This is a genomic window from Ruegeria lacuscaerulensis (assembly GCF_013034685.1).
GTDB classification, from domain to species: domain Bacteria; phylum Pseudomonadota; class Alphaproteobacteria; order Rhodobacterales; family Rhodobacteraceae; genus Ruegeria; species Ruegeria lacuscaerulensis_B.
Window position 1 is genome coordinate 390,729 of sequence record NZ_WQGO01000004.1, and the last position, 57,671, is coordinate 448,399.

A 57,671-nucleotide genomic window follows, 5' to 3' on the forward strand; every position below is an offset into this window, starting at 1 on the left:
CAAAGTCGAAAAGCGCGAGGTCCCATCCGGCATCAGGCCCTGCCCCTGCGTTTCACGAATCGCCTGGCACAGATTGGTCTTGGGGTGCAGACAGTATTCGCACTCCCGGCATTCCGGGGTGTAGAGCGGGATCACGTGGTCGCCCGGTTTCAGGCTGGTCACACCGGGGCCGACCTCGACCACGATGCCTGCGCCTTCATGGCCCAGAATCGCGGGGAACAGCCCCTCGGGATCCGCGCCCGACAGGGTGAATTCATCGGTGTGGCAGATGCCGGTGGCCTTGATTTCCACCAGAACCTCACCCGCTTTGGGGCCTTCGAGGTTCACATCCATCACTTCCAAAGGTTTGCCTGCCTGAACGGCGACGGCGGCACGGGTGCGCATATTCGGTGTCTCCCTGTCACTTTTGCCTCGACCCTGCGTCAATTGCCGGGCGTTTTCAACTGCGCTTTGATGCCAGCTTTGCTAAACATCTGATATTGCAGAAACGACATTGCCGGAAAGAGGAACGCCAATGCACCGTTTTATTCCCACGCTGGCCCTGCTGACCGCCTGTGCCCAGCCCCCCGCGCCCGAGGATGCGCCCCTGTCGCCCGAACCCGCCCCGGTCGATCTGGCCTTTTGTCAGGGCGAAGCTGTTGCAGGCTCTGTCGGTCAACCGGTTTCGACCATTCAGGCCCAGTTGCCCGAACGGTCCCGCGTTCTGGGGCCGGGTGATCTGGCCACGCAGGATTACCGCATCGACCGGCTGAATGTTTTTGTAGATGAGACCGGGATCATCCAACGCCTGACCTGCGGGTAAGCGTGGACTCGGCGGGCGATTCTACGATAAGAACAAAATGGGAACATTTTGATGTCTGCCAATGCCAAAACGCCGAATACTCTCGCTCTGGTTTCCCCGTCTGGGGGCTGAACGGCTGATCCGCGCTGCGCGGGGGCTGCAAGATGGGCCTTTGGCTGTGGTGACTGAGCAGTCGAACATGCAGGTGATCACATCCCTGAACGCGGATGCGCAGACCGCTGGTCTGCGCGTGGGCCAACCAGTGCGCGACGCTCATGCCATGTGCGCCAATCTGGTGACACGCCCCCGCAACGCCCCGGCCGAGGCTGCGTTTCTGACCGCCCTGCGCCGGTGGGTGGGCAAATTCAGCCCATGGGTGGCTGAAGAAGCGCCAGACGGATTGATCGTGGACCTGTCAGGCTGCGCGCATCTGTTCGGCGGGGAAGAAGCGTTGTTGAACGTGATCGAAACCGACTGCGCCGATATGGGGCTCAGCGTGCAGATGGGCATCGCCGACACGCTGGGTGCGGCCTGGGCGCTGGCACGCTACGCGGGGCAAGAGGCCACCTCCGACCGCAATGGCGACGCCATCAGCCAAGAGGCCCGCGCCACCCGCGCCCGCGCCACCAAGCGGCGGCACTGGACCAAGGGCGGGGCCGCACCGCAAATGGTGGCTGTGGGCAGTGGCGCGCGGATCACAGCGCCGGGGCAATCCTATGGCGCGCTCAGCTCGCTTCCCATTGCAGCGCTGCGGCTTGAGGATCAGGTGGTCGCACAGCTGAACCGTCTGGGCCTGCGCAGGATCGGCGACCTACTGGGGCAGCCGCGCGCGTCGCTGGCGCGGCGATTTGGGCGGGGACTGGTGCTACGGCTGGATCAGGCGATGGGCAGCGCGCCCGAGCCGGTCTCGCCCGCCCGACCGCCGCATCACTTTGCGGTGCGGATGACCCTGCCCAACCCGATCGGTCTGACCGAAGACGTCATGGCCGCCATCGACCGCGTTCTACCGACGCTCTGCACCAAGCTAGAGGAGAAAGCGCGCGGGGTGCGGACTCTGCGGCTGGAAGCCCATCGCGCCGATCAGGCGGCTGAGATCATCGAGGTCGGGCTGGCCCGTCCAACCTATGATAAACACCGCATTCGCCCTTTGTTAGAGATGAAAATCGACCAAATCGATGCGGGCTATGGCATCGACATGCTACGACTTGAGGCGGTGCAGACGGAACCCATCCACGCCCGCACCATGGCCGGTCATGCCGAGGCGCGCCGCGTCGCCCGCAACCGATTGGACGGTAACACCGCTGTCGAAGACCTGATCGGAAAACTAGGTGCGCGGGTCGGGCTGGAGGCGATCACAAGGCGGCACCCGGCGGCCTCGCATATCCCCGAGAAAACCGCACAGGTGCTGGCTGCTGCGTGGTCCGAACCCGCGCAAGACTGGCCTGCACCACCGCGTCCGCGTCCCTTGCAGATGTGGCAACCCGAGCCAGTAGCCGCTCCAGATACCCCAGACGTGCCAGACACATTTCGCTGGCGCGGGCGAAACTGGCAACTGACACAAGCCACCGGGCCGGAACGGATCGCACCGGAATGGTGGCTGGATGACCCTAACTGGCGCAGCGGCGTGCGCGATTACTGGGTGGTTGTGACCGAACAGGGCGAGCGGCTGTGGCTGTTTTACGGCCACGGCGGCACCATGTCGGCGGGCTGGTTTTGCCATGGTCAGTTTGGATAAACCCCTGATTAGAGTCTACTTACCGCGATACACCAGCCAATCCGGCAGGTAATCAATCAGCCGGATCACCCAGGAAAACGGCGCAGGGAAATCGGTGCGGAACCGGCGACGCGCCATGGCTTTGGCCACGCGATCCGCCGCGTCCTCGGGCGTCATCAGCATGGGCATTTTGAAACTGTTCTTCTCGGTCAGCCGGGTCTTGATGAACCCCGGATTGACGATCCGTACGGTTACACCCGATCCGGCCAAATCATGTCGCATCGTCTCGGCCAGCGACACCAGCGCCGCCTTGCTGGACGCATACCCAATCGCCGCTGGCAGACCGTGATAACCAGCCAAAGACCCGATCAGGGTGATATCCCCGCGCCCTGTCTGGACGAACCCCGGCACGGTTTCCCCCAGCACCCGCATGGCCCCAAGATAGTTCACATCGACCATCCTCAGCGCGCGTTCCGTATTCCAGTCACCACTCCGCATGGGATCATAGGCACCAGCGTTATAGACCAGCCCATCGACTGAGCCGGCCTCGGCCGCTGCCGCACAAACAGACTCTAAATCAGTCACATCCATCGCAATCGCACGGGCGTTGGGCAGGGTATCGCAAATCTCGGCCAGACGCTCTGCGTTGCGGGCCGACAGGATCAGATGCGCGCCCTGGCGGCTGAGGGTCTCGGCCAGAGCCCGCCCCAGCCCTTCACTGGCGCCGATGATCCAATATGTCTTTCCGTCAAAGCTGCTCATTCCGGGACCGTTTCATATGCTTTTCTGTTTTACGACCGCCGAGGGGTGCCGGATCACAGGCGGGACAGATAACGCATCTTGTAACCCGAAGTCACAACCTAGTGCATTTTCGAAATTCTTCTAACCCGATTGATCCACCCAAGCCTATTCTGCGTATCTTATTGTAATACGTTACAGAACGAGGCTTGAATGTTCGACGAAACCCGGAGCGGTCGGAAAAAAATCGCAGTAATAGGCGCAGGCATCTCGGGTCTCTCCGCAGCTTACTACCTGTCAGAAAACAATGACGTAACCGTGTTTGAGGCCGAACCCCGGCTGGGCGGTCACGCGCGCACGGTTATGGCGGGAAAGAACGGCGATCAGCCGGTCGATACGGGTTTCATCGTATTCAACTACGTGACCTATCCTTATCTGACCGCCTTGTTTGATGAACTGAACGTGCCGGTTATCAAGTCGGAAATGAGCTTTGGTGCCACCATCGACAATGGCCGCATCGAATACGGGCTGAACAATCTGCGCACCCTGACCGCGCAGAAACGCAATCTTGCGCGCCCCGCATATTACAAGATGATCGCCGACATTCTGCGGTTCGGCAAAGAGGCCCCAGAGGCCGCACAAGACGACGACACCACGATCGGAGAGCTGGTGGATCAGCTGCGCCTCGGCCATTGGTTCCGCCACAATTACCTGATGCCCATGTGCGGCGCGATCTGGTCGACTCCGGTTGAGTTTGTGGATCAGTTCCCCGCCCGCTCATTGGTGCAGTTCTTCCGAAACCATGCACTGCTGGCCAGCGGACGCGCCAAGCAACATCAGTGGTATACAGTCAATGGCGGTAGTATCGAATATGTGCGTCGCATCGACGCCGCGCTACGCGCACGTGGATGCGACATCCGTCTTGACGCGCCGGTGGATCACGTGAAGCGCGATGATGTTGGCGTCACGGTACACAGCCAAGGGCACGCGGATCAATTTGACGAGATCATCCTGGCCACCCACTCCGATCAATCGCTGGCCATTCTGGGTGACAGCGCGACCCAGGGCGAACGCGCCGCACTTGGTGCAATCCGGTATCAGCCGAACACAGCGATCCTGCATTGCGACGAACGCCAGATGCCCCGCCGGCGTGCCTGCTGGTCCAGTTGGACCTATCGGTCGCAAGCCGGAAATGTTGGCGTAACCTATTGGATGAACCGTCTGCAGAACATTCCCGACAGCGATCCGCTGTTCGTGTCGCTGAACGCTTCATCAGAAATTCCCGCGGATAAAATCTATGATCAGGTGGAATTTGCGCACCCGGTCTTCGACAAAGCGGCCCTGAAGGCACAAGGGCAAATCCGCGCGATGCAGGGACAGAACCGAACCTGGTTTGCCGGCGCCTATAACAGGCACGGCTTTCACGAAGATGGGATTGCCAGCGCGATGCATGTGGTCGAGCGCTTGAATGGCACCCAACACACATTCGGAGCTGACAATGAGACTGATGCACAAAACGCAGCCATCGTGGCCTCGGCAAGCGTCTGACTTCTGTCGGGCGACACTCTTGTCCTTGGCCCTGCTGGTGCCGGGCAGCCTGCAGGCCGCTACCGGACTGAATGATCTAGACGATCCGCAACTGCGCGGCACTGCGACCTATCGCTATCTTGGGCTGCCGCTTTACAACGGACGACTTTTTACGCCGGGCGGCGGGGCGTTCGACTGGAACAAGGACTTCGCGCTGGAACTGCAATACCGCCGTAACGTATCAAAAAAGGTGCTGATCAACTCGACCCTGGACGAAATGGACCGCATCGGGCGCCCCGCCCCTGTGCGTGATCAGCTTGAGGTCTGCTTCAAGGCCGTGAAAAAGGGCGATCGTTATCTGGCAGTTTCGGACGGGCCAAATGAGGTATCCTTCTGGCTGAACGGCGCAAAAACCTGCACCATGCGCCATCCGGGCATCAAGCGCAGTTTCATGTCGGTGTTTCTGGGCGAGAAAAGCCGCTCGGCCGCGTTCACGCAGAAGCTCAAAGGTCAGTAATGTTGTATCCGAGGGTCAGCCTCTATGCGCTGATGCTCGCGGCGGCGGGCATCCCGCTTTACATCCACCTACCGCGCTTTGCTGCCGTCAATCTGGGTATAGGGTTGGGGGTAATCGGGACGGTTCTATTGCTGATCCGCCTGATTGATCTGGTGCAAGATCCGCTGATCGGATGGGCCATCGACCGCTGGCCAGGGGCGCAGCTTGCATACGCCGCTGCCGCCGCGCTTGGATTGGCCATCGGATTTCCCTTGCTGTTCGGCCTGCCCGAAGGGGCAAGTATCCCGAAATTAGTCACTGTTTTAATTCTTCTATTCTCTGCCTACAGCCTAGGCACGATCCTTCTCTATGGGCGCAGCGCTACACTTGCCAAGCGAGCCGACGCCCAGGAACTGATGACCCTGGCTGCGTGGCGCGAGGGCGGGCAGCTGACCGGGGTCATTTTGGCAGCCATCGCCCCGGCTGTGTTCGTAGCGCTTGGCGCCGGGGCGCAAGGCTATCCCGCTTTTGGACTGTTTCTGGGGGTGCTGGCCCTTCTCACCCTTGCGATGACCGTTCCAATCTGGCGGCGCGTGCCGATCACCGGACAAGGGATATCTCTGGCGGGGCTTGGACAGGCTGGTGCGTTGCGCCTTTTGGTTCTGGCGCTGGTGAACAGCCTTCCTGTGGCCATCACCTCGACCCTGTTTCTGTTCTTTGTTGAAGACAAGCTGCAACTGCCGGGCAAAGCGGGCCCACTGCTGATCCTGTTTTTCCTCAGCGCAGGCGTCAGCGTTCCGCTTTGGGCACGGCTGAGCAAGCGAATTGGCCCAAAACAGGCTCTGATTATAGCCATGCCCCTGTCTATCGCGGGCTTTATTGGAGCGGCCATGCTGTCGGCTGGAAACCTAGCTGGCTTCGCCGCGATCTGCATCGCTTCGGGCGCGGCGTTGGGTGCCGATATGGTGGTGCTGCCTGCCATGTTCTCGGTTGTACTGACGCGTGCAGGGCTGAATGCCTCAACCGCCTTTGGCATCTGGTCCTTTGCGGGCAAGCTGGGCCTTGCTCTGGCTGCTTTTTTCACCCTGCCGCTGCTGGAACGCAGCGGGTTCACTCCTGGTCAGGCGAACACGACCGAGGCGCTGAAAACGCTCACCCTCGCCTATGCCGTTCTGCCCTGCATTTTGAAACTCGGCGCATTCGGACTGGTTCTGACGCTGCCTACTGAGGTCTCTGCCAAATGAAACTGCTTGTTGTTCTGCTTTTAGCCGTCTTGGCTCTGTTCGTCGCAAAGGGTCGATTTCTGAGCTTCCGATCGCAATCCTCCGCCGATTACGCTGGAACCGGCCCCGCCTTCAAAATGAAGGAAAACCTGAACGGAGAGATCCTGTCCGAAGGGCTGATCTACGGCCCCAACGGCAAGATGACCAATAGCTTTGTTGCCCGCATGGTCGGTGAATGGGACGGCAACACCGGGACGCTGGCCGAGTACTTTACCTATTCCAACGGCAAACAGATGACCCGTAAATGGTACCTGACACTGGGTACCGGCAACACATTCACGGCCACAGCCGACGATATCGTGGGCGAAGGACAAGGCACGATCTCGGGCGCGACGGTCAAGCTGACCTATCGGATTATCCTGCCCGCGGACTCGGGCGGGCACACACTGGATGTCACCGACTGGATGTATCTGACCGAAAGCGGCGTGATCATGAACCGCTCGGAAATGCGCAAGTTTGGCCTTAAGGTCGCCGAACTCGTCGCCACAATGCGCCCCGCGCCTGAGGTCAAAGCCGCGCATCTGAACGGGGCCAACGGGTATGACTCAGACAGCGAAGCAAGGCCCCTGCAATGACCCTGCGCAGGTTTCTGATCACCTTACTTGCCATCTCTGGCGTCGCTGCGCTGGCGTCATGCTCGGCCAAACCGCGCGTGCCCAAGTCGTTCCTGTCAGACCGACAGTTGAACCTGGAAGAGTTCTTTGAGGGTAAAACCGTCGCCTATGGCCAATTTCAGGATGTTCTGGGCAATGTCCCACGCCGGTTCACGGTGGATATCGACGGAACATGGGACGGCACAACCCTGACTCTGGTCGAAGATTTCGTCTATGATGACGGCGCGACCGAGCAGCGCATCTGGACCCTGACCAAAACCGGCGAGGATACTTGGACGGGCACGGCTCCGGGTGTGCTGGGTACGGCTAGCGGGATTGAACGCGGCGATACGTTCAATTGGAAATACAAGATCGATCTGCCGATCAAGGACGGCACCATGCGGGTGAATTTCGATGACTGGATGTGGTTGATGACCGATGACCGGTTGCTGAACCGCGCCTATGTCTCGCGCTATGGTGTGCGCCTGGGCGAAGTCGTACTGTTCTTCGAAAAGAAATAGAAAAAGGGCAGGCGCAAGGGCCCGCCCCAAAATCAGAATTGCCTAGGTCGACTTAGAAGTTGAAGCGCGCACCAAAATCGGCACGGATAAAGCCATCTTCGTCGCCTTCTTTGATCTCGCCGATACCGCCGCGAAGCGATGCGCCGTTGCCCAGATCGTAGATTGCGCCAACACCGATGTTGCGCTCGTCATCATCCGCGTTGCCGTCACCATAAGCGACCAACAGCGTTGTCGCGGCTCCAACGTTATACGAGGCCGAGAAACCATAGGCGGTGCCATTCTCGGCATCGTCCGCGACGTCATCGTCCGCCAGGAACAAAGTACCGTAGAAGTCACCCAATTCTGCACCAAGTGTCAGAACAGTAAGGCTTTCGTCGTCGCCATTCACCAGATCTTTTTCACCATAGGCGACCGAAGCGGTAAAGGCGTCAAACGAGTATGACGCAAAAATATCCCAGCGGTCGGTGCTTTCATCAGACCCGTTCAGAGCAACAGTTTCCTGATCATATGAACCGCCAAAGCTCAGGTCGCCAAGCTGGTACTGAGCGAACACCGCGTTCGCGCCCGAACCCGTCGAACTGTATTCGAGGAACTCGTAGTTGACGCCAACATACTGACCAAGGAATTCTTCCAGGCCCGGTTCATTGCCGAAGTAGTCATCCAGGTTGTCAAACGAACCTGCCACGTTTCCGGCATCGACACGCAGCCCACCGTAGAGAACTGAGAAACGCGCGCCGTTCAGGCCCGCCTCAGTGGCTTCGCCATTGCCGTTGTCTTCGTCGGCTTGCAACCGGACGCGTGCCTGAAATTCAACGCCGCTGTCCGTTTCGACAATCCCGTCGATGTTCAGACGGAACCGCGAGATCAGGATCGTGTCGTCAGTGTCAACATTTGCAGTGTCCGTCGAGGTAACGACGCCACCAGCGGTGTTGAAATTGGTAACGTCGCCAGAGCGATCTTCTTCGTAGCCGATACCAAAGCGGGCGAAGCCGCTGAACTTTATTTCCGCCGAGGCGGCACCTGTGGCCGCAATCAGTGCAGTCGATGCGATGAGGAGTTTTTTCATGGTAAATCCATAAATTTCGAGAGGAGGATGGCCGCAAAGCTGCGCCCGACGCTCCTTTCGTGGATTTACAAAAAATACGCAATATGTAATTTTTGTCCAAATACCAGCATATCGTGCTCTGTTGCATCTATGCATCCATCTGCTTCTGGCGATGCAGCGAGTGTCCCCTATTTATGATGGTTTTGCGCATTCTCCAGGCTGATAACGCAGCTGTGATCCACAAAAATCTTCCTGACTTCTTGCAAATCAATCGCGTCACCCATGTTGGAAAAATCAACCTGGCACCTTGGATGTTTGACCTGCCTTGCGACGGAAATCCGATTCGACGATTGGGCAAGGCATCAATTGCTGGTGTAGAAGAAAGACAGCTTGCGGCTTACGCCTCCTGGCGGTCGGGGGAAAGGTTCAGCGGCGCGTACCTGTTCGCGGGCAGCGCGGTCCACTTCGCGCGAGCCCGAGCTGTCGACCACTTCGACAAATTCCAGCGTGCCGTCGGGGTTGATCTGGAAAAACACCTGCGCGAACCCTCGGGCCGACACAAAGACAAGCGGTGCTCGGTTCAGATGCACCAGCACCTGCCCTTCGTAGTTGGTTTCATTCGCATTGCCCGGCCCGCGACCGCCTGATCGCGTACCGCTATTGCCGGATGTGAACGCGTCGACGCCCCGGCGACGATAGGCCGTCAAAGGCGACTCGATCTCTTGTGCAGGGAAGCGCAGGTTGCTGAAATCACGTGCGCCGTTGGCGATACCCCGTCGTTGAGGAACAGGCTGCCGTTCCGGGCGCTGCGGGCGGATCGAGGTTGTGACAGCCAATTCGGTCGGCGCGTCGTTTTCAACCGGCTCCAGCGCCGTTTCGGGCAAGTCCGGTTCAATCGCCTCACTTTCCAACGGAACAACCGGAATCGCCGTCGCCTCGGGAACCGGCGCAGCTTCAGTCGGGGGCAAAGCAGCCAGTTGTTCCTGCGCCGGCTCGACAGGCTGCGCCTCTTCCAGAGGTTCAGTCGATTCTGCCGCAGCATCCGGATCGCCCTCGGGCGTTTCGGCACGTTCGGCCACCTTAACAGGCGGAGTTTCGTCGGCCTCTTCGCTGGCGGACTGATCGCCATCGGTCCCGTCTACACTTTCAGCCACGTTTGGCTCGACTGGTTCAGTGGCCTCGGGCTGCACGACTTCGGCCTCTCCCAGATCCGGGGCAAAACTTTCTTCGGGGTTGTCCGACGCGACCAGCGCCTCGCTGATGGGAACCTCGGGGGTTTCGGGAATCTCTTCTTCGACCGGCTCTTCCTCGGCGGGGGGCTCGGGCGCTTCGGCCTGTTCCGGCTCAACGGCTTCTTCAGCCTCCTCGGCGAGGTCTTCGAAACTACTGCCCAGCTCAACTGAGTTCTGCGCAGCCGCCTCGCTGCCGTCTTCGGCCAGTCGCGGCGCAGTATAGAGCAACCCCATCAGGTGCAGGATCAACGACACCAGAATGGCTACGACGGCGATGACCACCGAACCCCGGATCATTGCAGCGCCTTTTCCGTCACGACAAAGACAGAACTTGCCCCAAGGCGGCGAAGCTGGCCGGTGATTTCAATAAGCCGCGCGCCGGGGGCCTCGCGGTCCGGTACGATGCGGACGGCACCGGGTTCGCGCCCTTCCATATAAAGCTCGGGCAGAATGGCGTTGCCGCGAAAGCTGAGCGTTCCGTCCTTATGCAGCACCAGTGCATCCGGCGGCTCTCGCCCTTCCAGTTCCGAGGTGTTCACAAGTTCTAGGTAGGGGTCCAGAGGCGTAGCGATCGTTCCCGTGATCAGAAAGAAGATCAACATCAGGAACACGACATTGATCAAAGGAATCGTGGAGTCGCGCTTGCGACGCGGAGTACCTGAGCGGATCATTCCAGCACCAACACGCTGAGGTCTTCGCGCCCGCGCAGACGCACCAGCAAATCGACCAAACGTTGCGAGGTGGTGTCGGGATCAAGGCTGACCAGCACCTGCCCAGTCACAACCTGTTCGGTCAGTTGGTCTAACGTGACCTCGGCCCCGTTCAGCGTCAGACGGTCGGGGCCAAGCTGAACGAACAACCGCTCGGTCTGTGTGTCCGAGGGCTGGCTGCCGCCGGTCGCATTGCTCAGTTCGACTTCGGCAAATTTCGAAAAGGTCGAGGTCAGCATGAAGAACAGCAGCAACAGAAAGATCACGTCGATGAGGGGGGTCATCGACAGGGGCCGCCGGACAAAGGGCGCGCGGTTACGCATGTCCGGGCGCGGCAGCCATGGTCTGAGGTGCGTCAGGCAGTGGAATTGCTTGACCAGGCACAAGAATGGTCCGCAGCGCCTTGTCGGCAAACACCCGTTCCCGCGCGGTGCGGCTTTCGAACCAGGACAGCACCATCGAGGTGGGCATCGCCACCGCCAGGCCGACAGCAGTGGTAATCAGCGCCACCCAGATCCCGCCTGCAAGCAACGACGGGTCAACGGACGAGCCCGCAGATTGCAGGCTCTGAAACGCTTCGATCATGCCCAGAACCGTCCCAAACAGACCCAAAAGCGGAGCCAACTGCGCCACGGTGTCCAGCAAGCGAAACCCACGTTCCAACCCGGCCAAGGCCAGACCGGCCTCGGCATCCAGACGCTGATCCAGGCCGGGGGTTTCTGGCGCGTCCATGGCCACCTCGACCAGCGGGGCCAGATAGCTGCGGCTTTTGGCCAGACGCGCGCGGGCGGTTTGTACGTCGCCATCATCCCATGCCGCCAGCGCCTGCGACAACACCCGGTGCCGCCCCACGCCCGAGGCTGCAAATTGCCAGAGTTTGTAAAGGGTCACCGCCAGCGTCACCACGGACATCGCAATCAGGATCGCAACAACCGGCCCGCCGAGTTCAAGGATCTGTTCTATTGCCTGTATCATCCCAACACCTCTGTATCGGTCCGGCTGCTCAGCGTCAGGGCCACGTCACAGATCGGGCTGTCGGCACCGTCTACAAGACAAGAGCTTGTGCCATTGAAGAGCACCTGCCCCACCCCGGCGCAGGTGATACCGGTCAGATCGAACTGACGCACCCGCACGCGATCCTTTGGCATATCGCGGAATGAAAACAGCGTCAGACGCTCGACCGTACCTTCCGCATCGAAGATCACGGTCTGAAAGCTGGCCGTCTCAATCGCGGTGCCGGTGTCGTTTTGCACCACAAAGGTCAGCCGACAGGCCTCACCAGTATCCTGCATAGTGTTGAGTTCGATCTGCAATCCGCCCGTTTGGGACTGATCAGATTGCGCCAACGCTGCAAAAGGCAAAGTGCCGATAAGAACAGCGGCAACTGTCCGGCGGAGAAACAACATGCGCGTGCTCCTGATTTGTTTCTTGCGGTCCGAAGGCCTGCGACGTTCCGCCGACATTCAGTTACACATATCCAACACAGTCCGTAGGTGAAAGCCATCCCGACAGCTTTGTGATTTGACGCAAAGTTCCGCCACCGCGCCGCTCGAGTTACTGCGATGTGACCAGGGCGCAAGCCAGCAGCCATTCCAGCGCGTTGGATTTCATCCCGTGTTCAGCCGTTATGGCGATGCTGCGGCTTTCGAATATCTGCCCATATATTGGCCATTCGTCCTGATTGAATGGATAAATTGCACCCTCGACCTTTTTAAGTTCCCATTCGTTAAGCTTGCCACCCGCCACGCCAAAGCTGATCTGACCGGGAATGGTTTCATCACCATAGTGGTCGGTCAGCAAAGGGTCGGCAAAGCTGCGCTGACCCAGCCCCTGCACGAAACTGACATTGGCCGGGTTGCAGCCCATCCCGAACCACATCCCCTCGACCGCCGCTGCAAATAATTCCGCAGGGATTTTGCCCGTTGCTGCGTATTGCAGCGCTATCTGCCCCGCCCGCCAGTTCGAGCCGGGGCCAAACCGCAGCCATCCCCGCCCCCAAACATAAGAATCCGTGTTGTGCAGCCCGAAATCCTGACCCATCCGCTTGCCGTTCAGGGCGCGGTATTTGATCCAATTTTCGATCGCGGCAACCAGCTTGGCATCCGTGGCCCGCCCTTCGCGCCCCGCCTTGACGTAGTCTAAATAAGAATTGGCAAAAAACTCTGGTCGCACGCCCTCCAGCGGGGTCTCGGCACGGGGTTCGAACGGGTTGAAATCCTCGAACACCTGCCGCGTGGCGGCATGACCTGTTGCGCGGTATAAGACCGAGGCCGAGGCGATGCGCGCCCGCGAGACATCGGCGCGCGGATCGCCCTGCCCGTCCTCATTTTCAGGCACCGGCTGTTGTTCTGCCCATAGCCAGGCGCGAAGTGCTTCGTCGATCAGCGCATCTCCAAGGGCTGCGTCCCCGCAAACCGTCTTGATCACATGGCCCAGCTTAGCGGCCCCATGGGCAAACCGATACGCAGCCCAGTCCTCTGGCGCATAGGCATACGTCACCTGAACCGGGTTCCACGAGACCGAGCCCAAAATCCCGCTGCTGGAATATTCAACGCCACCGATGATCCCGCCATCCGGCTGCTGCGTGCGCCGCCAGATCGAGGCCCCCCACAGCGCTTCGTGGATCAGATCTGGCAGTACGGTTTCGCCATCCCCCCGGTCCAGGTCATTCTTTCGAGCTGCAACATCACCATGCGCGAAAGGTTTTCCGCTTTCTGGCAGGTTCAGTGCCAAAGCGCGGATATGGGGGTAGGTCTCGACCAGATCGGCCATGTGATAGACCACGTTCATATGCTGGATACGGCGATCCCAGTCACCCGCATCGTGCCAACCGCCCCACGCCTCCGGGTTCGCAGTCATCTGGGACGCGTCGGGGTAGTCTTCGACCCCCAAGGCCTCGGCCTGTTGCGCCAGGGATTTCGCGGCCGAGGCCTTGCCATACCCTTCGCGCGTGTCACCCAGTTTGACGCCGGTCTGCCAGACGGTCAGCCCATCTTCGGGATGACCGTTGCGCGGGCGGGTGCGGCCCTCGCCATAAGGGTCGATAATCGCGCAGCCTGATCTTTGGTGGAAATACCACCGCGCCGCCAGCCGCAACGCCCCGTCATAAACCCTTTGCGTCACATCGAACGGAAACGACTGCCCGACCCCGTCGACCTGAATGTAGTACGATCCGATGTGATCAAGGTCCGAGAAATCGGCCTCATATACATCGCAGCCATTATAGTTAAGGTCCTGCCCATGCGGCTCGGACCCCGGTTTGGCCAGTCGCAATCGCCCCGATCGCAGTTCGGCCCCGTCCTCAGTCGAGATCAGGCGCCAAACCGTCTGTTCGGACAACAGCGCATCGGTATTGCCGCCCTGATTGTTCATGTCATGACCCCACCAGCTTCCGACATAGGCCTTTTTAGGGCCTAGTATTGGATAGCCTTGCTGGCAGAGATGGATGGATTCGCTGAAAGTCTCGGCCTGTTTCCGCGCCGCGGTTTTGGTCACAGACGGCCCGTTCAACGAGACAGTCGAACCGTCGGGAATAACGCGGTCCAGCACAAAGGTCAGTTGGTGCCGCTTGGTGCTTTCCCATCGCCTGACACCAATGGCGCGCGTCGCAACAGGGGTGGTTTTTCGATAAAGCGACCGGATCGTCGCGGGCTGGCCGTCGACCTGAACCAGCCATTGCGCGGGCTGGTCGGCCAAGGCGGCGGTCGGCGCCTCTTGAGGGCCTTGGCGAAAACCGCCTTTGCGGCTGCCCTTGGTTATCTGTGGCCATGGAGTAAAAAACTGCGGCTGTGTTTCGCTTTGACGACCCGAGAAATTGCCCTTTTCCCCGTTCAGCTTTCCACGCGCGCCAAAGGCATTGCCCGTATCTAGGGTCCAATTAGCCCGGTCCTGCGCCGTCACGACAACGGGTTGCGGCAGGTCGAACATCGTATCCATCACCGTCAGTTGGACCACGCTATCGCCCAAAAAACCCATAACAGGGTCTGGAAGCTCGCCTGCTGCGACACTGGAAACCAGCGTGTGGGCAAAGGGCGCAGACAAGGCCAGAGCCGTTCCTTGCAGCAATACTGCGCGCCGTGTGAGTCCCATTGGCTGTATTCCTTGCTTCGATGCGACTGTTTTACACCCTACGATCAAGACTGCGAACAAAGCGCCAGATCAATTTTGGGCGAAACAGGCTGTCAGGATACATAATCACTCCGCGCAGCCCTTCCAACAAGGCCACAGGTTTGCGGCCATATTGGAACTGATTGCGGACATTGGACCAATAGCGGTCAATCTCACGCGCGCGCAGCAGACGCCGCAGCTGCGCGCCGAATTTCTGCTGCATCGCGGGATTATTGGCGATCTTTTCGATGCAAGGCGCCATCTGGGTAAACCCCGTGTCGCGGGTCTGAAAATTCGCCCCGGTGGCCACCTGCCGATACAGCAACAGCGCAGGGCCCGGCACCACCTCAAACCGACCTTCCAGCGCGACGCGACTCCAGAACTCCCAATCCTCGCCGTTTTTCAGGCTGGTGTCATAGCCCCCGGCCTGTCGCGCTGCTTGCGTTCTGAGAGCCAGCGCGCCACCATTGACCACATAATTCTTGCGCAAAAGTGCCGCCAATTGATCCTGTTCGGGGATCAGCGCGCGATTGTCCGCGCCGCGCAAATCTTCGCCGTCGACGTTGATCCGCTGAACGCCCGCAACGGCACCAACCGCGTCGCTGTTCGATAGCGATGCGTGGAACCGCTGCAACGCCTCAGAATGCAGCAGATCATCCGCATCCAGAAACAGAACAAACGCGCCACTGGCTTGTTCAAGCCCCAGATTGCGGGCGGCGCTGACGCCTTTTGCCGGGCCTGACACTGGCCGAAACCGGGCATCCTTCTGTGCGTAAGCATCGAAGATGCGTCGTGTGCCGTCGGTTGAGCCGTCATCGATACAGATCACCTCGAACGCGGTTAGGGTTTGGCTGCTGACGCTGTCGAGCGTCTGCGTCACGAACCGTTCCATGTTGCGGGCGGGGATGATGATTGAAAACTCGGGCACGGGGTCGGTCATTTCAGCCGCCTCCGACCCGGTCGACCTGCACGGCCGAAGCACTGTATTCGGCAAACTCCACCCGCATCAGGGCAGCCAGCATCCCGGCGCCACGATAGATCTCCAACAAGCCCCGATACCATCTGGGTTTCGAGCCGAACCCCAGGCACAGACACATCACACAGCCCCATCCGATGGCACCCACCCCTTTGACCGCACGCATTGCGACGCCTTTGCGCCGGATCAGGGCGATGCGCCCCAGCGTGTTGCCCTTGCGAAACCAGCGCCGTCCCAGCCATTTCAGCGTCGCGCGGTTTTCAGGCACGTCGTCCCAGACCATTGCCTGCGCCGCCGCCCGGATCACACCGCCTGATTGGCGCATGCGCGAAAAAAACTCTTCGTCCTCGCCGCCGGTGATATTGAACCGGGTATCAAAGCGCATGTTGCGGTCGCGAATGACGCGTGCATCGGCCATCGAGTTATTCGTCGCCGCTGACACCAGCGCAGCGCCCTGCTCATACGGCCCCATTCGAAACAGGTTCAGCGCTTCGACCCAGCCCGGCGGAGGGGTTCTGAACCTCGGCTCGACCGGGCCCTGCGCAGCAATCGTGTCCGGCAGTTGCATCGTGTCCAGCATCTGCAGAAGCCATTGGTCCGAGACCGCCTCATCATCATCCAGAAACGCGATATAGTCCGCGTCGGACGGCGCCTCGGCCAGCGTCCGGTTCCGGGCCGAAACAATGCCGCGTGCGGGTTCAATCACATAGATAACCGGCCAACGCGTAAGGGCGTGAATATCCCCCAACTCTGCTTGCGCCGTGGCTTCGGGCGCGTTGTCGGCAATCACGAGCGTCACGCGCGCATCCCGACCCTCAAGCTTTTGCGCGTTCAGACTGTCGATCAGCGCCTTCAGCCCATGAGGCCGCAGGTAGGTTGCGATACAAATGGCAACATGAGGTCGCGTGCTATAGTGGGCATCAGCGCTCATAACCCGCCTGCTCCAGCGCCTGTCCGGCCAACTTGTCGAACCGGGCTTTCTTGCTGTCCGGCCACTCGGCCCAGCGCTTTACCGGGTTGAAATCCGCGGTCTTTGCCTGCGGTTGCCAACGCTGTTCGTTCGCAGCGGTTGAACGCGAGGACCCCCGCACCGGCATCTTGTCGATCTCGGCCCAAGGAAAGCGCGCGGCCTCCAGCCCGATATGGTCCAGCATCTGCTGCACGTGGCTGGGCGTATTGCCGACGATATCCTCGTATCGGACAACCATCGTATCAGCGTTTTCATTAGGGCCGCCGCTGCTGAAACTCAGAATCGCCTCGGCCCCCAAACGCCATTCATCGGCCAATTGGCGGAAATTTTTGCTGCGCAGGGAAAACCGCGAGAACGTTCTGAGCGAGGAGTCCAGCACGTCCCGCCCGTCCCTGAGACACAGAATTATCTTGGCGTCGGGAAAGATATAGCGTGCCAGCGACAGGTCCTGCACATGCGGGCATTTTAGTAGTATGTGCTGCCCCTCGGCCTGCGCCTGCAACTCGCGGAACCATGCCCCAGCCAGCATGGCCAGCATGTCATAATGCCCCAGCACTTCCTCATTGCGCGGGAAGTACCGCAGGAAATCACGCGAAAAGGCCGCTGCGTCGCCAGCCGCGTGAAGCAGCGGAAACTCATAGAGCCTGCCGGGATCGGCGGTGACGTCAGGGTGCATTCCCACCAGATCATGCACAAAATTCGTCCCCGACCGGGGCAACACGCCAAAAATCAGGATCGGAGTACGGATGTCACCGCGCGCCCTGCGCGCGAGGGCGGCAAGATGCGCCCCCTGTTCGGCAGAGACCGGCGGCATGAAATCCCGGCTATCCAGAAACCGGGCCCCCAAAATGCGGCGGGCCATACGCGTGATCTGGTTGATGCGCAGGTCTCCAAAAATCCGTGCTGTATCCCGGACGCCCATATCTTACCCGTGCGTTCCCGTCTTGATCGGTGGCAAAAGTTGCCAAGTGGGCCAAGGTAGATTGTCGCGCCCGAGAAACTGCGCGACAAACTCCATGTCGTCACGGAATTGCTCGGCCAACATCACGCGAGTTTCGGGTGTGGGTGGCGGCACTTTTGTTTTCAGATGCTGTTTGTTCATAGCCAGAGCCTGTTTCAGACCTGGGACCTTCTTCATCCCTTTGACCAGCCTGGCCAACCCAAGCGAACGCAGAACGGAACCGCCTTTGCGCAGCGTGTTCTGAACGGCCTGGTTTTTGTATACGATAGTTTCGTGATGACGTTCGGTGATCGCCGAGGGGTTTTCCTCGGGCGCGACACCCAAATGTGCGCAGATGCGCCGATAGGTTCCCTGGGGATCTTTCGCCACGTCTTCGGACAGCAGGACAAGCAGTGCGCCTTTGTTGAAGTGGTCCAACCAGTTTTGCAGGTTTGCTTTGTAGTGGCTTTGCAGCGTGTAGGCTGGGTTCAGCGGCAGCGCATCTTCAAACGACGTATCGGGCGGAATGTGACCTTTGCGGATCTCGTGCAGATGATTTGAAAACGCCCGCTCGACCGGATCCCGCAGAATACAGATCAACTTGAAGTCGGGGTTATAATCCCACGCCCGTTGTGCGGCATCACGGCTGTAGAAGTAATTGGGCGAGCATTCGCCCCGGATAACGCCCGGCTCAGCCGGGTCGAAGCGGGATTCATACCATTGAAACCCCAAATCGTAACGGGCATTGAAAAAATTGAGCTCTTTCGTTTCGCTGGTCCGCACCGAAGGGTGCTCGGAAAGCACGTGATGCAACCACGTGGTGGCTGCTTTTTGGACACCAATCCCGATGAAATTTGTCTTCGTCACTCACTCATACCTTCGAAAAACAGGCCCTATGGCTTGACAACTTTACCCATGCCGTCACCGGCGTAAAAACTTTGTAAACACGTCCTTCCTGACAACGATACTCAACGCATGCGGTAGTGTATGCAAGTATCGCTTGAGCAGGTAGCCCGGACCTGTCGCGATACGGTGCAACCACTCCAATCCCATGGACTGCATCCATCGCGGTGCTCGGGCGTAGTCACCAACCACGTAGTGATAGCACCCCCCGCAGGTCACCACCCAGGCGCATTGCGTCAGCTTCGGCGCGATACGGGCGGCAAAATACTGTTCTTTCGGCTTGCCGAGCCCCACCCACAAGATATCCGCACCGCTCGCATTGATATCGGCAATCACCGCCTCTTCATCGGCAGGATCAAAATACCCGTTGCGGCGCCCGGCAATGACAAGACCGGGATACATCTCTTGCAGGCGCGCTGCGCAATCTCGGTTGATCTCTTCGGTCGCGCCCAGCAGGTAAAAGCTGAGACCGTTTTTAGCAGCGACCTTAGCCGCCGAGTGGATGAAATCTGTGGTTGCGGTACGTTCGGGCACTCCGCCCTCTCCGTGCGCCATACGAGACGCCCAGACGACGATCTGGCCATCCGCATGGATGATATCGGCCGAATCCATCACACGGGCAAATCCTTCGTCCGTGGCATAGGTGGATATGGCATGCGCATTCGAGCTGAACACAGTCACCGCACGTGTCAACGCGCCAGATCGCCGTTTGAGCACATCTTCCGCCATTGCTTTGGTCAGGTCTTCATCCCCGGCTTGCGCGACGGGTACCCCTCCGACCAATATGTGCGGCAAGCGCATTTCGACCGTCTTGTTCATCAATACTCGTTCCAAAATCACCAGGTAACACTCGACGCTGGACTCAAAGTAACAGCCGCAGCGATTCTTACTATTAAATTAGAGTTTATCTTCCGTTCATCTTGGAAATTGACCCTACTTCGCACCAATTGCAGGCAAGCCGCACCGAATTAGTCATCAATCCTCCGAAACTTAGCACATTGTTTACGACATATGCGGTTTTCTCTGTTGAATACAGGTTTGTGGGCCTATGTTTTCTGTAGTCCGTGTTTCAGATTGTTAATTAGTTATGACTGATCAGTATCGCCGAGGATTGGATGTTGAATTGACGGGTTTCGGCCAGGCTCCGGCCGGCGATCCCGAACTTAGGGTGTTGTCGAATATCGCGTGGGCGATCCGACGTTCGATCCTGTGGATATTGCTGGTCGGATTTCTGGGCGGGGTGACCGCCTATCTGCTGTCCTACCTGTCGGACACGAAATACACCTCAAGCGCTAAGGTCATGATCGAGACCCGCGTTCAGACCGAAACGCAGTTTACGCCGCAGGTATCGGGCCTGCCCCTTTCCCTGACATCGCTTGAGAGTGAGTTGCAACTTCTGCGCTCGACCGATCTGATCGAAAATGTCGTGGATCGTCTGGAACTGCATACGGATCCGGAATTCTCGGGTGCTGAAACTGGCTTTACCCTTTCTCCTATTGCCTTGGCGCGCCGTTTGAAAAACGGGCTGGTCAGTGCACTCAGCGGGGAGGATGACGCGGACGAGGGTGGCGACAGTGGTCAAACCCTGGAAGAGATGCAGCGCGAAGCGACCATCGAGAAATTGCTGGAGTCACGCCGCATCGAACAGATCGGCGAAACCTCGGCCGTGTACGAAATTCGCGTGTCTGCGAAAACGCCGCAAAAAGCAGCCGTCATCGCCAATAGCCTGGCCAATGAGTACCTATTTGTCCTGACGCGCATGAAACGCGATGATCTAAGCCAGTCGCAGGAATGGTTGGCAACGCGGATCGGTCAGATACGCGAAGACCTGAACAAGCTCATCTCGGATCTTGAGGCACATTCGGTCGAAACGCCTTACTCACCCGAGGAATACGCCACCATCAAGGCACAGCGCATCAAGGCCGAGAAACGCGCCCGGCTGGTAAATGAAGAACTGTTTGTGCTGGATGAACAGACCAACACCATCCAACTGCTCAGGGACAATGGCAATGTCGCCGAAGCGGTAGAATTCGCCGTTCAATCGGCGCTGGTACCGCAGAGCACGGCCAATAATTCAGATGACGCGCAAGCGGTTCTGGACAGTGCGTTGGAAGCAGCACAGCGCAAAACGGAAATTCTGAACGGACAGCTGGCCACACTGAATATCAGCATCAACACGTTCAAGGACCAACAGGTACGCCAGGTTCAGCATGACTCGGTCACCAAGCGGATCGAGAATGAGATTCTTGTGGCAGAAGCAATCTATCGTGACTTTGTTTCGCAACTGGGGCGCCGGGCCGAACAGGGTGATTACCTGGATGCAGGGGCCCACATTATCGAAACTGCACGCGCTTCGGTCGATCCATCCGAGCCGAAAAGAGCGCAAATGGCAATCGGGGTCATGATTGCAATGATCTTCGGTGGCCTGGGTTTTGCCGTGATCCGCGAGTTGTTCCAAACGCGCCTCAGAACCACCTATGAGCTTGAAAACACTACGGGCGTCAAACTTTCGGCAATCATTCCCGAAGTTCGAAAGGACCCCCCCTTTGAGACCTTCTTTACTAATGACGGAAAGCTGGACCCAGAGTTGCTGCATTTCGGGCGTAAGCTTCTGGCCAGCAGCGATATCGGTCTGCGTACCCTACGCAACGAGAGTGAGCTGACCACCTCTCAAGCGGCCGAGTTCTTTACCAAGAATGTCGATAGCAAACACGGCCAGCGCTTTGCCGAGAATGGGTGCATGATCTTTTCAGGCGCGTCAGCGGTACCGGATGAGGGAAAAACATCCGGCCTACTGCTGATCGGGTCGGTCTGCGCGCAAGCCGGATATCGGACGTTGATCATTGACTGCGACACGGTCACTTCCACCTATCGCGACCTATCGCAACTGTCCGTCGAAGGGTTGAAACACGGGGCAAAGCACCCAGCGTCGTTTCAGGACAACATCGTCAGCACCCCGCAAGACGGACTGGATATCCTGCCGTTGATCGGACCGTTGGAAGACGAGGCTCAGGCCAAAGAAGTGGGTGAGTTCCTGTGCTCTCCGGCCTTCCTGAACCTGCTCTATTCGCTGTCCGACATGTATGAAGTGATCCTTCTGGATACACCGCCGTTGTTGCGCGCGGTCGAGTCGGCTTACCTGTCGCAAATCTCGCATCGGGTGATCCTGTTTGCGCGCTGGAACAGCACGCATAGGAACACGGTCCTGCAGGCAATGCGCGAATTGGAAAATGCGGGCGTTCGCCCCTCGGCCCTGGTGGCTACGCGGGTCGATATGAAACAGGTCCGACACTACGGCGACCCGATTCTAGGATAAAAGACCAGTCCAAAGCAAAGGGGCGGCACTCCGACCTCGCAAAACGAAGCGGGCGCGGGTCAAAGACCTCACGCCCGTTGTAAGCCAGCTGCATTTTGGTGCTATTCGGTCAGAGGGACCTCTTGCGTGATCTCCTGCACCGAGACTTCTACGCTGTCACCGGGCAACAACTGGGTCAGTTTGTCTGCACCCAACTGTTGCAGTTGTCCGTCTACCACCCGAAAGATCGTGACCGAGTAGTCAATATCCGTAATCAGGTTTTCGGTTCCGATCTCATCCGACGCGCCCGCCAGATATTTCGAGATCGTATCCATCTGATGCCGCGCATCACGGACGGACAAGCTAGCGGCGCGACGCTCTTGCAACAACCGAAGCGACCGTTCCTGATCAAATTGCTCTTGATCGCGTTTCAGACGGGTCAGGATCAGGCTTGTAGCTGCCAGATCCTCTTCAACCTCCAACAAACGGGTTGCAGACAAAACGGTCGTACGGCGCGTATCGGCCATACGGGACCCCGGCGCGAGGCCTTTTTGGACCAGCGCAACGACGCGCGCCTCTTCCTCTTCATCGGCCGCGACAGCCTTGGCAAGCTCTACTTTCTGTTCTTCAAGAATCCGGATCCGCTCGGCCGCCTGAAATTGGGCATCTTCGAAATAGGCGCGCTCACCTGCTTCGTTTTCCTGATTGATGGTGCGAATCCGGACATGTTCTGCCACCAATTCCTTCAAGACCCTGGGAGATATAGAAACACTGGCCTGACTGGGCGGCGCCAGATCCATATCTTGCGCCAACTCGGATGAGGCGCGCCATGCAGTCACCAGCCCCTGTGCGTGTTGCAACGCAGCCTGACCATAGGTGGTCTGCCAGCGCAGCAGTTGGATCGGGTCAATGGTGACATCATCGGCCAGTAGCCGGCTCCTAACCCCCCCGGCCAAGGCAACCGCCTCGCGCGCAGTGATGGCGGGGCGAAAGTCGATCTGACCGGTGCGTGCAACATCGCCGCCGATGATAATCGGGCGGTATCCATTGCGGGCGATCTCGATCTCATCTCCGTCCAACTGGATGATATAGATCTCGCCATTCTGGTCATATTGCTTGACGATCTTGCCCGCTGCGTCCTGACGTACCAACTGCTCCAGCGCATCCGTCGACAGACCTTGCGCTTGGAACTGGCCCAGCCATTGCAGGTTGACCTCGCCATGGGCATCAATCGCCGCTTCGAAGGACAGATCTTGCAAACCCGTCAAAGTCACACGGACTTTGTCACCTGGCTCAAGGTTGAAATCCGCCGCCGCCGACATTGGCATCGCTAGCAGGGTGCACAATCCGAGCGCGCGGTACGCGGTGGACAGGCGCAACGCTGGGTTTCTAAATCTGCGTTTCATAAGCCATCATCCTATCGTCGGTCAGTTCGGGATCAGCAGCCGGTTCCATTGCAAACGGCACCGATCGTGCGGAACAGGATTTTCAGATCGTACCAGAAGCCCAGATTTCGCGCATAATCGCTGTCGAAGATCGCCCTATGCGAGAACTCAACCTCGTTGCGTTCGGACACCTGCCACAAGCCGGTGATCCCTGGCTTCATCAGCGTGTATTCGCGCCCCGGATACAATTCCTGCTGCTGCGGCATCATCGGACGTGGGCCGACAAGGCTCATGTCGCCGATCAGAACATTCCAAAGCTGAGGCAACTCATCCAACGAGGTCATACGGATGAAACGACCGAATTTTGTGACCCTCGGATCGTTGTCCAGCTTTTGCTTTGTTTCCCATTCGGACGCAGCGGTTGGATTTTCGGCCAAATGTTTCTGAAGTTGAAACTCTGCGTCAGAAACCATCGACCGGAACTTGAGGAAGTCGAACTCGCGACCGCCGATTCCAACACGGCTTTGGCGATAGATGGCAGGTCCGCCATCCAACTTCACCAAGACGGCAATCACTAACATGACCGGCAGCACAAACGGCAGACCGATTAGAACCAACAAAATATCCAGCAAACGCTTGCCTTTGACAGCGTAGAAGCTCCGCAAATTGGAGAACTCGTCACAGACCTTAATAGAACTTTGGTTTGGTTTATAAATTTCCGATTCTTCTAATTGGAAAGAACCTCGTATTTGGTTCATAATAACCCCCAAAAACTAACACAACGGACTAAAATCACGCCAACAAGTCTTCCAGCCGCGCAACACACCCGCTTGGGAATCTGCCCCAAAAAACAAGGCAAAGACCCAACGATTGACTACTATCCGCTCAATAGATTTGGGGAACGCCGCACACGAACGCGACAACCCACCCTTTGTTTTCTCCCGACTCACACATGATGTGCGGTCAGGATTTTTACCCCGCTAGATACTCGCACTAATGGTCTGATGTGACAACGATTTTGTTAACCACCTGTTAACAAAACGACCACAATTTCGTGAACATGCTAAGTAAATTGACACGCTGCCTTAAAAATGGGCTGAACTTCACCCAAAACAAACCGCTGAGGCCAGTCCAAACAAGCCTTGCCGCCCTTCGCGTATTGTCCCTGCGCTGAGCAGGGATTTTGTCAGTTTCCAGTTTTAACGGCGGATTTCTCAGCGATCTTCACGCGCAACCTTCCGTTGAATAGAAAATGAAGTCCGGCGATCAGAGCCGGAGCACTGCATCCGATCAGGAAGCTGAAGATCACGGCCTGAATTAGGCCTGTGCCCGTTAGAAGAAATGCCACAAAACACATTGCGGCAACCAGCGGACCTGACAGTAAATACAATATGACCATCGGTTTTGCTCTTGGTTTATGCGTCGTTTCTGCGTCTGCCTACCCTGAAACCAGAATGTGTGTTTTTTGGGGCAACTGTTGGAAAATATAGTTTCCCAAAGTCAAACAGTCGCGGGGTAACACATCAAATTGATCTCAAGTTCATCATATCATCATATTTTCAGGACCACGATATCCCTTTAGCCGGGATTCAAAATTCATTGTGCCAGTGGGCAAATTTGCGCCACCCGGCCCACTCGAATCTGTCGGTCTTCAGTTAAGAAGTTGTTAACGCTGAATTACTTCGAAGAGGGAAATCCGCTTGCGGACGCCCAGCCACGTATCTTCCGCCATGCTGCGGCAGCTGCCGTCTGATGCAGGCATGCGAAAACCACGAACATCACGACAGCTGAAAGCGAAAGCAGCGCAAATTGTAACACGATTCCACCCGACTCAGCTGCGAGAACCGCCAGAGGTGCGAAAGCAACAGCTCCAGCGGCGGCTTTGAATATCTCTGGCACGGGCACTGCAATGGGGTCGATGCGACGGCCAATATGATAGTAGGCCAGAAAACTCAGCAATCCGCTGATCAAAAAGGCAACGGCGGCACCCGGTGGACCCAGAAGGTAGATGAAGACGAAAGATAGCGCGACATGCACAGCCAGCGAACACAAGGTAATGGCCAATTGCAGCCCAGTCTTTTTGGCGCGCGAAAAGGCAAAGCTGAAATAAGCCCCCTGCAACCCGAACGTAAATGAGGCTATTGCCAGAACCCGCAGATACCCTGTGGTTCGGTCGGCAAATTCGGGATCGAACAGCAGATTGGCAAAAACGCTTGCCGCACAGATCAGCGCGGCCACGATGGGCACCGCAATCAGCATCAGAAACGAGAAATACCGCTCCAGCACCGCGTCTGACGATTGCGCGCCGCGTTTTTCCAGCGCCTCGAATATCGACGGACCCCATACGCGGGACAGGGTCTCCATCGGAAGGCGTACAGTTCGGGAGGCCAAGGTTTGCGCCGCTGCGAAATAGCCCGCGTAGTCCATCCCCGCAAAGACGGCCAGCAAGGATTGCGTTGACATCGCAAAGAATGTGGCGGTGGAGGAGACGACGGCCACGGGAAACCCGAACAGAAGATAGGTTTTAAGCACCGCCCCTTTTGGCCGCGCCACGCCCGAGCGGCGCAACGTGACCGCCAGCGCATAGGCCCCGGTCAGTGCTGCGCCCAGGGACATGCCAATCAGCGCGCTTTTGTAACCGCCACCGGTCAGTACAAATCCGACCGCAAGCGAAACGCCCAGCCCATGGCGCAGCAAGGTAACGGCTGCGTATTTTGGCCCCTCGTGGTACTGGCGCAGGCAGGCGGTTCCCAGTTCGTGCATCGCGTGGCTGATGCAATAGATCGCCGCAAAGAACAGGCCGTCGATCCACCCACCGGGCAGGATGACCGACACCAGAGCCGCCAGAACGAACAGCGACGCAGCCAGGATCGCAGCCGTCGACAGGGACATGGCGATGGTTTTGCCTTCGAATTCCGGCGTGTGGTGGAATCGTCCGATCGCAATCGCCAACCAATGGAAGGTGAACGAAAACATCAGATTCCCAAGCAACAGGGTCAGCGTATAACGTCCGAAATCCGCAGGCCCCAGAACGCGGGTCATCACGACAAGGATCGCAATCGCAATCACCGCAGACATCATTCTGGGCACGAAAAACCACGTCATCGCAGGTCGGACCTTAGAAACGACAGATGAAAACTCATAAACAATCCCAATCGCCCGGTCGACACGCCGCACGTCCGCCGACCTTTCGCCTGTCTGGCTACTGTGACACCAGCCCGTCGAATGTACAGATGGTTTTTGGATCATGCGCCGCGCGCATAATTCATTTGCCGGGTCCACCGCGGCCGTGGCAAACTTTACCGAGTGATTAAAACCGGTGGAACAATTCAAGCTGTCGACCCGATGAGGCGCGCCAATTCCTACCGCAAATTCTTTGGATAGACCTTACGCAGCGATGACGCCCCTGACCCGACAGACACAATACCAGCAACAATCCGGCGCAGCCTTCCATCATTGGATTCTGGCCGCCTGTCTGGTGATCATGCTGTTGGTTGGCACCGATGTGGTCTCGATCGTGCTGTGGCAAATGGGGCTGGCCAAGAAGATTGAAATCGTGCTGCTGATACCGATCATGGGCATCACGTTGCTGTATTATCGCCACTTGATCCGGGGCATGACGGCCTCACCCGAGATCACGCTGTTGATCTGTTTGACTGTCTTATCAATCACCTGGAGCGATTTTCCCGCCTATTCAATCGAGCGTCTCGTTCCCTTGATCGTGACGTCCGGGTTTGCCATCGCTTTGGGTAGCATGATGTCCATGCGTGGGCTTTTAATCTTTCTCGCCATCTATTTCGGGAGCTCGATGGTCCTGTCGATGGGCGCAATCATGACCCTGCCGCAAGCACGTGGTATCCCGCCCTGGGGGGACACCTGGAACGGGATCTATGCCCACAAAAACGGGCTGGGACTGGCAGCAATGACGGCGATGCTGACGTGCTACTATGCGTCGCGACAATTCACAGGGCGGCTGAAAACCGTCTTTATGATCGGCGCCCTGCTGGGTGTCTTTTTACTGATCGCCTCAGAATCGCGCACCTCTCAGGTCATCGGGCTGATCACGATGTCGGCGCTTTTGATCAGTCAGATCGTTCCGCGATTGGAAACAATTTGGGCCATAGGCTTCATTTTGTTTGCAGTTCTCTTTGTCGGTACGATTGCCTTCCTATTGGCCTCACCGATTGCCGAGCCTTTGTTTGCGCTGATCGGACGCAAGCCCACCCTGTCCGAACGCATCCCGATCTGGGAGCTGGTCTGGCCCAATGTTAAAGAGCGGTTCTGGTTGGGCTGGGGTTATCTAGCCCATTGGAATGAAAACGCACCACACCTGCGGTTCTACGCCAGCAAGGGAGAGCTGGGGTTCCTGCCGCATTATTCGCATAACGGGTTGCTTGAGACCTTCTTGAATGCCGGTTTTATCGGCGTGGCCCTTCTATTTTTGGGTCTAATGAGGTTCTTTTTCTCGGTTTTCTACTGCATGCGCCACATCCCGCAGCGCGATCCGTTCGTATTCGTGTTTGTTCTGGGTATGATGTACCTGTTCTCGAACATCACCGAGAGCACGCTTCTTAGCCGGATGAGTTCCAGTTGGATTTTCTTCCTGGCCTACACGACCAAAATGAATCTGGTCGCCCGCGCGCTGCGGGCCGATGCACGGGCCCACTATGAGCTCCAGAACAGAACGCGCCGCGCTTCCCAATTCGTGTCAAAACCCACGTGAATGTTGCGACTTTTTTCTAAGCAAAGGGTAATTTCGGACCCTATGCAGTTGCAGAAAGATTGACAGGCGCACGGTGGGTGGTGTGGACTCTGGCCATTCGCGTATCGAGATCAATTTCGATTCAAAGGTATTTGGGGGAGGCCCAGTTGAAGACAGCAATATTCGCAGGCGGTAAGGGCTCTCGCCTGATAGAAGAAACCCGCATTCGTCCCAAGCCATTGGTGGAAATCGCCAACCGGCCGATCCTCTGGCACATCATGCAGCATTATTCGACCTATGGTCATCATGAATTCGTGCTGGCCCTTGGGTATATGGGCGATCTGATCAAGCAGTACATGTCCGATCTGTGTCAACACGACGGGAACCTCAGGATCGACTTTGCCAAGCGCGAGTTGTTTGGCGAACCTGAATACCGGAACCCCGCGCTGGACGCTCAAATGCCGCCTTGGACCGTGGATTTGATCGACACTGGCGTCGACACGATGACAGGCGGGCGTCTGGCTCGGCTACAGCCCTATCTGGGGAACGAGACCTTCATGCTGACCTATGGGGACGGCGTGTCAAACGTAGATCTGGACGCACTGCTGGCCTTTCACCGGTCGCACGGCAAGCTGGCTACGATCACTATGGTGCGTCCCCTGACTACGTTCGGGCATCTTCAGGTGCGCGAGGATGGTCTGGTCGAAGGGTTCATGGAAAAGCCCGAAACCGCCGCAGATTGGATCAATGGCGGGTTCTTTGTTCTGGAACCCGAAGTGTTCGATGCCGTCGCCAGTGTAAATGGCGACGAAATCATGTGGGAAGAAGGCCCCTTGCCCAAGCTGATGGAGATGGGAGAACTGATGGCCTATCGCCATCCCGGCTTCTGGTACTGCATGGACCACCTCGCCGACAAACGCCGTTTGGAAGATATGTGGAAGAACGGCAATCGCCCCTGGGCCACGTGGGAACAAGGCAACGGGCCGACGAACGGCTCGACCCGCCTGACCGGCGACGGTCATCGCCCCGGCATTGGCAGAGGCGGAAATCCGGGGGACTGGGTCCGCTACAAGTCCCTGTAAGCGTTTCGAATTAAACTGCCTGGAGCGTCTCAAGAACGGTCCGGGCACCGCGTTCACCGGATTTGAACGCCTCATCTGTCCACTGATAACCCCACTCGCCGAACCGTCCGACATAGGTGATGCCGACCTCGTCCAGCCATTTGTGGACGATCGGCAGCGCCTCTTCCCGGTCCAGATCGAAGATGATGTTGGCGTGCGTAATCAAACGCGCATCCTTGTGCAGGATTTCTTCATCCTCGGTGATCAACCCGATCTTGACCAGATCATCAATCACCGGCTGAATCAGATCCTCGGGCGCGACGTCCAGCGGTCTGTATTTGTTGGAATAATAGCATTCAGCCTGAACAGAACCACATCCCGGCGGGCAGGTCTTGGTGGACATTTTGTGCGGGAAGCTGAGGCGGGTAAAGACGATGTCCTCGTCGTAGATATAGGTCCAGGTAGCGGGAGTAAAATCATCGCGCGCAAGGCCGATATTCACCGTCACACAAGTGGTGCAGGCCAGCTTGGCAGCCGCGTCCAGAACCGATTGCGGGGCGCCTTTGACCATCGGGATCAGGTCCGGCAACGGGATGGAGGAGATCAGCTTGTCATAACTCTCGGTCACACCATTTTCGAACCGAACCGTTTTGGCCACCGGATCAATCGCCACCACCTTGTGATCCAGATGCAGATCGGTTTTTTCCATGAAGGGCTTGAGGTATGAGATAAAGCCCCCCTCGGTCGGATACCGGAAGTCGGTGATATAGTGGACATCCGGCGTTTCGGCGAAAACCGCGCCTCGGATCACTTCTTCCATCGAGGGGCGATATAGGCGCGGGCCCATCCAGACGGTGCTCATCTGATCGGCGTCCACGGTGTGATATTTCTTGCCGTAAACCGCCGGGAAATGCGTACCGAAGGTTTCCCCAAAGACCGAGATCAGCCATTCCAGATAATTCGCAGGCTTCTCGACCACTTCCTGTTTGGACGCCTCGATGAAATCCAGAATGCACTGGGTTTTCAGCTCATCAGGCAAGTTGTGCAAATTGGCCTGCGCCGGGTGCTTGACCCAGGCCCCGTGGTAATAGTTGTTCACGTAAGCCTGCAGTTTTTCGTATTTGCCGCCCACGTTACTGGCAAACAGATCTTGAATACGCGGGTCTTTCGAGAAGGAAATATGCGGACCGTCGTCGAAGATGAAGCCGCTGTCATGGGCAAAGGTTGCCGTATGACCGCCGGGAAAAGCGTTTTTGTCATACATCCGGCTTGAAACGCCCGCGCCATGCAGATGATGGGCCGCGCCCAGACCAGCCATGCCGGACCCAAGGATAATGATGTTCTCGTCACTCATATCAGGTTTCTTTCGCAATCTCGCGGCGCCACCAGGCAATGGTGTCCGCAACTCCGGTTTCCAAAGTGAATTTCGGGGACCAGCCTAGCTCGGTCCGCAATCGGGTATTGTTGGCCTCGACCAGAGGCGGGTCGCCCGGCCGGGCTTCGCGCGCGCCAAGACGCACCAGGTCTTCGGCACCAATCTGACGGGCGATTTCAAGGATCAGGTCAGACAGAGGGATGGCCGTGCCGCTGCCGATATTGACCGGACCTTCAAGGTCGCTGTTCAGCAGGGCCACCATCGCGCTTGCAACATCGTCGACGTGCAGGAAATCTCGTTTCTGCCGCCCATGGGTGCACAGGGCTTCGCGCCCTTGCAACAATGAGATCACTACATCCGCCGCCAATCGCCGTGGATTCTCACCCGGCCCGTACAGAAAGAAGGGTCGCGCCCAGGCCCCCGACAGATCCAGCGCGCCACACATCTTTTCAAAAGCGGTAGCCAACCCCGCCTTGGCCGCGCCGTATTCAGTTGCCGGTGTCAGGGGTGTCTCGCGCTCATGCAGCTTGATCGGCTTGGACCAGTCATATTCCATGCACGACCCGCAAAATGTAACCCGCTGCCCGCCCGCCTGTGCAAAGGCAAATAACAGGTCGATCGAGTGCTGCACCCTGCGGAAATTCTCCAACGCTTGCTGGTTTCCCGGCCCCATATACCAAGCCAATGCCAATAGGTGTGTGGGGTGGTGCTGGTCCAACACCGCTTGGATCGCCGCGGTGTCAGTCGTATCAGCGTTGACCCAGATCACGTCGCCGGAGACTTGCGGGGGTGGACCACTTCGATATGTGGCGATGACTCGGCAGCCGGCAGTGGCGAGCTGACGAACGCAAGCGCGTCCGATAAATCCCGCAGCACCCGTGACCAGAACCGTTGGTTTTTGCTGTTTCGAACTCATCATGGCTGGGGATACTATCTTGCGGAGCTTTCAGGAAATCAGACTGGATTGAGCGGCCAAGTCGCATCTGTTTCAGAAACAGTAGATGTAAAAAATGGACATTGTGCACCCGATGCAGAGGCGTCAATTCGAATCCCTCGGCCAATCTCCGTGCTTTCGAATGTGGTGGAGGAACTAAACGCCTGCGCAAACGTCAGTATTAGACCCCGCACGCAAAGCCAAATCGTCCTGTGGGAAACAACGCCGGCAGGCCGCAAGGGACAATCCGTAAAAATCATTAAACACCCGCCTTCATCAACGGCACCCAAACAAAAACAACCCGCACGACACGTGGTCAGAAATCAAACAAAATCTACCTTGCCTGGGATTCTGTAACCTAGGCCGGCCCCCAAAAACTTAAACACAGACAGCCTGTTTTTCCACAATTTTCGGACTTTACTTGGGGTGTTTGCCGGTGACGCTGAACAAGTGTGCAAGCGCAGGATCGGAAAAAACCTTTGGAAGCTTGGCCGCCATATGAGATAGTTTGGCCTTATTTTGTGTTAAAGGATCAGCCGGTTGACCAGTTCCTCAGTTTCCACCACCGCCTCGCGCGATGTGCTGATCTTCTCTCAACGCAGATTGAACGACAACGTTTCGCGCTGTTCGGGGTTCGAATTCGAAGACGTTCTGACCGAAATAGAAGCGGTCGACATCGTGGCCCCAGCCCGAAAACGGGACCGGTCGCTGCCTTATGATCCCAAACGCTGGCTGTCCAAACGAACAGATCTGTTCCGGCACTGGCCGTCTGGTGCGCAGAAAGTGACGCTGCAAAAGGACTATGACATCTTTGTTTGCGACGTCCAGAAACCGCAGGAGCTGCTGACGCTGGATGCGATCCCGAACTGGCGCGAACACTGCGGTCTGGCCGTCTGTGTGCTGGAAGAGGTCTGGAGCAAGGACCTGCATGTACACCTGCCTCTGGTCCGGTCTCTCGCCGAGTTCGACCTGATCGCCTGCGCCTTTGCCGAGGCCTGCGACGCCCTGCATCGCATCACCGGAAAACCGGTGATTCACCTGCCTGGTGCTGCGGATATGGTCCGGTTTGCGCCAACCTCTCTTTCCGCAGAGCGACCCATAGATTTCTATTGCATGGGACGCAGACGGCCCGAGCTGCATGACCGTTTACTCAAGGCAATCAAGGATCGCGGGGGCTTCTATCTATATGATTCCGCAACAAAACCTCCGACCACGGCGCAACACGCGGTGCATCGGGATTTGCTGGCAAATCTGGTTCAGCATTCGAAACTGTTCATGGTGGATATCGCCAAGATCGGCCATGCCGATCAGAAAAAAGGCAATATTGCCTGGGGTCCCCGCCATGTTGAGGGCATTGCCGGTGGGGCCGCTCAGGTCGGCTATGCGCCGGACTCGGATGACTATCGGCAGTATTTCGATTGGCCAGAATCCGTGTTCCGCCTGTCCGAGGATCCCGACGAGGCCATCGACCAGATCGCAGGTTTGTTGGACACGCCGGGTAAGCTGGATCAGATGCGGCGGGTCAACATGGTCCAAGCCCTAAACAAACACGATTGGCTGCACCGATGGGCGCAAATTCTTGAAAAGCTGGGTCTGCCGGAATCAGATGAGATGGCTCGCAGACGGCAAGCGCTGTCCAGCATGTCTGAAACCCTGCTACGCGCAGACACAGCCCAAACGGCCTAGGCCCTTGTTTGTCGGTAGATGGGGGAAAGTTCGTGGGGCGGCATGTGGCACTCAATACCCCTTCAAAGCCAGTCAGAAAAACCAGTATGTGCTAAAATAAACATGCCGCCCACCCAAGCAGGATGACATTGTGGCAAAATTGTGTCCACGATTCTTGGGGAAACTTATTGTTCGCTTTTTGGAAACGATGACTCACTCCCGAATCAATTGGTTCCCGCAAGGGCAAAAACACCCGCTCCCGCACCATCTCGGCCCACTTTTTAACGGGCATGTAGAGCGAAGGATGTGATCGCCCCCTCAGGCCAGTTCCAGTTTTTTCTTCAACGGGCCGCTGTTTTTGACAATGACGGCCTGCACCGGTTCGGACACGCCCTGGATCGTGATGCCGCCGGTCTTACCCAGCATGTCAGGAATACCCAGGCCGCACATCTCATGCATATAGGTTGAATAGACGATCCCGGCCTCGATTTTATTGGTGACAGTCTCGAAAGCCTCGGCAATGATCGACACATTGCCAATCGCCGTCACCGGGCTGGGTGCTGCTTGGTCCGAGGTCTTGCCCACCCGTCCGATAATGGCCCGGCCCGAGTGCACCCCGATCCCGATCTTCAGCGGCTCAACAAGATGCTGACTAAGGCTGCCTTGCGTCTCTTGAACCAGCAACTGGCACTTGGCCGCTGCATAAAGCGCAGAGCGCGCGGCCTGGGTTTTGTGCGTCTCAAGTCCGAAAACAGCCGTCAGCCCGTCATTGGTGAACTTGTCGATATGGCCATTCTGCTCTTCGATCTGTTCGACCACCATGTCCAAAAGCTGGTTGAGGACAAAAATGACGTCATAGGGCAGTGACTTGTCCACGAATGGGCGGAAATCCTTGATCTTGAGGTTCAACACGCTGACCTCACGCTCGACCCCCCAGCCGAACGGATCGGATTTCAACGGCGTCGATGCTGCGCGCTGAGGCTGGATGATTGGGCGCAGGCTGACATCTCCGTTCACGCGCGCCTGACAGGCAAGGCGCATGTTCGGTTCCGCGTTGATCTTGTCGAGAAGTTTGCGTTCGGCCGGGCCGATCGGGCTGAGGCCATCCTGCTCGGACAGAACCACTACCCGGCAGGTTGAACACCGCGCCCGCCCACCACAGACCGACAGGTGATCAATCCCGTTGTCGCGGCTTACATCCAGAATAGTCTTTCCTGGGGCCGCATCCACGGTCAGCCCTTCGCCATAAGTCACGCGCACCTTGCGGCGCAGGTTCTGGCCCAGCAAAAACAGAACGAACAGGGACAGCAGTGCGCACAGAATGATCACCACCCAGCCCTGCGCAATCGCCTGATATTCGGAAACGGCAGCGCGCACCTCGGTCAAGCGCAAGGCCAGTTCTGTCGCCTCTGCCCCGTCCGGATCAAGGCTGAGGCGCAACACCTCGCGCTTGGCCGCTGTCATCCATCCGGCCATCGCCACGATCGGTACGGCCACCGCCAGCGGCAAAAGCACCAACAAGCCGTCCTTGTACCAATGCTTCGGTCGAAGCCAGAAATGCACACCGATCAGCCCGTGCCCCCAGACCAGCAACATCAGCGCATTCTGTTTGATCGCCGCAACCGGCCATAGCAGCGACAGTTCCTGCAAATAGCTGACGGGCACGCCGGTCAGCAACTCGGACCCGCGGGTGACGATGATATGGCTGACAAGCCAATAGGGAATGGCCAGCCCCAGAATGATCTGAAACCAGCGCCAGAACGGCGTTTTCAAGCTTCGGATGCTGAGGATCGAGACCGCGCCCAACAGCACATGCACCGCCAGGGCGCCATAGAGCAGAACCGTTCCGGGGACCGAGCTCCAGATCGCGGACATAACGGCCAGCATCCGGTCCATCCACTCCAGCGATACCAGCCCCAGACCGTGGTTGACAAAATGCCCCGCTGCATAGGCCAACAGCACCAGCCCCGACCACAACCGGGCCTGCTGAGTCACGGGTCCTCGCCCGTTGGCTTTGATCTCTCGATGTCTGACGGCCATCTTCAACGCCCCTGATCAATCGCTTGTTTCGTAATCACCTAAAATGTCTGACACGCAGGGGTAGAGGATTATTCACCACAAATCCGTTTTCGCCTTCACGTTCAGGTGTGGTCTTCGTGTGGAAAGAACAGCGGGTTACGCGCCATGCCGCTTAAACCTCAGTTTTTTTTGGCCTTGGCCGTCCTATTGGCAACGTCACGCTTCGTTCAGGAAGGGCGCAAAAAAGGGGCCGCCGGTATCGGCAGCCCCCTAATTTTACTTGTCAGACCGGCCTTACAGAAGGAACTGATCGTCGTCCGGTAGCAAATGCTCCAGCAGATCAGCGACGGTCAGATCCAAAAGCTGGTCAGCTGTATCCAGCGCTTCGGTCTGAGCCCCGTTCAAAAACAAAAGCTCGGCTTCGTCTTCTTGGGTCAGCTCATCGGCATCGGTTTCGTCTGTGAACTCGAACATATCCCAGTCACGGGTGTCGACAAAAGCAACGCTTTCCTGGGGCTGAGCGGCAATTCTGGGCTCGCCCGGACCAGTCGTGCCGCTGCCGTCGATATCGTCACCATAGAAGATTTCGACATCGGCAACGTTGTCGACGGCGTTCCCGCCCACCACGGCCCCCTGATCGTTCAGGATCCACTCATAATACGTTTCACCTACATCAGTTTTCCACAGCAGACGATATCCGCCCTCATTGGTCTCTTCGACATGGATCGCGCTCCAGCCTTCAATCCTGTCTGGTCCAACAGCGCTGCCCCCTTCGGTCACGCCAACACTGCCATTGATCAGATAGCCGCTTGCGGTCGAAACCGCCAACGTAGTCGCACCGTCGGATTCGATCGGAGTCGTCACATGGCCGATAGTGTCGTCATCGTTGAGGTCCACATCGTAGAACGCTTCGACATCGACCACGTTGCCCACACTTTGACCCGAAACATAAACGCCCTGGTCATCCAGGATCCATTCAAAATACGCATTACCCTGATCGGTTTTCCACAAAAGACGATACCCGCCCGAGCCAGCAGCCTCAGCTTGAATCGCACTCCAACCGTCCAGCGTCTCATCACCGACAACAACGCTGTCCACAGTGATTGCAATTGGGGTATTTCCGCCGCCCAGAAGGTAAATACCATGAGACGCGTGTTGAAGAACCGTGCCTGTGTTCTCGATGTCTAGAATTTGTGTGGCCGATGAAATGCCAGCGTAATTATACGATTGCGATCCGTTCGAGAACTCGAAAAGCTCAACATCGCTGGACACTGTGAAAGAGGTCTGTGTCAGCACGTTGTAGAACGTATAGGTGCTGCCATTGTCTTGGAACAGGTAGGTATTCAATCCGCTTATAAAGCGAACGATGTCAAACCCCGTCCCGCCGGTGAATGAACCGTTATTGTCCTGCACAATGGCAGTGTCGTTTCCTTCACCACCGTCAACCGTATCCTGGCCGGTCCCGTTTGCGACATAGATGGTATCGTGGCCTGTACCGCCGTTGATCGTGTTATTGTTGCTGCCGTCCGAGAGCGAGTAAATGATGTCGTTGCCACCATTTCCGTTCAAAGTGTTGACGGCAGCATTGCCAGTAATTGTATCGCTTCCTGATCCGCCAGACGCGTTTTCGATCACCACACCATAAGCGATAGTAAAACCGCCCTGTACGCCATCGACATAGGAAATAGCACCACCACCGAACGGACTATAGTCAAGTGTCGCAGGGCGCAGGTCGATTATGGCGGCGGCGCTACCAGTATGTCGAATTGTGTCTATTCCACCAGTGTCCCAAATGGCCTGGTATCCAACACCGGCCGTATTGAACGACGCCAGATCATAGGTATTGGCACCGGAATTATAGGTGGTATTTGCTCCGTACATGGCTTGAAGTGCTGCAATATCCAGCGCCCCAAGACCGGTCGATCCGCCATACGTCGCATTCACCGGCAATTGGCCGTTCACCTGAGTCCAGCCATCATTGTACGACATCACAGTGAAAACACCCTGATTCAGGTTGCCATCGCCGTACGAAAAGAAGGGCGAAGTCACACCATTCAGAACCGTTGTGCCCAACCCGGTGTCATGCGGGTGGCCTAGGCCCAAGGCGTGACCAAGTTCGTGCAACAAAGTGGTAAAAAAGAAACCACCCGGGTCGCCGTTCCCGCCCAACCCTGTGGTCCAGAAATCTGTATTGAACGCGCCTTCGGACGGAGAGTTAGACGGCGTATAGTGATATCCGAGAGTGCTCGATGAACCGAAAAAACTGCTCGAAGATGGGGCAATGATTTCGTAGATATCCGCTTCTAGCCAAGAAGATACTTCAACAAACTGTACATTTGCCACGGCTTCGATGGCCGCCAGCGCCGCGCGGAAATCTGCCTTGTGGGACTCTGTCCAGGATTGAGAATCCAGGTATTGATCAAAATTATATGTAATGACCGTCGTGGTATTGGGGTTCCCATCGCCGTAGGCAACGTCACCCTGAATAGCACTAAGAGGGGAAGCCGAACTGGGTCCGGGAATAAAAGTGGTCATATCAACAACCTCAAGAATATTTCAGGCCTGCGTTACCAGCGCTGTAATTTCACGCCAAAGTTGTCATTAACAAGGCAACACTCCCGCCATGGCGCAAAACAGCGTCGGGGGCAAATCACAATGCCAGCCCGCACAGACTCCGAACCCAAAGCGTTGTCTAGAGGACACGCGTTCGTGAGCATTCACGCATTTTGCGAGATTGACGTCAGGAATCGCGGGTTCGCTGGCGAGAAAACAGTAAGGGCATAAAGCTAGATGTGCAAACAGCGGCAGTCGATATTCACTCAGCCACCTCTGGTTCAGCCGCGCTTTTCTTGAACTGCTGGTCAAACAAACGACGGAAGCTGCCGTTCTGTTTCATAAGCTCGTCCAGATTGCCTTGCTCAACAACGGCTCCATCCTGGACCACCATGATCTTGTCTGCTTCAAGGATCGTGGAAAGACGGTGCGCAATCACAACGACGGTCATATCTGCGGTCAGAGAATCCAAAGCTTGTTTTACGAGAGATTCGGATTCTGCGTCCAACGCGCTGGTGGCTTCGTCCAGCAACAGAATTTCCGCCTTTCGCAGGATCGCACGGGCGATGGCGATGCGCTGTTTCTGGCCTCCGGACAAAAACGTGCCGTTTTCTCCAACTTGCGTGTCATAGCCGTCGGACAGCTCCGTGATGAAGTCGTGGGCGTGTGCAGCCCGCGCCGCCGCAATCACCTCTTCGTCGGTGGCCTCTGGTGCAGAACATCGCAGGTTGTCCATCACCGAGGCCGAAAACAGGAACGTATCCTGCCCAACATAAGAAATCTTGCGCCGCAGAGACGCATAGCTGGCATGGCGCAGGTCCTGGCCATCAATCTCCACCTGTCCTTCATCGGGGTCATAAAATCGCATGATCAGACCGAAAATCGTAGATTTTCCGCCACCGGATTGACCGACAAGCGCGGTGGTCTTGCCCGCCTGGAAAGTCAGGTTCATGTCCTCGATGACAGGTATCGTACCTTTGTAGCCAAACGTCACATTGCGCAGTGCAATCTCACCGGGGCCGTCCAGCAGATCATGGGCATCGGGGCTCTCCTGCATCGTGTCTTCTTGGTCCAGCAAGCCAAACAGAAGACCGACACCAACCATGGCAGCTTCAATCTGAACCCGCATCTTGGAGAGGCGCTTAGCCGGCTCATAGGCCATCAACAGGGCCGTGATAAAGGACATCAACTGACCTGCAGTAGGCGGCTCGGACCCCGCGATACCCATCGTGCTGACGATCAGAACACCGGCAACTGCCAAACCGGCCAGAAACTCCATCAGCGGGCTGGCGATGGATTGTAGCCGGGCGATATCGTTTGCACGCTCCTCCACCTTGCGGATCGCGGTGTCCATCCGTGTAATCATGCGGTCTTCCAACGCAAAGACCTTGATTACTTTGATCCCCGCAGATGTCTCTTGCAGTACGCGAATGATCTCGGCCAGTGATTTGAACTCGGCCTGCATGATCGAACGTACGCTTTTCAACAAGCGGCGCACGCCATACAGCGCAACCGGTCCAACGAGGAAAAACATGATCGACAAGACGGGTTGCTGATAAACCATTACGATCACCAGACCCACGAGGGTCAAAGCATCACGCACAAACCCGGTGACCAGGATATCAATCAGTCTCCGCGCCGACTGAGCTCCATTTGTCGTCCTCATCAAAAGGTCCGAGGATTCATTGGCCGAAAAGAAAGACACCCCATGGCGCAGCAGCTTGCGATACACCCGGTCTTGCTGGGCGGCCACAATACGGTTGCCAGCCCGCGCCAGATAGATGGCCTGAACATAGGTAGCGAGCGCTTTGGCAAGAAAAAGACCTACAACGCCAAGCGCAATCAAAGAGGCATAGCTTCTCATTTCCGGGCTGGTCATGGCGTCCACGATGTATTCCATCATGAAAGCCGCCCCTGCGGTCGTAGCAGCAACTGCAATCATCGCAACGATTGCAACGGCATACAGTCTGCCCTGCGCAAAAAAGCTCTCGCTGATGAGACGACCCATATAGCCAGATCGCCATTCATCCCAGGCGCGCTTAATCATTGCATTCTCCAGATCGTGAAACCATGCGCTCGCCCAGATAGCCCATATTCCGGTTTGCCAAAAGGGCAGATAATACACCGCGACAGACTAGCCCCGTCCGGGGGCAATCAAGTTCCGCGTCAAAATAGGTGGGGTCTATAGGCGAAACAAGTCTTACAAACTCTCGACAACCTGCCTAAAATTGCCTGACCGCACTCGGAAAGGGCCGCTACCAAGCAGCAAAATGCCCACAGCGCAGATATCGACGGCGGAAGTCTGCGCAATTGTATTTACCCAATTTTGGCGATGTTCAAACTGCGGAATTGTGTTACTCTTGAGCACGTTAATATACGCACTACCATATTCAAAGCGATGATCACGTTGCGCACGCATAAATTGTTTTCTGCATCGCGGTCAGCCAGACTGACCTTCTTGTCGCACCGGCAAATGCAAGCTGCCAATTGCGCTTGTACTAGCCAATTGAGATACGTAGTAACGCGGTAGAGCATTTTTGGAATCCATATTGTGTCGATCCGGACTTTCATTCTTAGTCTACCAAAAGATGTAGAGCGTCGGCGCTTCTGCGAGCGTGAGCTTACGCAACACGGGCTGCATCACGAATTTTGTGACGCGATATCTGGCGATCAGATGGCCGAGGCCGATCTGCGCTGCGTCTACGATGCCGATATGAACCGGGTAAAGTTCAAGCGGCCTCTTAGTCGAGGAGAGGTCGCCTGCACATTGGGGCATCGAAAGATCTGGCAAATAATTGCCGAATCCGATCAGTGTGTCAGCTTGGTTCTTGAGGACGACGCCACCTTTATCGTTGACCCACAGCCTTTCCTGAACGCTCTCGAAGATTGCCCCGAGTGTTTTGAGGACGTGATGATCAAACTAGATGGCGTGCCGGGGAATAACCTTCAGGTTCTGACGTCATTTGCAGACCAACACCTTGTTTTATCAGACAGATTACCTCCAAGAACCACCGGCTATGTTCTGGGTCGCCGCGCTGCACAGCGTCTGTTGAAGCCCGAAGCGCCCATCTCGAGACCGATTGATATCGACTTGAAATTTTATTGGGAACACAACGTCCCCATTCTGACCCTGCGCAAGCAAATGATTACGGAACGGCAGAACAGCGAAAGCAATATTGATCCTTGTCGCCGCCGTGCCAAACCCGGCTCACCGTTGAATAGATTTGTCCGTAACCTGGTGTATCAGGCGAAATACACGCACGGACGCTTGAGTCACCCTCTGAACCCGGACATGATCGAAGGACTGGCCCCATTGATGCGGGCAGATAGTCAGGTTCAAAAGCACGCATGAAAAAAAACCTCGTGGTTGTCCGGGCGGGCAACAACTCGTTGCACCACAGATGGCAAGACTTGCCGTTAAAGCAGCGCGACTACGATTTGCTGGTCAGTTATTTCTCGGACGATGCTTTTGCGGCCTTCACCCCGCAGCCGGGCGTTGAGGCTGTTCTGATCAAGGGCGGCAAGTGGGATGGCTTATACAAGACGCTGTCCGACAGGGATCTGGATCAATATGACTTCATCTGGTTGCCGGATGACGATCTGGATATCAGCGCGCAGGATGTGAACGCCCTGTTTCAAGCCATGCGCACTCATGGATTGCGCATCGCACAGCCATCACTGACACTCGACAGCTACTATTCGCATTTTGTTTTCAGCCAATGCCCCGGATTTGTGCTGCGCTATATCAACTATATCGAGATCATGGCCCCGTGCCTGCATAGGGATGTTTTGAAAAAGGCCCTGCCCCTGTTTCAAGGCACGATGAGCGGTTATGGGCTGGACTACATCTGGTGTCGCTGGGCCGAGGCCGGAGCGTTCCGAACCGCCATTCTGGACCAGATCGCAATGCACCACACCCGTCCCGTCGGCAAAGCCCTGAAATCCGCGATGGTCGAATCCGGCAACCTGAGTTCAGAACAGGAAGAGGCCGTCCTGAAAGAGATGTTCGATCTGACCCGCCGCACCGTGCCCATCGTCTTTGCCGGGATCTTGCAGGGTGGGCAGCCGATCTCGGGGCGGGTGCAGCTTGGCTGGCGCATGTGCAAAAGCTGGATGTCCGTTCTGTCGGAGTTTCGCGACAGAGGATCAGCCCGATCAGGTATCCTCAAGATCGCGCGGCGGCAAGTGTCCAAGCCGTTGGACATGACGACCATCACGTCAAAACAGAAAGGGCCCTGAATGAGCACGCGGCATTTCCTGATGGTTGGGGCCGGGCTCTCGGGCGCGGTCATAGGCCGGTCGCTGGCAGAGCGGGGTCACAAGATCACCATTGTCGACAGCCGCGATCATATCGGCGGCAATTGTCACACCCATCGCGACGCGGAAACAGGCGTTCTGGTTCATGTCTATGGCCCCCATATTTTCCACACCGATGACGAAGAGGTCTGGAATTACGTCAATCGCTTTGCGACATTCCGGCCATACAAGAACCGGGTGAAAACAACATCCCAAGGCCGGGTGTTCTCGCTGCCAGTCAATTTGCACACGATCAATCAATACTTCGGCACCACCCTGCGCCCGGATGAGGCGCGCGCCTTTATCACCCAAGAACAGGCCGATACTTCGATCACCGACCCTAAGAGCTTTGAGGAACAAGCGCTGCGCTATGTCGGCCGCGATCTCTATGTGGCGTTTTTTAGGGGCTACACAATCAAGCAATGGGGCTGCCACCCCTCTGAACTGCCTGCTTCGATCCTCAAACGTCTGCCGGTACGGTTCAACTACGACGACAATTACTTTTTTCACAGATTTCAGGGAATGCCGGAAGAAGGGTATTCCGACATGATTGCCGGTATCCTCGATCACCCCGCAATCACGGTTCAGCTGGAAACAACATTCAATCGCGAAATGGGCGCCGCGTTTGACCACGTGTTCTATTCCGGCCCGCTGGATGGCTATTTCGACTATGAGCTTGGTCGGCTGGGCTATCGCACTTTGGATTTCGAGCGGTTCACCTATGAAGGCGACTATCAAGGCTGCGCGGTCATGAACTATGGCGACGAGGACGTGCCCTTCACCCGCATTACCGAGCACAAGCATTTTGCCCCGTGGGAAGACCATCAGGGCTCGGTTTGCTACCGCGAATACTCGCGCGCAGCGGGCCCCGACGACATCCCGTATTACCCGATCCGGCAGGTGAAGGAAAAAGCCTTGTTGAAGGACTATGCGGATCTGGCCGAGGCGGCACAAAATGTCACCTTTGTGGGTCGACTCGGGACTTACCGCTATCTCGATATGGACGTCACCATTCGCGAGGCGCTGGATACAGCAAACGCCGCACAGGCCGCAGTTTCAAACGGGGAAACCCTGAAGCCGTTCTTTGTTTCGGTTCTGTAAGCGGCGCATCCATACAGTTTGAAACCAAGGGCGCATTTAGCGTTTAGGCATGCGCCTCTTGGCTTTCATCCGTCAGCTTGCCCGAGGTGATTGCCGCCAAAGCGACCATCACCGCTGCTGTTCCCAACACCAAAGGTAATCCACCGATCTGATAGGTCAGTCCGGACAGTACCGTGCCCAGCAACCGGCCTGTGGCGTTGGCCATGTAGTAGAACCCCACATCCATCGTGACACGCTCGGATTTGGTGAAGGCGAGGATCAGGTAGGAATGCAGCGCCGAATTGACGGCAAACAGCGCCCCAAACACCAGCAAGCCAAGAACCAGTGTGATGGTCAGCCATGTTTGAGGTCCGTCCGAGATCAGAACCGCCACGGTCAGCGCCGACGGGATACAGAACAGGCCTGCGGCCCAGCTTCGGGCAGCGTTTATCAGATCGCCTTCAGTTCGGTCTTGGGAGCGCAGGATTTTGGGTGCGATGGCCTGAATGACGCCATAGAGGATGATCCAGAACGCCATGAAGGTGCCGATCATGAAAAAGGCCGCGCGATTGCCCTCTTCCGTGCCATCGGACAAAACGGCGTAGAAATAGATTGGGATGCCGACCACAAACCACACGTCACGGGCACCAAACAAGAAGACCCGCGCGGCGGACAGCCAATTGACGTTGGCAGATTTTGAGAAAACCTCGGAAAACTTCGCGCCCTTGCGCCCTTTGGGCAGACCGGGAGGCATAAACCGAACAACCGCGAACAGGATCACCGCCAGAACGATCGCCATCACGATAATAGCCGCCTGAAAGCCCAGTGTAGCCAGCATGACCGCACCAAGAAGGAAGCCCAGCCCTTTGACAGCGTTCTTTGATCCGGTCAGCAAGGCCACCCAGCGAAACAGCCCGCCGCCCTCTGTCGGGGCCAACAGTTTCACTGCGGATTTCGAAGACATCTTGGCCAGATCCTTGGCAACTCCGCTTGCGCCTTGCACAATCATGACAAAGGCCACAGATGCGCCAATCGCCCAGTTAGGGTCTAGTTGCGTCAACGCCAGCAGCGCCACCACCTGCAACCCAAGCCCGGCATAGAGTGTCGAGGTCAGGCCAAACCGAGCCGCGATCCAGCCCGCTGCAAGGTTTGTCACCATCCCGGCGATTTCATAGAGGACAAACAGATACGCCAGCTGCACCGGCGAGAAGCCCAGCGTATGAAAGTGCAGCAACACCAACATCCGCAGGGCTCCGTCGGTCAGCATAAAGGCCCAATAGGCCGCCGTGACCGCAATATAGGCCGACAGTCCTTCGGGCCGCTCGGTCACAGCGCGTTCCCCACCATCAGCGCCACATCCACCAGACGGTGCGCATAGCCCATTTCATTGTCATACCACGCATAGATCTTCACCTGCGTCCCGTTCACCACCATGGTTGAGGGCGCATCGACGATCGAGGATCGTTCGTCATTGGTGTAATCCGTCGAAACCAATGGTCGGGTCTCATAGCCCAGAATACCTTTCAACTCACCCTCGGCGGCGGCTTTGAAGAAGGCGTTGACCTCTTCGGCAGAGGTTTCACGCTCGACCTCAAACACGCAATCGGTCAGCGAGGCGTTCAGCAAAGGCACCCGAACGGCGTGGCCGTTCAAACGATCCTTCAGTTCCGGGTAGATCAGCGTGATCGCCGTGGCCGAGCCGGTCGTGGTCGGGATCAAAGAATTCAGTGCCGAGCGCGCGCGCCGCAGGTCCTTGGCGGGGCGGTCCACGATGGTTTGCGTGTTGGTCACATCATGGATCGTTGTCATCGAACCATGGCGGATACCCAGATTTTCATGGATGACCTTTACGACCGGAGCCAGACAATTGGTGGTGCAGGAAGCCGCGGTCACGATGTGATGGGCTGCGGGGTCATAAGTGCTTTCATTCACGCCCATCACGATATTGGTCGTTGGGCCGTCCTTGACCGGGGCCGAGACGACAACCTTCTTCACCCCCGCCTCGAAATACGGTGCCAGCTTAGCCTCAGTCTTGAACATGCCCGTACAGTCGATCACCACATCCACGCCATCCATAGGCAGGTCGGACAGGTCTTTGGTGCCAATGAACGGCAGGCGCGTGCCATTGATCATCACGCTGTCGGCGTCATGGGTAAATTCCGCATCCCAGCGGCCATGAACAGTGTCAAATTCCAACAGGTGCGCATGCATCTCGGGGTCGCCAGCGCTATCATTGATCCAACCGATCTTGGCGCCCTTCTCGAGCAGAGGTTTTAGGGCCAGTTTGCCCATCCGGCCAAGGCCGTTTACCGCGTAAGTCGTCATTGCATGTCCTCAACAGGTGTTCTGGCGATGTCATCCACGGCCGTTTGTAAAGCGATCCGATCCAGGCTTTCGACGGGTAGAGAGGTAAACGCCTCGATCCGTCGCTTCAGCGCGCCATAGGCGTTCTGGAAGGCCAGGCTTTTCTCGGCGTCCGTGCCCATGGCCTTGACCGGGTCAACCATGCCCCAATGGCCACTGATGGGTTGTCCTTCCCAGGCCGGACAATCCTCGTTCGCGGCCTGATTGCAGACGGTGAACACGAAATCCATCTCGGGCGCGCCATCGGCTGCAAATTCAGACATATGCTTGGACCGCAAAGCCGAAGTATCGTGCCCTTTGTCAGCCAGAACCTGCATCGCGAAGGGGTTCAATTCAGAGGTCGGCTGTGTGCCTGCAGAATAAACGTTGAACCGATCCCCACCCAAGCTGCGCAGGATGGATTCGGCAAAGATCGAACGGGCGGAGTTGCCCACACACAGAAAAAGGACGTTGTATTTCCGGTCCGGCATAGTCTTGGCTCCTTGGGTGGAGGGCATACAGATATCGGGCCGACCTTTGCAGCAATCTTTCAGCAGGAAGTCCAGCATGTGCTGCACATTCGTCATCTCGATCGAATATAGCAGCGATGTCCCCAACCGCTCCTGCCGCACCAGTCCCGCGCGTTGCAGAGCATTCAGGTAGTTCGACAAGGTGCTGGGTTTAATATCCAGCTGCACTGCCAGTTCACCGGCAGGAACAGTGTCAGGAAAGCGTCGCATAAGCATGCGAAACACCATTAACCGCTGCGGATGGCCCAGGGTGGCCAACTGATCTGTTGTTTCATATTCCATATTTCACGAAATATTGAAATAAGGGATGTGCGACAACCACTATTCAGCGCTGTTACAAAAATTTCACAGTAAGGGTTCTGCACCCAGAGCCTAAGAACTGGGCTTGCGCGCCTGACCCGGACGGTTTAAACGAGCCCTCGCTTGCCTCAATAGCTCAGCTGGTAGAGCAGGTCCTTCGTAAGGACAAGGTCGGGGGTTCGAGTCCCTCTTGAGGCACCAAAAATAGCTGTATTTTACCAATTTTTGAATATTTTTGCGATAAATTGATAAATATCCCCTGATTTGTCCCCCGATTTTTTGTTGATGCCTGATGATCCCAGGTTGATTTCAATTCCATGCCCATCGCCCAATTCCTACTGTTAAGAATGGCCATACTATTAAGCACGTCCGCTTTGGCTCAGGAGCGGACCTTTGCCAAAACTGACTGAGCGTCTGCTAAGCGGACAAAGCACCCGTTCATCATTTGTTGCAGAAATCCGAAGTTACTAACTTAAGTTCAAATAAATCGTTCATTTGGATCGATTAATTGAGCTACTTTTATGGACGGGTGGTGCGAACTCTGGAAGCGTAAAGACCTTTGTTGATTGCGACATACCTGCTAGCTGGTGTTGCCCCAAGGGCTCAAGCCGCGTTGCAACATCTGCTGCGAATTCCGAGGACATTACCAAAGGTGTTTTAAGAGACTTACACAGACCCTCAAGCCGGTTGACTTGGTTTACCGCAGGGCCAATCGTGGTGAAATCCAGCCTACGTTCCGTGCCGACGTTTCCATACATTACGGAACCCCGATGTAAGGCAATTCCAAATTCAATTCTGCCGCCGTACTTTTGCCAAATGATGTTCTTTTCCCTCGCGCGAGCTAAGCACTCCAACACTGAAGACAATGCGGCACGGCTCATGTCGACTGCCGGCCTCGACTTTTCGTCTACTGGGAAGATTGCCATAACAGCGTCGCCGATAAATTTAAGGATCTCACCGCCGTGATCTTCTACTGCCCCGGCCGTGCAATCAAAATAGTCGTTAATTAACGCCAGATATCTATCCAATGGCATGTCTTCTGCCATCCGACTGGAGTTTCTAAGGTCGCAATAAAACAAAATGCAGTCGATTGCCCCTCCATCGCCGCGCTCGATTACACCATCCAAGACACGGTTTCCAGAGTAGCTTCCTAGGTAGGCATCCATGAGACCTTGCGCAAGAATGCGCGATTGAGCGTTTTTTATAACCAGTGCAAGGGCAGGCATGAGTGCTCGGATATAGTTGATTTCAGAGTCGCTAAATCCGCCTATACGTCGTGTAGAAATCGACATCATAACGCCCTCCATTCCAGGCGGAAAATCCGACCAGCGGCTAGCGTCATCGCGATGATAGCTTTCAAACTGAACCAGATAGTCCGTTGCGCCATCTGAACGAAGCTCTTCCAGGATCGGAAAACTGGTCTCGACCGACCCATCCTCCAATTTGTAACGCCGATAGGAACCGCCGTTATGCGCCAAATCGAAAAAAGGTGTATTGCGGAATCCAGGTGTCGCAAGCTGGTCTCTGGGCGTTAGTTCGACTTTGGCTTGGTCGTCGCGGACCGTCCAAAGCACATTCAAAGCGCCAAAAATTGGGTGCAGGACCATGCCCCCGACGTTGATCCGAGCAACAGGGACACCAGCGGAAACCAGACGGTTGCCAAAGCCTCGCACCACATCCTCGGCCTTGGTATCGCGAAGACCGCACCCCATCAGCCAAGCAGCAACGCTATCTAAAAGTGGAGACCTGCTGAACTCAATCATACTGAGACACTTTCTTGTCTAAAAAAGCGTATTGAACCAGCTCGATACTGAGACCTTAGACCAATTTGACACAATGAGCGCAGGGAGTCTTGTTCCGAGCCTTCAGTCCTTTTGTATCACAGCACTGCTATCGCCTCCTAGCTTGGTGCGCTAAACAACCAGTTTCACCCCTGTACTCCAAGGTAAGCGACGGGCTCGATGCGGCCGTCCGCCTGAATATCGCGAGCGACCGCTAAGCGAACAAAGCGGACGCTGGAAGCAGCGCCTTAAGTGCGGCGACCAGATGAAGCTTCAACAACTCTGCCTCTGTTCAGCGTGGTCCAAGGTGTGTTTGGAGTCTATACCGACCATATTCTTCCTTGATTACATGCTTGCGTGTGGGCAGCATAAACTCAGTAGGGCGGATTCCAGATCGACGAATTTACTTGGCGCTTGTTTCGCCTGTGTTGGGAGTATCAGTTGTGGTCAAGGCTTCACCTGAGATACTTGCTGTAACAGAACGCTGGTTTGAGGCGATCAGGACCCTCAATACGCATGTTTTGAAGGACTACCTCTCCGACTCGGTCGATCTGCGCTTCATTGGAACTGGCGAGAATGAGTTTTGGAAAGGCCAGGTTGTTCGCGATGGAGTCGGCGAATTCATCGGCGAAATGCCAGAGCCGGATGTGTGGGAAGTTCTCGAAGCCGAAGCCTTCGAGAACGGAGAGACGGGTTGGTCTGCTTTTCTGCACCGGGTTGGGTTTCCAGGGCTTAGAGATGATTACATCGTCCGCACGGTGCTGGTATTCGTCTTAGAGGGTGCGTCGTGGAAGATCATTAATCGTCACGCTTCTCTTCCCTACCCAAATATGGAATTTGTAGGCAGCGAACAGTTGGCCATTCAAACTCTTGTGAAAGCTGCGCTCGAAGAAGGTCCGGAATTGCTTCAAGCAGAAGGTTTGGCCTCGGTGCTGTTTACCGATGTCGAAGGCAGTACGATGCTCGCGGCGGCCATGGGAGATCAGGGTTGGTCGGCGTTGATAGATCAGCATTTTCAGACTGTTGAGAGTATTGTCGCAACACATCGGGGGCAATTCGTGAAGTCGCTAGGAGACGGGACATTGTCCAGTTTCCAGTCCGCGACTGAAGCGCTTCTGGCGGCGATCAAAATACAGGAAGCCGTTGCTATGAGCGATGTGGAACCGCGCTTGGGCCTACGGGTTGGCGTTCATACTGGCGACGTTGTTTTGGCGCGTGGCGACTTCTTCGGAACCGTAGTCAACAAAGCGGCTCGCATAACTTCGTCGGCCAATCCGGGTGAAATTCTTGTGTCAGATGTGACGAGAGCCATCGTTGGAGGAAATCACGAGTTCGAATTTGCGACCGCACGATCTTTGGTCCTCAAAGGACTTCCAGATGATCACACAGTTTACCGTTTGCAATGGAAGCGATAGCTGCTCGCTGGGTATGACTTCGAAGACCAGCCCCGTCCCCCAGGGGATTATTCAATCAAATTGCCCTTTTCGCGGAATGCCCTTGCAGAGTGAACACACCCACTCCGCAGTTCCATCAATTGGCCTGCCCTTGCTCTTTAAATCACGGTGGGAAACTACCTGCTGATCATGGCAAAATGGACAGGTGGCAAGGGCAAAGAAATCTGGAATATGGGTGACTTTCTTAGGGACGGAATTGCAAACCATGTCGCACTCAGCATTGAACCATCCCCCATACGATATCACAGATCGGCGTTTTTTTCCACCAATACGCATTGCCGTTGGTCACCCGACGAAAAGACAAGACCGATTATGGATCTGTAACGTCAATCTCGCTCAATGTTTCACCCGCAGCGCTGCTAGGCTGGCTGATACCAAAAATAGTGCTCAGTGTGACGGCCACGTCCACCGTGGAAACGGAACGACTGACGCGAGTTGGCTTGATACCTGGACCAGCGAAAATGATTGGAACATGCGTGTCGTAGCGCCAAGGCGATCCGTGCATTACGGCAATTGGACCTTCCTCGAAGAGAAATGAATAAGGTGTCTGAACAACATAAATGTCGCCAGAACGTGTTGGGTGATAGTTTCGCCGGATCTGCTCCTCAAGGGTATGCCCTCGTTGTTCAGGAAACGGTTCAGTTGGCATCGCAAGCTCAATGCCCGGTGCAGCCATCAAGTTTTCGACAATGCGTCGCTCGATAACACGCCTGTCGGCGCCTAACGCTTCAATGGCGGCATTGTCCAGATATACGTAAGGACGAAAAAAGAACTGTATTGCGGATTCCACTCCGAACTCATCGGCGATGACCGAATTCACATCTATCATCAATGCTTCGGTGGAGTTACGGAATGTCGAAAGCCCGGCTTCGGCCATCTCTTCTGGCGCTTCCGGCATGCCATGATCGGCGGAAAGCACATAAAGCACATTCGCTCGTCCAACCTCTCGATCCATGAACTCAAAGAAATCAGCCAATGTCTCATCCAAACAGCGCACCATTTCTTCATTTTCTAGGCTGGATGGTCCGAAGAAATGGTTGGTTGCGTCTACACCTGAAAAACTGATGCTTAGGTAATCCGGCCATTTATCGTCACCAAGCCCCTCCTCTTTGACAACAGTTTTTGCAAAGTCGGCCGTGATCCGATCCCCATGAGGCGACAATAAAACCTGCGTGTAGTAGAGCCCGTCTTCCGGCTTCCCATAGAAATGAGGGAAAGTGCGACCGAATGTGCCAAGGTTGGTTACAAAGGAGCGTTCCTTTCTTTCCATTAGGTAAGGCGCGTCAGAACACTCCGGCCACCACTCACTTTCGATCTTAGCATCTGCGGCGCGTTTAGAGTTCCAGTCGAGAACCCAATCGGGATACGCGTCATAGTAAAAAGCACTTGTTTCAAATGCCCCTGTAGCCGCCGACAGCCATAAAGCTTTTCCAGAATGCCCTGCCATTGCAACCGCCGAACGGTCTTTGCCAGATACGGAAAAAACTTTTGATCGACCGGCATTGGCTTTCACCAGTTCGTCTCCGAACGTCGTCGCCAACAAGTTAACGGGAGAACGGCCCGATGTCACAGCAGCGGCTTGTGTCGGGTCGACTTGATCAACGTTTCCACCGACGCCTGGAACCGGCAACATCGGGTAGTCCGGATCTTCAATATTGTATCCCAATCGCTCTTCAGCCCTGTTGAACCAGGCATTGCCAATCATTCCATGCTCAGAGGGATGGGCTCCTGTAGCGAGTGTCGCGTGGCCAACAATGGTTTCGGTGTTGGCGTGACGATGATGAGCGTCGGTGTACCAGACGCCGCTTTCCAAAAGCCTTTTGAAACCAGCTTCGCCGAAGGCGGCCTCATAACGAGAAATCAAGTCGCCGCGCAGTCCATCAATTGTGATTTGAACAACGAGTCGGATGTCTTCCGTTGCACTAGCCGCCGTCGTGGATATTGAAAAAAGGAGTGTTGAGACTAAGGCAAATGATCGCTGCATTTATGACCTCATAGAACTACCCAATCCTCTGAATACCAGCATCTGCGTCCACCGGCTACTGAGGGTCATTAAAGATGCTCTTTTGAACTTCCGATTTGGGCTCAACGCAGTCATCTGAGTGTTTTCTCAGATGACTGACAAGAGGCGTAAAGCAGCCGTTCAGGACAAAAATTTAAAGTTCCTACCGTGAATGACTGCTTCTCACACGAGCGGACGTTGGCTGAAATATCGCGAATGACCGCTATGCGGACGAAGCGAACTTTCGCTGCGGCTGCGCCAATGACTGCCTTCAACTACCACTTGAACACGTGACGTAGGACGCGGAGGTTGCCGCTTAGCTTGTTGCCTCCCAGATCCCCGGCAAGCCTTTGCAAGACGTCGCCAAAACCATAGTTCGGGATTGCATCTTGCACGGCCTTAACTTGCGCCCGCGTCAAACCTTTGCGAATTTTACCATCGGTCGCATCGACCCAATCGCCCTTGCGAACGGCTTCTACGATACGCTGGTTTGGGCCGCGGTAAGGGAAAACCTTGTGATGCCAGTGGATCGCATCCCGCAGCAATTGAGGATCAAACCCCCAGCCATATTTCTCGTTGTCGGCCAAGGCATGCTCTTCAGATGGTTCCAGATAAGCAAGCTCGTTCTCTGTCCAGAGGCCAAGGTCGTGGTAAACAAATGCGGTTTCGACCAAAGGTCTTGCTTTTTCGTCGCCATCAAGAAAGTGCATTGCATAGGTGATCACACGATACACGTGACCCCGATATGCCGGGTAATCGTCGCCAATGATGTCGCGGTAAGGGGCAAACAGGCTTTCTACACGATCACTATGATCGATAATATGAATCTCATCGGGCATCTTGCAGCCTCGCTTGGAATTGGTTGGCATAAGTTGTAATCAGGTGATTGCAATGATGGGTAAAGATAAGTCAACAGGTGATTACTTGAGCAATGCATTGAACCAGCCAAAGATGTCTAGCCCGAAGCAGCGCAATCCATCCGCAACCAAAAACGCTCTGCTTGATGCAGCGCGAACAGAATTTCAGCGGACGGGGTATAATGGGGCGAGCACACGCAATATCGCGTCGGATGCCGGGTGCAATGCCGCGCTCATCAATCGTTACTTTGGCTCGAAGATCGGCTTATTCGAAGCTGTCATGGAAGAATGTATTGATCTTGCCCCTCTTCACGGCCTGTCACCCAATGAGATGGTTGAGGCATTGGCTGACATCGCCTTGGGCAAAGCTGATCCAACGGGTGGCTTTGACCCTATGGTCGTCGCTATCAAGTCTTCCGGATCCGAGGAAGCGCATGACGTTATTCGTAACAAGCTCGGTAACCCGATGGTCGAGCAACTTGCCGCTTTGATCGGCGGTAACAACGCTGATCAAAAGGCTGGAATGTTACTCAGCATCGTCTCAGGAATGTTCGTTGGTCGTGTTTCGGTGGATGCTGATGCACTATCTGCAGAACATGACGATGCCATAAGAGCGTTATTAGGTCACGCGATGACGGCCGTGTTGTTGTCAGGGACGTAGAGTACTTCTGGTCATTTGACATTCTGCTTCGAAGCGGCCATTCGCACATGGCGCAGCATTTGGAAAAATGGGCACGAAGCGGACGTTCAGAGATGTCAAGCCGATGCCTGCCTTGCGGACTAAGCAGACCTTAGGAAATCGAGCGATACATGCATAATCGTTTCCCATGCGTCTGTTCCTGGCAGAGGTACGTGATTTCTACCTTCCACGATTCTCAACTGTGCATCTCGCAGCAAAGAGGCCAGCAAGCTAGATTGGCTTACTGGATTGACGGAGTCTTCAGTTGTGTGAACTACGAGGACCGGCACCCGTACTTGGTCGAGGATGTTTGATACATCGAAGGTGTCTATCGAACGCCTGAGTTCGATCGCAGTGTCCGGTGATGCAGAGGCCAACTGCATCTTGCACATGTCATCAATCTGTACCGCCGATGCTTCGGGCATAAATAACGTCGCATAAGCCTTGCCAAATGCACCGCTTGGCTTGCCCCAACCTTCTGATATGAGGTCAAGAAAGGTATCCGCCTGAACAGAGTTGGGTTCGGGCTCACGGACGGCGCGGCCCTGAACAAAACCACCGTACAAAACCATTCGGCTTACGCGCTCAGGATAGGCGGCCGCGAATGCCAGCGACACAGGCACCCCCTGTGAAGTCGCCCAGATCGGAAAGCGTTCGAGTCCAGCGTCGTCGGCCACAGCAAGCATGTCTTCGACCAGCCGTTCAAGCGCGAAGTCCGTCGCGGAGGCTCCCGAAAGCCCGGTCCCCCTCTGATCGTATCGCGTAAGAGAAAAATGTGCGCCAAGGCGATCAAGCGTCGGTCGCCTGACTTCACTCTCCCAATCCATATTCAGATGCGTCAGGAATTGCCCGGCCCTCATCAAAGGTGGACCTTCGCCGCTAGTAGCGTAGGCGATGACAGTGCCATCCGCGGATCGAGCAGCTTTGCTGATCTGGCGATCAGAGCGTGGTTTAGGTGTATCAGGGCTTGTCCGCGCGACGCTGGAGACTTCAACAGAGAACCGATACCCCCGCTTACTCAGCGTTTCGAGCATGCGGTTCGCACGATCGTTGTCGCCGATGGCCCGTCTGACCGCATTGATCCTGGTTGAAATAGTTGAATCTGAGACAATCCTGCCATCCCAGACATTTTCGACAAGATCGTCGCGCGAGACCACTATTTCTGGATTCCGCAAGAAGTATTCCAACACGCCGAAAACCTGCGGCTCAAGACGTACGGATTTACCTGACTTCCAAAACATCTGCCGATCAGTATCGACCGCGCAATCTCCGAAAGTGACCTTCATAGACTAAGCATGACTCAATGTGGGCAATCCGAGAAGGCCTAATTTTTCTCAAGAAAATCTGGATGCTCTCTTCAAGTATTCGCCCGCCTGCGAAGGCACAGTGTTCACGTCACACAAGGAACAAACACATGCCAACCCCTAGTTCTCAAATGCCTGACCTTCGCCAAATCGGATCTGATTGTGCATTCGGTCGCAGCCAGCAGTGCGATTACATATTTGCCGCCGTCCGTTCAGTGTTCATTCGACTTCGCCATTTAGCCAAAAAAACCCAAGACAACAGAACGCAATAATAGGTTAGTATGTCGTTCCCCGCGTTTTGGTTGATGCAGCAATCAAAATTTGAACGAAACGAGGCGACGGAAGCGGACAGTCCCATTCAAAAAGTGCTCGACTTGGCCTACTTAGTCTCTGTGATTGACTACTCCGCATGGCCCGGCTTGGACGGGTTTGCAAAATTCATCGGTTTGCATTCTAAAACGCTGCAAAGAGAACTTACAAGACACGACACCACAGGGGCAGAACTCGTAGGCAGCGCGAAAATGCGTCAGGCGGAGCAATGGTTGACCGAGGGGCGCCTTTCCATAACAAAGATTGGAAAGAACTTGGGCTACAAAAACCTAAGTGCGTTTACACGAACGTGTCGCCGTTGGTTTGGATCGTCGCCTTGCCGGTTAAGGCACGACCTAGATGGTCGATGATTTGCCCGTGAAGTATGTCCGCTTTGCCAGCAAAACCTGAGAACAACAAATTACGATTTGATTATACAAAATGTTGGAGTATCCTTTTTCGAAGCACCCACATATAGATTGGCTGTTTAGGAGGGGACGGTGAAAGTTCTTAGATCAGCGGTAGCAACTGTACTGACTGCAACGCTGATGACTTGCCCCAATTTAGGCGCAGCAGACCAAGTCTCGGAGCAGATAGAAGCGCTGCTACGGTCAAATACGAATGCGAGTGGCACACTTTCTAACAGTAAGAGTTTGGACGCAGGAATCCTTGTGCCTCGTTTCTATACAGACAGAGAATTTGCGCCAGCTTGGACAAGTTTTGAATTGGTCGACGAACTATTTCAGGAGTTGGATGGAGCAATTGATCAGGGCTTTACGCCGAGTGATTTCAAGCTAGAAGAGCTTCGATCCGCTTTCAAAGACTCACAGGCTGGCGATGCCTCAAATAAAGCCCTGTTCGACATTTTGGCAACCGACGCCGCAGTAAAACTCGTGCATCATTTGGTTTTTGGAAAAGTCGATCCAAACGCATTGGACGACGATTGGAACTTCTCAAAACCAGTAATTCAACAAGACCCTTCCATTGTATTGAACCAATTTCTTCAAGGTGAAGGCTTCAGCGCTTTGATTGAACGCATCGATATCGACAATGCGCAATATACGATGCTCGTTGATGCATTGCGCAAATACAGAGCAATTGCATCAAAGGGAGGCTGGAACAAAGTCCCCGAAGAAACAGTTCTGAAGCCGGAAATGGTGGATCCTGCCGTCGCCGAACTGCGAAAAAGGCTAGCGACAGAAGGCTACGATGGAACAAATGAATTTCCAGAAATCAGGCAAAACGGCATAGATCCAGCTTGGGTTTATGACGATTACTTGGTGCAGTTGGTTAAATCCTTTCAAAATCGTCATGGCTTGGAAGCAGATGGCGTCGTTGGTGGTAAGACTTTCGCGTCTCTCAACAAACCTGTCGAAGATCGCATAAACAAGTTGCGCCTCAGCCTGGAACGAGGCCGTTGGCTCATGCGGGAAATCGACGAAGAGTTCGTGCTGGTAAATATTGCAGGCGCTCGTACTTACTTGGTCACATCTGGCGGGACGCTTTGGACCACCCGATCAATCACAGGTTCAGCCTACCGCAAAACCCCAGTGTTCCGAGATGAGATTGAATACATGGAATTCAATCCGACTTGGACCGTTCCCGCCTCGATTTTTCGGAAAGACAAGCTTTCGCGCATCCGCAAGGATCCTGCCTATCTGGCGCGCAACAACTACTTAGTTCGGAACAAAGACGGTCACACAATTCCTGCCAACGCTGTGAACTGGGGGGCAAAGAATCCCGGCGTCACTTTGGTTCAGCAGCCGGGCCCAGACAATGCGTTAGGTTTAGTCAAGTTCATGTTTCCCAATAAATACGCAGTGTACTTGCATGATACCAACGACCGCAGCCTTTTCGACCGAAATGAGCGGAACCTAAGTTCCGGCTGCGTGCGTCTTGAGTATCCGTTCGAATTTGCCAGCCTTTTGATGGAGGGAGAGCCGGGCTGGAGCCGGCAAAAGATGCAATCCATTCTCGATAGCGGGAAGACAACGCGAGTTAACCTACCCGAGCCCATGCCGGTCCTTTTGACCTATTGGACTGCGTGGGTCGAAGATGGGGCCGTACATTTTCGTGAGGACCCATACGAACGAGATGCTCGAATACTTGAAGCTTTGGACCGATGAACACGTCATTCTCAAAGAGATACGCAATTCTGAGTGTGCTAAATTGCCAGTAGGATTGGTGACTTCCAATTGGCGGAAATTCGAAGCAGTGTGAGCTGCAATAGGGGAGCACATGAGGGTTTGGCTCGTAAGAATAGTTGGGCTTGTTGCATTTCTAGCCTTCGCTGCCGTCGCTTTTGTCTGGTTGTTGCTTGCCGCTCCGATGTTCTCGGACACGCGGCGCGGCCTTGTGGAAAGAGTTCTTTCGGAACAAATTGGGCGGCCACTTCTTGTCAACGATGATGTAAGCGTCGCGCTTGGCCGCACGAGTTACATTCACGTCGGTGGCGTGGTCATCCCGAGCCAGACAATGCCGGAGTCACCTCTTGTAGAGTTGAACCTGCTGGAACTGGAGCTGGACATTGTCGCCTTGACCAACGGTCGTCTGTATTTTGACAATCTCGTCGTGGAAGGGCTCCAAGCAAATCTTCTTACAGCCGCAGACGGCACGACAAGTTGGCGAAAAGGCAGGCCAACACCCAGGCCCGTGTCCGAGGAACCTGTATCAGCGGATGATCAAAAAGACGTCGCTAGCGCTGATAGTATCGATGAAAGCGACACCGAAAGCAGTGGGATCTTGAACTTCCTGAGCGACAAGAACGTCAGTTTCACGTCAATCGGGTTAAACATCGACGACAAGGTCTCGGGCTTCTCGTTTGTGTTTGACCTCCAGTCACTCGCGCTCGAACAAGTAGATAATGGACAAAGAACAAAGGTCTCTGGTTCCGGCTCCGTCAACGGTCAGGGTTTCGAAATCGAAGGCGACTACCCCCATGACGCGCCATTTAAGACGCGAGCGAGTTTTGGAGAAATGACCGTGAGCTATGATGGCGAGCCCTTCACGGAAGACGAAGGTGGTGGCTATCGAGCTGTGTTGGAGATGGACACCGGTGAATTCGGTGATTTTCTAGATGTCATTGGGTTGGAACGCGTTTTGGAAGGGAATGGTCAGTTGCAGGCTGAGCTCGTGTCTCAGGACGCCCTGAAGATCGAGGCGTTTACAACTACCGTAAGCCTGGAGGATGGACAAAAACTCGAAGCTGAAG

General features: G+C 55.9%; 48 protein-coding genes and 1 tRNA gene (2 of these 49 cut by a window edge). 20 read left to right on the forward strand and 29 right to left on the reverse strand.

The features are described 5' to 3' along the window. Window positions 1-384: the beginning of an S-(hydroxymethyl)glutathione dehydrogenase/class III alcohol dehydrogenase gene (locus GOV80_RS13070; protein ID WP_170785293.1), read on the reverse strand. 729 nt of this gene lie to the left of the window's left edge; only the first 384 of its 1,113 coding nucleotides appear in the window; it begins with the start codon at window positions 382-384; the stop codon falls past the left edge of the window. 130 nt (window positions 385-514) lie between these two features. On the opposite strand from GOV80_RS13070, the gene GOV80_RS13075 reads away from it, so the two are divergent. Both GOV80_RS13075 and GOV80_RS13080 read left to right on the forward strand, forming a co-directional pair. Continuing rightward, window positions 515-802 (forward strand): I78 family peptidase inhibitor, encoded by a 288-nt coding sequence (locus GOV80_RS13075; protein ID WP_170785295.1) that lies wholly within the window; start codon window positions 515-517, stop codon window positions 800-802. Between the two features lie 61 nt (window positions 803-863). Next, window positions 864-2,516 carry a Y-family DNA polymerase gene (locus GOV80_RS13080; RefSeq protein WP_170785297.1) on the forward strand — a complete coding sequence of 551 codons (1,653 nt, stop codon included), beginning with the start codon at window positions 864-866 and terminating at the stop codon, window positions 2,514-2,516. Window positions 2,517-2,531: 15 nt separating this feature from the next. Here GOV80_RS13080 and GOV80_RS13085 read toward each other — a convergent pair whose 3' ends face one another. Beyond that, window positions 2,532-3,257 (reverse strand): SDR family NAD(P)-dependent oxidoreductase, encoded by a 726-nt coding sequence (locus GOV80_RS13085; RefSeq protein WP_170785299.1) that lies wholly within the window; start codon window positions 3,255-3,257, stop codon window positions 2,532-2,534. A 189-nt stretch (window positions 3,258-3,446) separates the two neighbouring features. On the opposite strand from GOV80_RS13085, the gene GOV80_RS13090 reads away from it, so the two are divergent. From GOV80_RS13090 to GOV80_RS13110, 5 genes are read left to right on the forward strand one after another with little or no spacing between them, the layout of a single operon-like run. Further along, window positions 3,447-4,781 (forward strand): NAD(P)/FAD-dependent oxidoreductase, encoded by a 1,335-nt coding sequence (locus GOV80_RS13090; protein WP_170785301.1) that lies wholly within the window; start codon window positions 3,447-3,449, stop codon window positions 4,779-4,781. Between the two features lie 19 nt (window positions 4,782-4,800). Beyond that, entirely contained in the window at window positions 4,801-5,277 is a 477-nt protein-coding gene (locus tag GOV80_RS13095) for a hypothetical protein (RefSeq protein ID WP_237215819.1), read from the forward strand. Beyond that, entirely contained in the window at window positions 5,277-6,500 is a 1,224-nt protein-coding gene (locus GOV80_RS13100) for an MFS transporter (protein WP_170785302.1), read from the forward strand. Before GOV80_RS13095 ends, GOV80_RS13100 begins: the two co-directional genes overlap by 1 nt. Further along, on the forward strand, window positions 6,497-7,114 hold the full coding sequence (locus GOV80_RS13105; protein ID WP_170785303.1) for a DUF3833 domain-containing protein: 618 nt from the start codon (window positions 6,497-6,499) through the stop codon (window positions 7,112-7,114). Before GOV80_RS13100 ends, GOV80_RS13105 begins: the two co-directional genes overlap by 4 nt. After that, window positions 7,111-7,653, forward strand: coding sequence for a DUF3833 domain-containing protein (locus tag GOV80_RS13110; RefSeq protein ID WP_170785304.1), 543 nt, complete (start codon window positions 7,111-7,113; stop codon window positions 7,651-7,653). The genes GOV80_RS13105 and GOV80_RS13110 overlap by 4 nt, the downstream gene beginning before the upstream one ends. Window positions 7,654-7,705: 52 nt before the next feature. On the opposite strand, the gene GOV80_RS13115 is transcribed toward GOV80_RS13110, so the two are convergent. The 12 genes from GOV80_RS13115 to GOV80_RS13170 all read right to left on the reverse strand — a co-directional run bounded on the left by GOV80_RS13115 (window position 7,706) and on the right by GOV80_RS13170 (window position 19,355). Continuing rightward, entirely contained in the window at window positions 7,706-8,719 is a 1,014-nt protein-coding gene (locus GOV80_RS13115; protein ID WP_170785306.1) for a porin, read from the reverse strand. 341 nt (window positions 8,720-9,060) lie between these two features. Then, on the reverse strand, window positions 9,061-10,227 hold the full coding sequence (locus GOV80_RS13120) for an energy transducer TonB family protein (RefSeq protein ID WP_170785308.1): 1,167 nt from the start codon (window positions 10,225-10,227) through the stop codon (window positions 9,061-9,063). After that, a complete protein-coding gene (locus GOV80_RS13125) occupies window positions 10,224-10,601 on the reverse strand; it encodes an ExbD/TolR family protein (protein ID WP_170785310.1) in 378 nt (125 codons plus the stop codon). The genes GOV80_RS13120 and GOV80_RS13125 overlap by 4 nt, the downstream gene beginning before the upstream one ends. Next, entirely contained in the window at window positions 10,598-10,924 is a 327-nt protein-coding gene (locus GOV80_RS13130; protein WP_170785312.1) for an ExbD/TolR family protein, read from the reverse strand. The genes GOV80_RS13125 and GOV80_RS13130 overlap by 4 nt, the downstream gene beginning before the upstream one ends. 31 nt (window positions 10,925-10,955) lie before the next feature. After that, the gene (locus tag GOV80_RS13135) at window positions 10,956-11,615 is read right to left on the reverse strand and encodes a MotA/TolQ/ExbB proton channel family protein (protein WP_170785314.1); all 660 of its coding nucleotides are present in this window, start codon (window positions 11,613-11,615) and stop codon (window positions 10,956-10,958) included. Next, window positions 11,612-12,046: a hypothetical protein gene (locus tag GOV80_RS13140; protein ID WP_170785316.1), complete on the reverse strand. Its 435-nt coding sequence runs from the start codon at window positions 12,044-12,046 to the stop codon at window positions 11,612-11,614. Before GOV80_RS13140 ends, GOV80_RS13135 begins: the two co-directional genes overlap by 4 nt. A gap of 148 nt (window positions 12,047-12,194) precedes the next feature. Then, window positions 12,195-14,729: a glycoside hydrolase family 9 protein gene (locus GOV80_RS13145; RefSeq protein WP_170785318.1), complete on the reverse strand. Its 2,535-nt coding sequence runs from the start codon at window positions 14,727-14,729 to the stop codon at window positions 12,195-12,197. A 31-nt stretch (window positions 14,730-14,760) separates the two neighbouring features. Continuing rightward, window positions 14,761-15,687: a glycosyltransferase family 2 protein gene (locus GOV80_RS13150; RefSeq protein WP_170785320.1), complete on the reverse strand. Its 927-nt coding sequence runs from the start codon at window positions 15,685-15,687 to the stop codon at window positions 14,761-14,763. 1 nt (window position 15,688) lies between these two features. Next, entirely contained in the window at window positions 15,689-16,654 is a 966-nt protein-coding gene (locus GOV80_RS13155) for a glycosyltransferase family 2 protein (RefSeq protein ID WP_170785322.1), read from the reverse strand. After that, a complete protein-coding gene (locus GOV80_RS13160) occupies window positions 16,644-17,615 on the reverse strand; it encodes a sulfotransferase family protein (protein WP_170785324.1) in 972 nt (323 codons plus the stop codon). The genes GOV80_RS13155 and GOV80_RS13160 overlap by 11 nt, the downstream gene beginning before the upstream one ends. 3 nt (window positions 17,616-17,618) lie before the next feature. Then, window positions 17,619-18,500 (reverse strand): sulfotransferase family protein, encoded by an 882-nt coding sequence (locus GOV80_RS13165; protein ID WP_170773026.1) that lies wholly within the window; start codon window positions 18,498-18,500, stop codon window positions 17,619-17,621. Window positions 18,501-18,554: 54 nt separating this feature from the next. Continuing rightward, window positions 18,555-19,355 carry a WecB/TagA/CpsF family glycosyltransferase gene (locus GOV80_RS13170; RefSeq protein ID WP_170773028.1) on the reverse strand — a complete coding sequence of 267 codons (801 nt, stop codon included), beginning with the start codon at window positions 19,353-19,355 and terminating at the stop codon, window positions 18,555-18,557. Window positions 19,356-19,623: 268 nt separating this feature from the next. Here GOV80_RS13170 and GOV80_RS13175 point away from each other — a divergent pair, with 268 nt between their 5' ends. After that, window positions 19,624-21,852: a GumC family protein gene (locus GOV80_RS13175; RefSeq protein WP_170785327.1), complete on the forward strand. Its 2,229-nt coding sequence runs from the start codon at window positions 19,624-19,626 to the stop codon at window positions 21,850-21,852. Between the two features lie 101 nt (window positions 21,853-21,953). Here GOV80_RS13175 and GOV80_RS13180 read toward each other — a convergent pair whose 3' ends face one another. From GOV80_RS13180 to GOV80_RS13190, 3 genes are all read right to left on the reverse strand, one after another. Then, window positions 21,954-23,237 (reverse strand): polysaccharide biosynthesis/export family protein, encoded by a 1,284-nt coding sequence (locus GOV80_RS13180; protein WP_170785329.1) that lies wholly within the window; start codon window positions 23,235-23,237, stop codon window positions 21,954-21,956. A gap of 32 nt (window positions 23,238-23,269) precedes the next feature. Further along, window positions 23,270-23,881 (reverse strand): sugar transferase, encoded by a 612-nt coding sequence (locus GOV80_RS13185; RefSeq protein WP_237215821.1) that lies wholly within the window; start codon window positions 23,879-23,881, stop codon window positions 23,270-23,272. Window positions 23,882-24,893: 1,012 nt separating this feature from the next. Further along, window positions 24,894-26,321 (reverse strand): oligosaccharide flippase family protein, encoded by a 1,428-nt coding sequence (locus GOV80_RS13190; RefSeq protein ID WP_170785333.1) that lies wholly within the window; start codon window positions 26,319-26,321, stop codon window positions 24,894-24,896. 292 nt (window positions 26,322-26,613) lie between these two features. Between GOV80_RS13190 and GOV80_RS13195 the strand changes: the two genes are divergently transcribed. Beyond that, window positions 26,614-27,939, forward strand: coding sequence for an O-antigen ligase family protein (locus tag GOV80_RS13195; protein ID WP_170773037.1), 1,326 nt, complete (start codon window positions 26,614-26,616; stop codon window positions 27,937-27,939). A gap of 146 nt (window positions 27,940-28,085) precedes the next feature. Further along, the gene (locus GOV80_RS13200) at window positions 28,086-29,000 is read left to right on the forward strand and encodes a sugar phosphate nucleotidyltransferase (RefSeq protein WP_170785335.1); all 915 of its coding nucleotides are present in this window, start codon (window positions 28,086-28,088) and stop codon (window positions 28,998-29,000) included. A 10-nt stretch (window positions 29,001-29,010) separates the two neighbouring features. On the opposite strand, the gene GOV80_RS13205 is transcribed toward GOV80_RS13200, so the two are convergent. Together GOV80_RS13205 and GOV80_RS13210 are read right to left on the reverse strand one after the other, a co-directional pair. Continuing rightward, on the reverse strand, window positions 29,011-30,333 hold the full coding sequence (locus tag GOV80_RS13205) for a protoporphyrinogen/coproporphyrinogen oxidase (protein WP_170785337.1): 1,323 nt from the start codon (window positions 30,331-30,333) through the stop codon (window positions 29,011-29,013). 1 nt (window position 30,334) lies between these two features. Next, the gene (locus GOV80_RS13210) at window positions 30,335-31,273 is read right to left on the reverse strand and encodes an NAD-dependent epimerase/dehydratase family protein (RefSeq protein ID WP_170785339.1); all 939 of its coding nucleotides are present in this window, start codon (window positions 31,271-31,273) and stop codon (window positions 30,335-30,337) included. Between the two features lie 555 nt (window positions 31,274-31,828). Between GOV80_RS13210 and GOV80_RS13215 the strand changes: the two genes are divergently transcribed. Beyond that, a complete protein-coding gene (locus GOV80_RS13215; protein ID WP_170785341.1) occupies window positions 31,829-32,974 on the forward strand; it encodes a glycosyltransferase in 1,146 nt (381 codons plus the stop codon). A 297-nt stretch (window positions 32,975-33,271) separates the two neighbouring features. Here GOV80_RS13215 and GOV80_RS13220 read toward each other — a convergent pair whose 3' ends face one another. The 3 genes from GOV80_RS13220 to GOV80_RS13230 all read right to left on the reverse strand — a co-directional run bounded on the left by GOV80_RS13220 (window position 33,272) and on the right by GOV80_RS13230 (window position 39,572). Then, window positions 33,272-34,993 carry an adenylate/guanylate cyclase domain-containing protein gene (locus tag GOV80_RS13220; RefSeq protein WP_170785343.1) on the reverse strand — a complete coding sequence of 574 codons (1,722 nt, stop codon included), beginning with the start codon at window positions 34,991-34,993 and terminating at the stop codon, window positions 33,272-33,274. A 273-nt stretch (window positions 34,994-35,266) separates the two neighbouring features. Next, window positions 35,267-37,507, reverse strand: a complete 2,241-nt coding sequence (locus tag GOV80_RS13225) for a matrixin family metalloprotease (protein WP_170785345.1) — start codon at window positions 37,505-37,507, stop codon at window positions 35,267-35,269. Between the two features lie 280 nt (window positions 37,508-37,787). Next, window positions 37,788-39,572: an ABC transporter ATP-binding protein gene (locus GOV80_RS13230; protein ID WP_170770664.1), complete on the reverse strand. Its 1,785-nt coding sequence runs from the start codon at window positions 39,570-39,572 to the stop codon at window positions 37,788-37,790. Window positions 39,573-40,076: 504 nt separating this feature from the next. On the opposite strand from GOV80_RS13230, the gene GOV80_RS13235 reads away from it, so the two are divergent. Genes GOV80_RS13235 through glf form a run of 3 tightly spaced genes read left to right on the forward strand, consistent with a single transcriptional unit; the run spans window position 40,077 to window position 42,922 of the window. Beyond that, entirely contained in the window at window positions 40,077-40,877 is an 801-nt protein-coding gene (locus GOV80_RS13235; protein ID WP_170785347.1) for a glycosyltransferase family 25 protein, read from the forward strand. After that, window positions 40,874-41,764: a hypothetical protein gene (locus GOV80_RS13240; protein ID WP_170785349.1), complete on the forward strand. Its 891-nt coding sequence runs from the start codon at window positions 40,874-40,876 to the stop codon at window positions 41,762-41,764. Before GOV80_RS13235 ends, GOV80_RS13240 begins: the two co-directional genes overlap by 4 nt. Next, window positions 41,765-42,922, forward strand: coding sequence for a UDP-galactopyranose mutase (glf, locus tag GOV80_RS13245; RefSeq protein ID WP_170785351.1), 1,158 nt, complete (start codon window positions 41,765-41,767; stop codon window positions 42,920-42,922). 43 nt (window positions 42,923-42,965) lie between these two features. On the opposite strand, the gene arsJ is transcribed toward glf, so the two are convergent. The 3 genes from arsJ to GOV80_RS13260 are packed head-to-tail and all read right to left on the reverse strand — an operon-like array spanning window position 42,966 to window position 46,056. Beyond that, the gene (arsJ, locus tag GOV80_RS13250; protein ID WP_170785353.1) at window positions 42,966-44,231 is read right to left on the reverse strand and encodes an organoarsenical effux MFS transporter ArsJ; all 1,266 of its coding nucleotides are present in this window, start codon (window positions 44,229-44,231) and stop codon (window positions 42,966-42,968) included. Next, window positions 44,228-45,226 (reverse strand): ArsJ-associated glyceraldehyde-3-phosphate dehydrogenase, encoded by a 999-nt coding sequence (locus GOV80_RS13255; RefSeq protein ID WP_170785355.1) that lies wholly within the window; start codon window positions 45,224-45,226, stop codon window positions 44,228-44,230. The genes arsJ and GOV80_RS13255 overlap by 4 nt, the downstream gene beginning before the upstream one ends. Then, window positions 45,223-46,056 carry an arsenate reductase/protein-tyrosine-phosphatase family protein gene (locus GOV80_RS13260; protein ID WP_170770677.1) on the reverse strand — a complete coding sequence of 278 codons (834 nt, stop codon included), beginning with the start codon at window positions 46,054-46,056 and terminating at the stop codon, window positions 45,223-45,225. Before GOV80_RS13260 ends, GOV80_RS13255 begins: the two co-directional genes overlap by 4 nt. Before the next feature lie 143 nt (window positions 46,057-46,199). Between GOV80_RS13260 and GOV80_RS13265 the strand changes: the two genes are divergently transcribed. Next, window positions 46,200-46,275: transfer RNA gene (locus GOV80_RS13265), tRNA-Thr, on the forward strand. Between the two features lie 290 nt (window positions 46,276-46,565). Here GOV80_RS13265 and GOV80_RS13270 read toward each other — a convergent pair. Beyond that, window positions 46,566-47,837: an adenylate/guanylate cyclase domain-containing protein gene (locus tag GOV80_RS13270; RefSeq protein WP_170774122.1), complete on the reverse strand. Its 1,272-nt coding sequence runs from the start codon at window positions 47,835-47,837 to the stop codon at window positions 46,566-46,568. A 461-nt stretch (window positions 47,838-48,298) separates the two neighbouring features. On the opposite strand from GOV80_RS13270, the gene GOV80_RS13275 reads away from it, so the two are divergent. Beyond that, window positions 48,299-49,270, forward strand: a complete 972-nt coding sequence (locus GOV80_RS13275; protein ID WP_170770712.1) for an adenylate/guanylate cyclase domain-containing protein — start codon at window positions 48,299-48,301, stop codon at window positions 49,268-49,270. Window positions 49,271-49,619: 349 nt separating this feature from the next. On the opposite strand, the gene GOV80_RS13280 is transcribed toward GOV80_RS13275, so the two are convergent. Together GOV80_RS13280 and GOV80_RS13285 are read right to left on the reverse strand one after the other, a co-directional pair. Then, a complete protein-coding gene (locus tag GOV80_RS13280; protein WP_170785357.1) occupies window positions 49,620-51,293 on the reverse strand; it encodes an alkaline phosphatase family protein in 1,674 nt (557 codons plus the stop codon). 293 nt (window positions 51,294-51,586) lie between these two features. After that, window positions 51,587-52,150, reverse strand: coding sequence for a phosphohydrolase (locus tag GOV80_RS13285; RefSeq protein WP_170785359.1), 564 nt, complete (start codon window positions 52,148-52,150; stop codon window positions 51,587-51,589). 52 nt (window positions 52,151-52,202) lie between these two features. Between GOV80_RS13285 and GOV80_RS13290 the strand changes: the two genes are divergently transcribed. Beyond that, the gene (locus tag GOV80_RS13290) at window positions 52,203-52,829 is read left to right on the forward strand and encodes a TetR/AcrR family transcriptional regulator (protein ID WP_170785361.1); all 627 of its coding nucleotides are present in this window, start codon (window positions 52,203-52,205) and stop codon (window positions 52,827-52,829) included. Window positions 52,830-52,948: 119 nt separating this feature from the next. On the opposite strand, the gene GOV80_RS13295 is transcribed toward GOV80_RS13290, so the two are convergent. Then, window positions 52,949-54,133, reverse strand: a complete 1,185-nt coding sequence (locus GOV80_RS13295) for an alpha/beta hydrolase (protein WP_170785363.1) — start codon at window positions 54,131-54,133, stop codon at window positions 52,949-52,951. 323 nt (window positions 54,134-54,456) lie between these two features. Here GOV80_RS13295 and GOV80_RS22735 point away from each other — a divergent pair, with 323 nt between their 5' ends. From GOV80_RS22735 to GOV80_RS13310, 3 genes are all read left to right on the forward strand, one after another. After that, window positions 54,457-54,831, forward strand: coding sequence for a helix-turn-helix domain-containing protein (locus tag GOV80_RS22735; RefSeq protein WP_419555656.1), 375 nt, complete (start codon window positions 54,457-54,459; stop codon window positions 54,829-54,831). Window positions 54,832-54,960: 129 nt separating this feature from the next. Continuing rightward, complete coding sequence (locus tag GOV80_RS13305; RefSeq protein WP_336510154.1) at window positions 54,961-56,586, forward strand: L,D-transpeptidase family protein; 1,626 nt, start codon at window positions 54,961-54,963, stop codon at window positions 56,584-56,586. Between the two features lie 112 nt (window positions 56,587-56,698). Continuing rightward, window positions 56,699-57,671, forward strand: the beginning of a protein-coding gene (locus tag GOV80_RS13310) for an AsmA family protein (RefSeq protein WP_170785367.1). The gene runs 1,772 nt beyond the window's last position; only the first 973 of its 2,745 coding nucleotides appear in the window; the start codon lies at window positions 56,699-56,701; its stop codon lies beyond the right edge, outside the window.

Excerpts from the sequence above, each read along its gene's own strand:
- GOV80_RS13075 (WP_170785295.1), top strand. The coding sequence starts at position 515 with ATGCACCGTTTTATTCCCACGCTGGCCCTGCTGACCGCCTGTGCCCAG.
- GOV80_RS13080 (WP_170785297.1), top strand. The coding sequence starts at position 864 with ATGCCAAAACGCCGAATACTCTCGCTCTGGTTTCCCCGTCTGGGGGCT.
- GOV80_RS13085 (WP_170785299.1), bottom strand. The coding sequence starts at position 3,257 with ATGAGCAGCTTTGACGGAAAGACATATTGGATCATCGGCGCCAGTGAA.
- GOV80_RS13090 (WP_170785301.1), top strand. The coding sequence starts at position 3,447 with ATGTTCGACGAAACCCGGAGCGGTCGGAAAAAAATCGCAGTAATAGGC.
- GOV80_RS13100 (WP_170785302.1), top strand. The coding sequence starts at position 5,277 with ATGTTGTATCCGAGGGTCAGCCTCTATGCGCTGATGCTCGCGGCGGCG.
- GOV80_RS13105 (WP_170785303.1), top strand. The coding sequence starts at position 6,497 with ATGAAACTGCTTGTTGTTCTGCTTTTAGCCGTCTTGGCTCTGTTCGTC.
- GOV80_RS13110 (WP_170785304.1), top strand. The coding sequence starts at position 7,111 with ATGACCCTGCGCAGGTTTCTGATCACCTTACTTGCCATCTCTGGCGTC.
- GOV80_RS13115 (WP_170785306.1), bottom strand. The coding sequence starts at position 8,719 with ATGAAAAAACTCCTCATCGCATCGACTGCACTGATTGCGGCCACAGGT.
- GOV80_RS13120 (WP_170785308.1), bottom strand. The coding sequence starts at position 10,227 with ATGATCCGGGGTTCGGTGGTCATCGCCGTCGTAGCCATTCTGGTGTCG.
- GOV80_RS13125 (WP_170785310.1), bottom strand. The coding sequence starts at position 10,601 with ATGATCCGCTCAGGTACTCCGCGTCGCAAGCGCGACTCCACGATTCCT.
- GOV80_RS13130 (WP_170785312.1), bottom strand. The coding sequence starts at position 10,924 with ATGACCCCCCTCATCGACGTGATCTTTCTGTTGCTGCTGTTCTTCATG.
- GOV80_RS13135 (WP_170785314.1), bottom strand. The coding sequence starts at position 11,615 with ATGATACAGGCAATAGAACAGATCCTTGAACTCGGCGGGCCGGTTGTT.
- GOV80_RS13140 (WP_170785316.1), bottom strand. The coding sequence starts at position 12,046 with ATGTTGTTTCTCCGCCGGACAGTTGCCGCTGTTCTTATCGGCACTTTG.
- GOV80_RS13145 (WP_170785318.1), bottom strand. The coding sequence starts at position 14,729 with ATGGGACTCACACGGCGCGCAGTATTGCTGCAAGGAACGGCTCTGGCC.
- GOV80_RS13150 (WP_170785320.1), bottom strand. The coding sequence starts at position 15,687 with ATGACCGACCCCGTGCCCGAGTTTTCAATCATCATCCCCGCCCGCAAC.
- GOV80_RS13155 (WP_170785322.1), bottom strand. The coding sequence starts at position 16,654 with ATGAGCGCTGATGCCCACTATAGCACGCGACCTCATGTTGCCATTTGT.
- GOV80_RS13160 (WP_170785324.1), bottom strand. The coding sequence starts at position 17,615 with ATGGGCGTCCGGGATACAGCACGGATTTTTGGAGACCTGCGCATCAAC.
- GOV80_RS13170 (WP_170773028.1), bottom strand. The coding sequence starts at position 19,355 with ATGAACAAGACGGTCGAAATGCGCTTGCCGCACATATTGGTCGGAGGG.
- GOV80_RS13175 (WP_170785327.1), top strand. The coding sequence starts at position 19,624 with ATGACTGATCAGTATCGCCGAGGATTGGATGTTGAATTGACGGGTTTC.
- GOV80_RS13180 (WP_170785329.1), bottom strand. The coding sequence starts at position 23,237 with ATGAAACGCAGATTTAGAAACCCAGCGTTGCGCCTGTCCACCGCGTAC.
- GOV80_RS13190 (WP_170785333.1), bottom strand. The coding sequence starts at position 26,321 with ATGACGTGGTTTTTCGTGCCCAGAATGATGTCTGCGGTGATTGCGATT.
- GOV80_RS13195 (WP_170773037.1), top strand. The coding sequence starts at position 26,614 with ATGACGCCCCTGACCCGACAGACACAATACCAGCAACAATCCGGCGCA.
- GOV80_RS13205 (WP_170785337.1), bottom strand. The coding sequence starts at position 30,333 with ATGAGTGACGAGAACATCATTATCCTTGGGTCCGGCATGGCTGGTCTG.
- GOV80_RS13210 (WP_170785339.1), bottom strand. The coding sequence starts at position 31,273 with ATGATGAGTTCGAAACAGCAAAAACCAACGGTTCTGGTCACGGGTGCT.
- GOV80_RS13220 (WP_170785343.1), bottom strand. The coding sequence starts at position 34,993 with ATGGCCGTCAGACATCGAGAGATCAAAGCCAACGGGCGAGGACCCGTG.
- GOV80_RS13225 (WP_170785345.1), bottom strand. The coding sequence starts at position 37,507 with ATGACCACTTTTATTCCCGGACCCAGTTCGGCTTCCCCTCTTAGTGCT.
- GOV80_RS13230 (WP_170770664.1), bottom strand. The coding sequence starts at position 39,572 with ATGATTAAGCGCGCCTGGGATGAATGGCGATCTGGCTATATGGGTCGT.
- GOV80_RS13240 (WP_170785349.1), top strand. The coding sequence starts at position 40,874 with ATGAAAAAAAACCTCGTGGTTGTCCGGGCGGGCAACAACTCGTTGCAC.
- glf (WP_170785351.1), top strand. The coding sequence starts at position 41,765 with ATGAGCACGCGGCATTTCCTGATGGTTGGGGCCGGGCTCTCGGGCGCG.
- GOV80_RS13255 (WP_170785355.1), bottom strand. The coding sequence starts at position 45,226 with ATGACGACTTACGCGGTAAACGGCCTTGGCCGGATGGGCAAACTGGCC.
- GOV80_RS13260 (WP_170770677.1), bottom strand. The coding sequence starts at position 46,056 with ATGGAATATGAAACAACAGATCAGTTGGCCACCCTGGGCCATCCGCAG.
- GOV80_RS13270 (WP_170774122.1), bottom strand. The coding sequence starts at position 47,837 with ATGATTGAGTTCAGCAGGTCTCCACTTTTAGATAGCGTTGCTGCTTGG.
- GOV80_RS13280 (WP_170785357.1), bottom strand. The coding sequence starts at position 51,293 with ATGCAGCGATCATTTGCCTTAGTCTCAACACTCCTTTTTTCAATATCC.
- GOV80_RS13285 (WP_170785359.1), bottom strand. The coding sequence starts at position 52,150 with ATGCCCGATGAGATTCATATTATCGATCATAGTGATCGTGTAGAAAGC.
- GOV80_RS13290 (WP_170785361.1), top strand. The coding sequence starts at position 52,203 with ATGATGGGTAAAGATAAGTCAACAGGTGATTACTTGAGCAATGCATTG.
- GOV80_RS13295 (WP_170785363.1), bottom strand. The coding sequence starts at position 54,133 with ATGAAGGTCACTTTCGGAGATTGCGCGGTCGATACTGATCGGCAGATG.
- GOV80_RS22735 (WP_419555656.1), top strand. The coding sequence starts at position 54,457 with ATGCAGCAATCAAAATTTGAACGAAACGAGGCGACGGAAGCGGACAGT.